The sequence below is a fragment of the Peribacillus sp. NPDC097264 genome (genome assembly GCF_050277925.1).
GTDB lineage: Bacteria > Bacillota > Bacilli > Bacillales > DSM-1321 > Peribacillus.
In genome coordinates, this window is the sequence record NZ_JBNNSR010000003.1 from 57,672 (window position 1) to 115,342 (window position 57,671).

Below are 57,671 nucleotides of genomic sequence, written 5' to 3' on the forward strand. Positions count from 1 at the left end.
AAAGAATTCTGTGTCAGGTTCACGCTCTTTCAGCAATTTCATTGTATCATGTGTATAGGATGTGCCTTTTCTTTCAATTTCAATACCTTCTATATAAAAAGAGGGATGCCCGGCTATAGCATCTTCAAGCATAGCCATCCTGTCCAAATCGGTAACTTCCTCCGTTTTTTCCTTATGGGGAGGAACATGATTGGGCATAAATCTGACTTCATCTAACTCTAGAGCATCTAGCACTTCATTAGCAATAATTAAATGTCCGATATGTGGAGGATTGAATGTACCGCCAAGAATTCCAATTTTTTTCATAAGATAGGTAGGTCCCTTACGGTAATTTAATTTGTTTGTTTTCTCTTGATTCTTTATATAATACGATTGTATTACCGATAATTTGAACCAATTCCGCTCTTGCACCTTTTGATAAAGCACGTCCTACTTCATTACGTTCCTCATCACAGTTTTGCAGGATGCTCACTTTAATCAATTCGCGTACTTCTAGCGCCTCACCAATTTGCTTGATGAGATTGTCATTGACCCCGCCTTTTCCAACTTGGAAAATTGGATTTAGATGATGGGCCTTTGAACGTAAAAATCTTTTCTGCTTTCCTGTTAACATGTGTTACCTCCTAGTTTGTTCAAGACAATATCTGTCATTCTTGTTGTGTCCGGCTTGATTCCGGTCCAAATCTCGAAAGCATACGCAGCTTGGTTGACGAACATGCCAAGTCCATTAAGCGTTACCGCACCTTTTTCCTTGGCTTCACGTAGAAACTGCGTTTGCAAAGGATTATAGATAATGTCACTGACAAATGCACCGGCCTTAAGCTGGTCTAACTTCATTGGGGATTGATCCAACTTCGGACTCATCCCGCAAGATGTTGTTTGGATGATCAAATCATATTGTGATAAGCTTTGTTCCGCCTCGTCAATCGTGAGCGCCTTTGATTCTTTATCATATGGGCAATCAGAAACAAGGTGGGCTGCCCGGTCCTTCGTCCGGTTCGCAATATCAACTTGCTTTACCCCTTCTTTAACAAGGGTAAAGTAAATGGCACGTGCAGCACCGCCCGCTCCGATCACTAACGTTTTTTTAGCCTTAATGTCACCTGATATTTCATCGCATAAAGATCTATAAAATCCTATTCCGTCTGTATTATACCCTATAAAGCGGCCTTTTTCGTTAAAAACTGTATTTACTGCCCCGATGGCAAGCGCCAATTCGTCTACCTCATCGAGTAGGGGAATGACTGGGGTCTTATGTGGAATCGTTATGTTAAACCCTGATACACCAAGGGCTTTCATGCCTTTTATCGCATCAGGCAAACTATCTGGTTTGACATGAAAATGATGATAAACGGCCTGTATATTTTCTTTTTCAAAAGCATCATTATGAATGTCCGGAGACATCGAATGAGCAATTGGATCCCCTATTACACCAAATATCTTCTTCATGGAATCCCTTCCCCTATGGATTAGATTAATGATTTACGGACGATTACGTTAACGCCTTTCGGTACATGCGCGACGACCTTTGCTCCTGGTTCATTGACTGTAACCCAGCCAAGACCTGAAAACACAATATCCATTTTACCTTCTTTTAAAGTAAACTCATGCGGAATCAATTTCGGGAATTCTTCCAATTGAGCCGGACGTGGAGGCGTCAGCATTTCTCCAGCATGATTCTTATATAATTCATCCGCTTTCTCCAATTTCGTACGGTGAATGTTCAATTCATTGGAAAGATAACATGTCAGAGAGCGTCTGCCTCCTGATACATAATCCAAACGAGCCAATCCGCCAAAAAACAACGTTTGAGCTTCATTCAACTGATAAACCCTCGGTTTGATTTCCTTCTTCGGCATGATAACCTTGAAATCACGTGTATCAACATAGTGGGCCATTTGATGGTGGTTGATGATTCCTGGTGTATCAATCAAAGCTTGTCCGTCATCCAACGGGATCTCAATCATATCCAAAGTCGTTCCAGGGAAATGCGAAGTCGTGATGATATCCCCTTCACCGCTCACTTCTTTAATAAGGCGATTGATGAAAGTTGATTTCCCGACGTTCGTACAACCGACGACATATACGTCCTTACCATTCCGATATTTTTCTATCGCATCAGCCGCTTCAAGGATATGTTTTCCCTTTTCTGCACTGACAAGCAGGACATCGACTGGATTCAATCCCAATTCCTTCGAAGATTTCTTCATCCAATTAATCAGTTTATTCGGCTTTACCGATTTTGGAAGCAAGTCTACCTTGTTTCCAATCAATAGTACGTCATTATGTCCGACAAATCGGTGCAATCCAGGCAACCAACTTCCATTGAAATCGAAGATATCGACGATTTTAACAATCAAAGAATCGGTTTCTCCCACTTTATTCAAGATTTTCAAAAAGTCATCGTCCGTTAAAGAAACATCTTGAACCTCATTATAATGTTTTAATTTAAAGCAACGCTGACAAATGATGCTTTCTTTTTCCAGTGCGGATTGAGGGGCGTAGCCCAATTCCTTGGGATGTTCTGACTGGACTGTCACACCGCACCCGATGCATACTAATTCTTGTTGGCTGTTCAATTGTGTTCCTCCCATTCTATCATTCCTTTTCGTTTAAAAAACGCCATGATCTTTCTTTCGAAATAGCGGTTAATTTTCGTTCTGAATTCATCCGTTTGTGCGACCGGTACGACGAGGATCGTATGGAATCCTCCCCTATTTCCTCCCAATACATCCGTCATCAGCTGATCTCCGATTACTACCGTCTCTTCCAACTTCAAGCCCATTGCCTTCCGTGCTTTATGGAAGGCTCTTGCCATCGGTTTTCTCGCCTGATGAATAAAGGGAATCTGAAGGGGGTCGGAAAAAGAACGAACGCGTTTCTCATTATTATTCGATACAATCGTCACTAAAATCCCGTGGGCCCGTAATTTATCGATCCAGATAATCAATTCAGGGGTAGCGGTGGGCCTATCCCACTCCACCAATGTATTATCTAAATCAGTGATCACTCCTTTTATTCCCTTTTCTTTCAACTTTTCAGGATCTATATCAAAAATGCTTTGAACATGTTCACTCGGCAAAAATAATTTAAGCATACTGACACCTCTGTATTTTCTTTGAAATTTACCGTCTCTATCATATCGAATTTTCGGCTTACTTTCAAAAAATTCGTGAAAGAAGGGCTAATCGTAAAGAAACATCATAATGTATGTTTTCTAATATGAAAAGGCATTTTTCAAACAAGCTAAAGAAATCGATAACTTGAATCCATGAGTCACCCTAAAAATTACCAATAGTTTTCGACAAATATTGCCTACAACCAACCTGTGGATAACTTTACTAACATTTTCCATACTGATATGTAACATCTCACTTACTTTGTAAACAACTTAACCACAGGTTATCCACTTTTGGTTGTGGATAACAGAACGATTGTTCTCCAAGTTTATTTCTGATACAGTAGGGGTACACCAAAGATGACTTAATAATATATGTCTGAAAATGCAAAGTATTCCTCGCATTCCAACTGGAGGTGGCAGCCGTAAATGGCGTTCTAATGCAAAAACTATCCGATGATTTGTTGCTTGAATCCTATTTTAAAGCAAGGAATTTAAAGCTGAGCTCTGATTTCATCCGTCTAATTGAAACAGAAATCCATCGAAGGTCCTTAACACATAGAATTCGCTCATTATTTTAATATGGGATACATAGGCTGACAAATCCTGTTAGCCTTTTTATTTTCATACCCCTTCTTGCTTGGCCGCCAAATGTCCAATCGTTTCACCGACCCTGACATCAGCAGGAACGGATAAGCTTTCGGCGAGTCTAAAGCGATCCTTTTCAAAGAGCAGAACGACGGTTGAACCGAAACTGAAATAAGAAAATTCCTGTCCTTTTTTCAATTGCCTTGAATCATCCGTGATGACGATGGAATTGATAAACATGGCGCCGACCTTGACCATGGTTATGCACCCTTCCTCGCTTTGTAATTCTGTAATCGTACGATAATTTTTGGCCAAGGGCTCCTTACCATACTTCATCCCCCATTTATTGACAGGGTATGACTTTTTCCCAAGTGTCCACCTTTTGATTACAGAACCGGAAATGGGCGCATGAATCCTATGATAATGGCTCGGGCTTAAGTATAACACGAGATATTTACCGCCTAGGTATTTTTCTAGAAACAGAGCATCCCCCACCATTTCTTCCATAGAATATACCTTTCCCTTAACGACGATTTTTTTATCAGTACGAATTTCTCCCGCGTCCTCGAGAACGCCATCGACCGGACACGCCACCGCAGAGCTGTCGGTCGTAACCGGTCTCGTCCCCTGTTTTAGCTGCCTTGTAAATAAATCATGCAAATTCGTATAGGCATTCATGTCATTGTTGAACTCTTGTTGATCAAGGTTGAATTTTTTCACATATAGAGGAATCAAGGGCCTACTCCATCGTGATTGGCTGAACTGTTTTAATAGGCCTGAAGATACTCTTCCATTCGTGAGTTCTATAAGAATACGATAAAATGTTTGATACAACTATACCACTCCAACTTGTTAAAAAATTCAAAAAGCACTTGCATAAATTGCGTTCATTCCAATATTATTATATAATAAATACTTATGTTTACTATTCTTTACTTTATTTTGCTTTTTTTGAAGGGAGGGAAAAGATGTTTTTATTACATGCCCTAGATCAAACCATAAAAAAATTGAAAACCCAAACAGCCAATATTATAACTCTAATGAACTTATCCCTCGGTGGATTTGCCATAATAGCCGTGATACACGACCAATTAAATCTTAGCTTGCTTTTAATTTTCCTGGCTGCCCTAGCAGATCGATTTGATGGTATGGTTGCGAGGAAGTTTAACATTGAATCGGAATTAGGTAAAGAGCTTGATTCCATGTGTGATATTATTTCTTTTGGAGTCGCACCCGCTCTACTATTATACCAAGGAATATTAATAGAATTCGGTGCGCCAGGAACATTTTTAACTGTTTTTTATATTGGTTGCGGAGCATACCGCCTTGCACGCTTCAATATAAGTGAGAATAATGGATATTTTACCGGCGTACCGATTACCGTCGTTGGCTGTGTGGCCACACTTAGCTACCTGGCGATCCCTTATTTACACCCGGTCTTTTTCTTATTTCTTATGATTCTATTATCTTTACTTATGATCAGTCCATTTAAATTGAGAAAAGTTTAATTGCTGAAGGAAGCGGGCGCCCTATTCGGGCACCCTTTTTTTTGCAATTTTCCGCTTCATGCCTTTCGAAAAAGTGGATCCGTCAAACGCATAAATTCCTCAACATCCTGCATACAGGTAGAAACCGCTTCTTGCCAAAAACCTCGTGTGGTTATATCGACACCCAAATGCTTCTTAGCCAAGGATTCCACATTCATCGAACCTGTATCCTGAAGCAGGGCGATATACTTCTCTTCGAATCCAGCAGGTTCATTCAGAGCTTTCGCATAGATACCTAACGAAAATAGGTAACCGAATGTGTACGGGAAATTATAAAATGGAACATCGGTGATATAAAAGTGAAGCTTCGAGGCCCAGAATGTCGGGTGATACTCATCTAACGCATCCCCATATGCCTCTTTCTGAGCATCGACCATCAGCTCATTTAAACGCTCAGCACTTACATATCCTTGTTTTCTTTCCTCATAAAACCTAGATTCAAATAGAAAACGGGCATGGATATTCATTAATAACGCCACGGAGCGCTGAATTTTATCTTCTAGAAGAATCAGCTTCTCTTCCTCACTGGATGCTTCTTTCAAAGCTGCATCCGCTACGACCATCTCAGCGAATGTAGAAGCTGTTTCAGCCACGTTCATGGCATATGAGCGATTTAATGGATGGATATTCCCCATCACATGGGAATGGAAGGCATGTCCCAACTCATGGGCCAATGTCGATACATTCGAAGGCGTTCCCGAATAGGTCATAAATATTCGGGATTGATGATCCAGTGGGAAGCCTGTACAAAAACCGCCTGGTCTCTTGCCTGGTCTATCCTCCGCTTCAATCCAGCTGTCTTTGAATGCCTTTTGGGTGAAATCCGCCAATTGACTTCCGAATTTCGAGAATTGTCCGATAATGAAGTCTGCCCCTTCTTGATACTCCATTACTTTCGATGTGGCCGTAACAGCAATAGGTGCATCCAAGTCAGCCCAACTCAGTTTTCCCACTTCAAGCATTTCAGCCTTTCTATGTAAAAACCGCACAAGTGGTTCTTTATTGTCAGCTATGACCTGCCACATGCTTTCAAGCGTCTCTTTCTTCATCCTGCAGATTTCCAGGGGTTCCTTCAAAATATCGTTCCAGCCCCTTTTTTCATTCACGCTAATCCGAAAGCCCGCCAAATGATTCAAGGTCCTTGCAAACAGTTCACCCTTTTCTTCCCATGCACGTTCCCAAGCTGTAAATAATTCGTTTCGGACACTTTGGTCCGGACTGGAAAATTTATTTGCCGCCTGACCGATAGAAAGCTCTTCCCCTTTAAACGGAACCGTCATCGAACCTACGAGCGTATCATACATTTGGCTCCATCCTTCAAATCCGTCCATGGACAACTGGGTGATCAGCGACTCTTCCTGGACCGAAAGTTTCTCTTTAGCACGGTCTCGACGCTCATTCAATACATAGGCCAGTTCATTCAACGGTTCTTTCTTGAGGACATTCTCGAACCAATCATCATTAAACTGGACCAGTTTTTCATCCAGTCTACTTAAAGCGACTTTCAAGGATGCTTCCACCTTCATCAGTTTGACCCTTAACTGACCTGCTTTTTTATCCTGAACATTTTGGGCCTCAAGGCAACCTATAAAAGCCCCTACCTGTTCCATTTTCATTTTGGTGACTTTGTAAAGATCGAGAGCCTTGATCAAAGTCTTTTCACTACCCTCTGAATTCAACAAACACACAGCTTGATCCAATTCCGTCACTTCTTGTTTGATTTCATCCATTAGGAGCAGAAATTCCGTTGAAGAGCTTCCCCCTTTAAAAAAGACATCCAAATCCCACGTTAAAGAATATCCCATACATAATTCCCTCCTTATCAACAACACCATTATAGAGGGTCCATCCATTTTTTCCTATTCATAAGGGAGATTTAGTAGATTTTTGTCTAATTGTTTTCCCGCTTTCCATATTATAAGCATGATATGATTGATGTACGTATTAATCGAAAAGTTGGTGGTCCTTTTTGAAGTTCATTATCCACTTTTCAGTCATTGCCCTTCTCCTCTGGACACTGCCCCATTCCTACCAGCAGCATACTCCATTGACCCTTGAAGAGGGCCATGACATACACCTTTTGAAGATAATCGAGAAGAAGTTTGCACTGATACCTTTCTTGAAAGTCAGCCTAATCCTCATCGTTTTGCTAGTGAAAGAATCATGGATATTCCTGTTCCTTTATTTCCTCTCTGCCTTCCGCCGACGTTTTTTCAATCCTGTCTTTTATCAGGCGAATTACATAGCTTCTCTCACTCACTGATTTCACAAAAAAAATCGAGGAGTGATGGATATGTGGTTCCGCCTAATCATGATTGGAATCTTTTCGTTAACTGCATCACGTTTATTTCTGTTCCAGGGCATTGAAATCTACCATGCCTTTGCAGACCTGATTCGCAATAAATAAAAAGACGAAGAGAGTGCGGAAGCAAGAATCCGCACTCTCTTCGTTTTACATCCCATTATCTTTGGCCTTCTTTTCCTTCTCTTTCTCCGCACGATAAAATTCATGGAACATCTTCATCAAGGCACGCTTTTCAATCCTTGATACATAGCTACGAGATATGCCCAGTTCTTTAGCAATCTCTCTTTGCGTCTTCTCTTTCTTTAAATCTAGTCCAAACCTTCCAACGATGACTTCCTTTTCACGCTCATCCAAAACACCAATATACTTCTTCACTTTTTCTATTTCCATATTAAGCTGAATCGTGTCAATGACATCCTCTGATTCTGATTTCAATACATCAATTAAACTGATTTCATTTCCTTCTTTATCTTGACCGATTGGATCATGCAGGGAAATATCCTTTTTCGTTTTTTTTGTTGCCCGTAAATGCATCAGGATTTCATTTTCAATACAACGTGCTGCGTAAGTGGCAAGCTTCGTGCCTTTACCGTCGGAATAGCTTTCAATAGCCTTTATCAATCCAATGGTCCCGATTGATATCAAATCTTCAGTATCTTCACCGGTATTTTCGAATTTCTTGACGATATGGGCCACTAGCCTAAGATTATGCTCGATGAGAATATTACGGGCTTCCCCATCCCCTTCACTCATAAGCTTCAGATACTTCTTCTCATCTTGTGAAGATAATGGCTGGGGAAAAGCATTATTTTTCACATAGGAAACTAATAAGTAAAATTCCTTGATGAGATAACCGACTGCAGTAAGTATTCCAGGCATTGGTTTCATCCTCCCGCCTCATTGGGTGTTTCCTTATCCATACCTATGCGGTTGTGGGCTTGTTCTTGTCTGTACCACAAAAAGAAATCCTCCGCTTGGTTCATTACGTTGCTAGAGAGTGTCTACCTGCATGGATTTTCTCTGGAATATCCATGATTTTAGGATTCAAGGATTGATGAACCCGTCTAAAGGATGCCGAGAAAAGCACCTAAGCGATTAATAGAAAATGTGGGAGGGAAATCATTCAAGAAAACTCCTTTTAAAATCCCAATCAAACATAGACAAACTTACATATAATGATAGGGAATTTAAGCGGGAGGGAGGGATTTGTATGGGATACGGCTATGGACCATACGGATATAATTACGGTGCTCCATGCCCAGCACCTTGTTATGGCGGAGGTGGATTCGGTCTTGGAATCGCCTTGATCGTCGTCCTCGTCATCTTACTGCTGTTATTCGGATTCTGGTTCATTCCTGGTGGATTCGGATTCGGGGGCTGCGGAGGACCGGGGCCATGCTGTTAAAATAGAAAAAACTCGGCCAAGTGCCGAGTTTTTTCTATTTTACATAGTCCATGATGCTGTGCAGCGGTTTATCGGCATCGACAGAAACATTTACAGCGATTACTGTTCCAATGACAGTCGTAACAACCAGTACCATTACGATTGAGAACATTCTGAATCACTCCTTATAATTGAACCTGTCTTCAATTTACCACGTTAATGTGATTGCCGACCGCTGCTATTATGAACACTTTTCATACAATCCATGGCGATACTGTGAAGATTGCCTTACCTTCGTTAGCCGGTATCCTTCTCCTGCCAGTAGCAACACTTTTCCCCTTTTATAATAGCCCATTTAATCATAATGATCTCCACCTTTCATTTTAATATTTCCTACGTGCCCCTTAGATTAGAAAAAAGGACGATGCCTCATTGCTTTATCTAGGTGCTGCTCACGTAATTTCCTGATTCGATCTTCTTGCAAATATTCCTCAGCAGTCATTTTCCTCATTTTGATTGTGATTGTAAAAAACAGCATATTCAGTGTCATAATATCACCTCCTTTAAGGGGGCGGCTTACCAAAAAGGCATAAAAAGGCCGCAGAAAGTTCCTTCCTCCTGCGGGATTTTAAAAAATATAAAATGGCCGCAGGGTAAAAGGATTCTCCCTGCGGCCATTATGTCTGAATGATTAATAAAGCCCATTTGCTTTAAGAATATTCCGCATGGCACAGGTCGAATAGTATATGATTGTTTGTTGGCAAGATCCAGCTAATCAGCTTAATGTTGATTTCAAGTAAATAAGTTCTCATCTTCTTCGACCTCCTTCGGAATATTATTTGGTAAGTATATCCAATAAATAACGTTTTGTAAATAGACTTTTTGTAATTTTTAGAAATTTTTTCTGTTCCAGAACATAAGGTAATAAAAAAAGCCTGATTCCCCAGTTACACTAGGAGAATCAGGCTTAATTGCTATTGTTGTAAAAAATCTTGGTCATCGCTTTCGTCCAAGATTTTTTTATATTTTTTGGATATAAGGAAAAAGAGGATGGACAAACCGAGGAAGAGTACAGTCGCTCCCATATAGACATTGGTGGAAAGGTCCGTTTTTCCGGTTGTAGGCAGTATCGTTCCTAAATAAAAGAACGCTCCTACACATAATAAGGTGATCGCAAATTGTTTAAAATCCGCCATTTTGGAACGTAGAGCAGCTGCCGTTTGATTTTTACGGTTTTTCATCCCATTCACCCCTTCTTTCTTCTAGTAAACAATCTATATCTCATTCTACCATATTAATTCCAAATGGTTGGGTGTAAATAATGGGAGGAAACTGTGTAAGTGGTTCTATCCTTCTAACGCCTGTTCTAGATCTTCCAAGAGGTCTTCCACATCTTCCAGCCCTACGGATATTCGGATTAATCCATCCGTGATGCCTAAGTTTGCGCGTCGTTCGGCTGGAATCGAGGCATGAGTCATCAAGGCCGGAACCGATATAAGGCTCTCCACAGCCCCAAGGCTTTCAGCAAGGGTGAAGTATTTCACTTTTTGAAGCACCCGTTCTGCCTTCTCACCACTGCCGACATCGAATGAGACCATGCCACCAAAACCCCGGGATTGCTTTTTGGCAATTTCATGGTTGGGATGATTGACGAGGCCTGGATAATACACTTTTGAAATTGATTCATGCCCGGTTAGGAAACGGACAATTGCCGAGGTGTTCCTTTCGTGTTCTTCCATTCGAATGCCGAGTGTTTTCATTCCGCGCATCAACAACCAGGAATCTTGAGGCCCCAGCACGCCTCCTGTGGAGTTCTGGACAAAGTGAAGGTCTTCCCCTAATCTTTCGTCATTCACGACGGCAAGACCAGCCACAACGTCACTGTGGCCCCCAAGATACTTCGTTGCACTATGGAGAACGATATCTGCCCCGAGCGTAAGCGGATTTTGCCAATATGGAGTACTGAACGTATTATCCACAATGGTTAGCAGGCTGTGTGCCTTCGCTATTTTAGCTATTTCTTCAAGATCGGTGATTTTCAATAAAGGATTGGTCGGGGATTCAATGAACAGCGCTTTTGTATTCTGCTTAATCCCTTTTTCTATAGAGTCTATATCACTCGTATCGATAAAGGTGGCCTCTAGCCCAAAACGGTTCAGGATTTTTGTCATCACCCGAAAAGAGCCTCCATAAACGTCATCAGTCAGCAAGATATGATCCCCTTGATTAAAGAGCATCATCACAGCCGTCATTGCCGCCATTCCGGAACCAAAGGCAAATCCCCGTTTCCCCCCTTCAAGCTCCTTGATCAATTCCTCGAGAGCATGGCGGGTCGGATTGCCGGTACGGGAGTACTCAAAGCCCCTGTGCTTTCCAGGCCCATCCTGTTTGTATGTGCTTACCTGATAGATTGGCACCGATACGGCCCCTGTTTTTTGATCGCCAAAAATGCCTCCATGAATCAATTGTGTCTTCTTCCTCACTTCATAGGCCTCCCCGATAAATATTTTTGCTTAAATAACGCTCGCTGGAATCCGGAAAAACGACCACGATATTTGTACCTGCCCGGGCCTTTTCCGCTTCCATCAAGGCCGCGGCAAACGCAGCACCAGAGGAACTCCCGACGAGCAGTCCTTCTTTCAAGGCTAATTCTTTCACCTTGGCAAAGGCCTCTTGATCGGTTATCGTATGAATCTGATTAAAATACGCCTCATCCATGTAAGCAGGTAAAAACTCCATGCCGATTCCTTCCGTTTTATGGGGTCCCGTTTTCCCGCCGTTTAAGATGGATCCCTCCGGTTCGACGATGACGGTTTTGACTGCAGGGTTTTGTTCTTTTAAATATCGGGATGTCCCCATGAAGGTTCCTCCAGTTCCCGCACCGGCAACAAATACATCGACCTTGCCATTGAGCTGCTCCCAAATTTCCGGACCAAGGGTTTTATAATACGTCTCCGGATTCGAGGGATTGGCAAACTGTTGAGGACAGTATGCACCAGGAATTTCGGCAAGAAGTTCCTTCGATTTGGCAATGGCTCCTTTCATGCCATCTTCAGTAGGGGTTTGCACAACTTTTGCACCAAGAGCACGCATCAGCTCCTGCTTCTCGCTACTGAATTGCTCCGGTACACAAAAAATCACATCGACACCCTGGTTAATCGCTGCCAAGGCTAAACCTATCCCTGTATTTCCAGCGGTCGGTTCGATAATGGTCCCACCCCTTTTTAATGCTCCCGTGGCAAACGCTTGCTTCAAAAGTTCTTGGCCAAGACGATCCTTCACGCTTCCCCCAGGATTGAGGAATTCCAATTTAGCATAAATCCGGACATCATCCGGAATCGTGAAAGAAGTGATTTCCATCATGGGCGTCTTGCCAATCAAATCATGTATGTTGTGAATGACCTTCATAGTGGACATCCTCTCTAAGTTTTCTTAGAAGCTTAGTTGGTTTAAAGGTGGAGATAAAGAATAATCAGCGGAATGGCTTCCGCTGATCACTAGCTGTTTTGTGGCTTATTTCATTTTTTCAACCATTTTCAGAATCAGTTCCGCTGAATGAAGCGCCGCCGTTTCCAGGAATTGATCAAAGGAAACATTGGACTCCTTGCCAGCGATATCCGAAAGCGAGCGAATAATAACAAACGGTGTCTGGAATTGATGTGCAACCTGAGCGATTGCTGCCGCTTCCATTTCTACCGCATATAAATTAGAGAATTTACCTCTGACGAATTCGACACGAACCGGATCATTCATGAACGAATCACCCGTCACGATCAATCCTTTTGCCACTTGGATATCTTTAATTTCTTTAGCCCCTTCTTCTGCTATTGTGAATAGCTTTTCATCCGGGATGAAAGCAGCAGGCAGTTGTGGCACTTGACCATATTCATAGCCAAAAATCGTTACATCCACATCATGATGGCGCACTTCAGTTGAAATGACGACATCGCCGACATTCAAATCAGGGTGATATCCACCTGCAGATCCCGTATTAATGACTGCATCCGGTTTGAACTTTTCCAAAAGGATTGCGGTCGACATGGCCGCATTCACTTTTCCGATTCCTGATTTAAGCAAAATGACATCGATTCCATTCAATGACCCTGTATTGAATTCCGAACCGGCAATCGTCACCTGTTCCAGCCCTTCCAATTTATCGCGTAAAATCGTCACTTCTTCTTCCATTGCTCCGATTATGGCTACCTTCATTAGTTAAAAACCTCTTCCTATATTTTTTCCGCCTCCATAATCCAAACAAATGAATTGCAACGCTCAAAATTCACAGTGAACCCATGTTTTACAAGCACTTTTTCCAAAAAAGGAATCGTCGTGTAATATTCCGTTTGCAAATCCTTCGCCAAATTATGAAAGCCTGCATCCTCTGCATCCCGAATCGCCTGATCATGCGCTTCTTTTGATTGATACATGGTATCCGCAAACACTATTCTACCACCAGCATTCAGTAACTTTCCATAGTTGGCAATGGCTTTTTCTTTTTCTTCATCCGTTAAATGGTGAAAAGCATACGTACTAACGATTGAATCAACCTGTTTCGGCATCGGAAAATCGATGAAATCACCATCCACGATTTCCGTTTTATCCTGTAATTTTCTGATTGCTATTTCTCTCATGGCCGGGGATGGCTCAATCCCAGATACTGCGCGACCGGCTTTTATCATCCGTTCCGTCAAGTTCCCCGTTCCTACCCCAAACTCCAATACATGACCATGGGACCGGCTTACGACACTATCCAATATTTTGTCATAATGCTTAAAAACCTCTTGATATTCAATATCCTGTCCCTCGACGGATTCATCATACGATTTAGACCATTCATCGAATAGTTCCAAAAACTCTCTGCCCATATTAATCACCTTTTTATGAGGAATAATTTATACCTATGAACAGAATATGAGAGTTAATAAAAACGGTTCGCATTTTTTAGGCAGTTTCACCAGATTTGATGGTACACTAACACTATCAAAACCTTGGAGGAATATAGTATGGATTTTCAACTTGATTTAAATTTATTCGAAGATAAAATTGAATTTTTCGAAGCGGAAAGCATCAAGAGCCTAGAAGAAAAGGTCCAATCCCAAATCGAGATCAACAAAGCGATCTTGCTACAGGTGCACTCCGTATCACACCAAATGTATGTCAGTGAAGAAGGACGCCGCTTCTATAGCGCCGTCGTCCATTTTAAAGCGAAAAAATGAAGAAAATCCCGGAAAGCCATCGCTTTTCGGGATTTTCATGCTTACTTTTTATCATTCACTTTCAATTCTTCGACTTTGACTGGTCTCCATCCAGAACCGTCCACCCACTCGATATGTACACGATACGTTTGTGATTCGTTTCCATCTGAAACAGTGCCGATGGCCGTACTCGGAGATCCACCGTTTTGTAACCACCATAACTTCATGCTGCCTTCGTCCACACCAGCTCCAAGGGCAATCGCCTTACGCATTTCATTCCAGTCAACCGAACCCTTTTCGAAGCTTGTCGTATGTTCACCCGCTTGCTCTGTACCAACCGGTTTCCAACCCTCACTCGTATAAGCCTTCTCGACATTGCCATCTCCGCTTGCCTCCACTTCTACAAGCTCAGCAACCTTGTCCTTATCTTCCTCAGTCGTATCTGTCGCTTCTGAATCTTCTTCATCTGCTTCTTCTTCCTCGACTCCTGGTGCATCTTCTTTTTTCTCTGTTTTCTCAGCTTTCTTCTGTTGTTTTTCAGTGGTTTGTTTCGGCTCGGTTGTCGCTTTTTCTGTGGAATCGTCATCACTAAGGAAAATCGTGGCTGCCACAATGACAATGAGAATGGATACGATGGTAATCGCGATATTATAAATTTTATTTAATTTTCGTTTTTGATCTCTCTGATTGAATCTAGAACTCAAGGTCCATTCCTCCCTACCTTTACTTTCAGCCTCATTCTATCATGATTCAGCTGGAGATAGAAGGGGAAGGTTTCCTACACTTTTCGTCAATTCTCGCGTATATTCTGGTCCTTGCTATATAGAATATTTACAATATCTGAAAATAGAGGCGTCATGCTGGAACTACTTTCATTTGTTTCAAAATTCACCGTAACCAGTGCATATTTGGGATTTTCATACGGAAAATACCCAGCAAACCATTTATTGAGCTCCCCTTTTTCAATGTTAGTCTGTGCAGTCCCCGATTTCCCTGCGACCTCAACAGGAAGGTTCTTTAGAGAAGCACCGGTCCCTTTCACTTCCGTGACCACCTTTCGTAAAAGATGTTGCAATTTCATCGCCGTATAAGGCTTCACTGTATCTCCCGCCATTGTTTGTGTAGGAAAGTCGACTACTGTCGTGCCGTTGTCGAATTCTACCTTCGAAACTGCTTTGACCTGTTCTTTCTTCCCTCCTCTTGCAATGGTCGCCATCATATTGGCAATGGCAAGTGGTGTGGTTTGGACATCCTGTTGACCAATGGATGTCTTGGCAATCATTTTCGGATCCTTTTTCAATTGTTCATCATGCCATACCTTTCCTTTTTGTTCATGGTACAACTGGGTGACGGCCGTATGGTAAACATCCCCCTGCCATCCGGATTGGCCAACCAACCCCAACATTTCAGCATATTTATCCAAAAAGTCCGGATCCTTTACGGCGATTTCCTTCGATAATTCGGCAAATGTCCTGTTACAGCTCTGGGCAAAGCTATTCTCAAAATTCAGCCTGCCAAGCTCTCTCTGTTTATCGGCTTCCCCTTCAATCGTTTTATCACAATCAAACGTTCTAGTCGGGCTCGCAGCCTCGTAATCAATGACAGCTGCTGCCGTTACCGTTTTAAAAACGGATCCGGGCGTTTTTTGAGTGAGCATCGTATTGATGGCACCTTCGCCATTGGGGTCCTTTTTATTAAGGGCGGGGCGGGACACCATGGCCACGATTTCGCTTTTTTCAATATCAATCAGCACAAGTCCACCTTTTTCAATCCCGCGCTCATCCACGAGCTTCTCTGCTTCTTCTTGAATGCTCTTATCGATGGTCGTGATCACTTTGACAGGGTAAAGAGGGTTGGCAGGTTCCACGTATTTTACGTCCACGCCAAACATCGGACCCCCACTGGCATCGACATGAAATACGAGCTTTGATTCTCCATCGGAAAGTAAGAACTCATCAAATGTCCTTTGTAAACCCGTATTGCCAATTTTCGTATCTGCAGAAAGCTGCATATCCGGGTAGCGCTTTTTCTTTTCGGCATCCGATATATTCGTTGTACCAATCAATTGTGCGGCGGGTATTTGATCATGATATAGCTTTTCGTTCACCGCAAATACGCCAGGGATTTTCAATTCATTGATTGCCTTGGACTGATCCAAGGTTAGCTCGATCGGGTCATCCCCACCAAAAACAAAGGGATCTTTCGCTTCTGCGATCGACTGTCTCAGTTCCCATTCCGTCCTGCCGATTATGGAGGCGACTTGATCTATAGGCCAGTTCATCTTATTTAAAAACGGAAACAAAACAAGTGTCGGGATTTCTTCATGGGCAAGTGGAATGCCATTTCGGTCGTAAAACTTCCCCCGTCCGTCGTCAATCTTTAAAATTTGCGAGCGTTGGTTTACACTTGCTTCTATTAAATTCACATCATGCTTGGAAAAGGATTCTGTAGACACTAGTTGGATATAAGCTATTCGGCCAATAAGCATCAGCATGAACATAGCCAAGACAACTGCAAGTATCCTCATTCGTTTCTTTTTCATATAGAAACACCTCGTTACCATTGTTGACGAGGTTGGGATTTTTAAACACTAAAAAGAGGATGCCCTCATGGACATCCTCCTGGAAAACGCTATTAGCTAATAGAAACGATTTTGACGCTCATTTCGCCGCCTGGCGTTAGGATTGATACTTTGTCGCCAACTTTTTTCCCAATCAAGCTTTTGGCAATGGGAGAATCATTCGAGATTTTGCCTTCGAATGGATCTGCTTCAACGCTACCCACGATGGAATACGTTTCTTCATCACCATTTGGAAGTTCTATGAATGTTACAGACTTACCAAGAGTTACTGTATCTGTATTCAAATCATTGTCTTCAATGATTTTAGCATTACGAATCATGTTTTCGATGGTAGTGATACGACCTTCAACAAATGCTTGCTCTTCTTTTGCAGAATCATACTCAGAGTTCTCTGAAAGATCGCCAAAACTACGGGCGATTTTGATTCTTTCCACCACTTCTTTACGTTTAACCGACTTTAAATGTTCTAGTTCCTGTTCTAACTTCGCTTTACCTTCGTTAGTCATTGGATATACTTTTTCAATTGCCAAAACCCTTCACTCCTTCAAATTCTTCACAGCTGACATCCCGCCGTGACCAGTTTATGTACTCTATAAGTGCTTACCCGAAAAAAAATATATATAATCACATGCCACTACGGAACAACCGTCCCTTAGTATATAAACCGACTGCATTAAGCAGCCGGTTCGTTCTGTATCAAGAATAGATTATTGTGTTTTCCAACATTTGTCCAGTCTTTCCCTATAAATAATTGGGATTTTTATATATATGAGGTAAAATGGCACCTATCATTATTTATGCTATGTTATTACAAAAAAGACTTTTGTTCAAGGATTGTTTGTATTTTTGTTACCATGAGGTCAATTGCCACATGGTTTTGCCCACCTTCAGGAATGATGATATCGGCATATCGTTTCGTCGGTTCGATGAACTGATTATGCATCGGGCGAACGACGCTGATATATTGATCGATGACAGAATCCAAGGAACGGCCACGCTCTTTAATATCACGAGTCATACGTCGAAGGATTCGCAAATCTGCATCTGTATCCACATAGAGCTTCATATCCATCAAGTCTCTTAGGCGTTGGTCTTCCAATACCAAGATTCCTTCAAGAATGATGACGTCTTGTGGTTCAACCGTTATGATTTCATCTGACCGCGTATGGTTCGCGTAATCATAAACCGGTTTCTGAATCGTTTCATATTTCAATAATGCATTGATGTGTTCAATCAATAAGTCATTATCGAATGCAAACGGATGATCATAATTCGTTTTCAAGCGTTCCTCAAACGGCAAGTGGCTTTGATCTTTATAATAATAATCTTGTTCGAGCATCAAGATGGAATGTCCATTGAAGAATTCAAAAATTGAGCGTGTTACACTTGTTTTACCTGATCCCGACCCACCGGTAACTCCGATGACTACTGGTTTTTTCCTTGTCATGTTAATTCTCCTTACGCATCATATTGTTCACATATACCGGCTTATCTACTTGAATGCGGACAATTTGAAGCGGATGACGTGCTGCGTCCAACTCTTTACCCATTTCATCCCAGATAATGCCGATTTTTTGAGTAAAGTTCTCAATCTCGGGTCCGAAGAATTCCACTTCATCACCAGGCTTGAAGAAGTTACGCTGCTGTAAGGTAGCAATTTGAGTTTCCTCATTATAATCAAGTACCAATCCAGCGAAGTCAAAGCGAGTCTTTACGGTATGATTCCCGAACATTTGTTGTTTATACCCAGGGATTTCCCCCTCCATGAACGATGAAGCCGTCTCACGGTTTGCACATTTATCAAGCTCTTCCAACCATTCAGGTTGAATCTCGTAATGATCCGGATCTGCGCAATACGCATCAATCACTTTACGGTAGACACTAATTACCGTTGCGATGTAGTGAATGGATTTCATCCGGCCTTCGACTTTTAAACTATCAATCCCAATTTCGATCATGCCTGGCAAGGATTCGATCAACTTCAAATCTTTCGGACTCATCGCGAATGGTGCATCTTCTTTATCGAATAACGCTTTCTCCCCATCCTGATTCAATTCGTACAAGTCATAATCCCAACGGCAAGACTGACAGCATCCTCCCCGGTTGGAGTCACGTGCCGTCATATGGTTGGAAAGTGTGCAACGGCCTGAATAGGCAATACACATTGCCCCATGTATGAAGGTTTCAATTTCGATGTCGACTTTTTCCTTCATTTCACGGATTTCATCAGCACTCGTCTCACGAGCTAGCACGACACGCTCCAGACCTTCTTCTTTCCAATACTGGACAGCCTTCCAGTTCGTAAGCGATTGTTGCGTGCTCAGATGAATTTCTACTTCCGGAGCCACACGCTTACACGTTTCGATGATCAATGGATCTGCCACGATAATTCCATGAATCCCCGTATCACGAAGGCCTTCCATATATTCTTCAAGACCATCGATATTTTCATTATGGGCATAGATATTCGTAGTCACATATATTTTCGCACCATACTTTTTAGCGAACTCGACGCCTTCCTTCATTTCTTCAAACGTGAAGTTTCCGGCATTCGAACGGAGACCATATTCCTGTCCACCAATGAATACGGCATCTGCGCCATAATGGACAGCGATTTTTAGTTTTTCCAGATTACCAGCAGGAGCCAGCAATTCAGGTTTTTTTACAATGACTCTCTTTCCATCAACTATCTTGGAAATTTTATCAGCAATAGCATTCAAGGCTATTCCTCCTCTTTCCCTTACTTAATAAACCGATTCTTTAAAGAAGAATCCGGTATCTAACTCACGGTTATCAGGTTGAATCGCTTGGATTTTTTCGAACAATTCCATTTTGACATCCTCATAGCGATCTGGATCATCCGCACATAAATCTATCGCCTCACGGTATAATCTTGTGACGGCCACAATGTATTCGGGCGTTTTCAGGACCCCATCGATTTTCAGGGAATCCATTTCCGCTTCCATCAATTCCTGAAGTTCATCAATCATGCACATATCATTCGGACTCATGATATGTGTACCGTTTTCATCTTCATATATCGGGTATTTATTTTCACGTTCCGTATCATGCAGGAACATATTCTTTTGTTCTGTTCGGTTTCCGACTTCCAACGCCTTGCCTTGGTATTCGAAATAGTTGCCAAGTAGCGTACGCTTCGACTGGAACATACATGTCATGCCGTGAACTTGAACTTCAATTTCAACTTCGGCATGCTCCTTCATTTCGATGATTTCGTCCAAGCTGATTTCACGGGCTGCAACGGCCCGCACCGCTCCGCGTTTCCCCCAGTAATTACAGGTGTACCAGTTGGTAACCGTCATCTCTGTGTTCCAATGTAATGGCATATCAGGGGCAACAGCCCTTACAGCCATCAGGACTGCGGGGTCACCGTAGATAATCCGGTCAGCTCCTGCTTCTTGTAGGAAAGCTATATAGTCTTCAAGCTCGTCCACTTTATCATTATGAAAGATTGCATTCATGGACACGTATACTTTTTTACCTGCAGTATGCGCCATTTCAATTGCCTTCTTAACGTCCACACGAGTGAACTCCCCCGCTAAACGAAGCGCATAACGCTGCTCACCGATTACGAATGCATCAGCACCCGCCTCGATCAGTTCAGCTAGATGTGCGATATTTATCGGAGTCACCAGTAATTCAGGCTTTTTCATGTTTGTCACCTCTATGTTTACTAATAGCTACACCATCACCAATCGGTAAAATTACGGTATCGTAATGAGGATGGTCATGCAGCCAGATATTAAAGTCTTTTATTTTTCTAATAAGCGCTCGCTTACGTCTCGTCATTTCCATCTCTTCGATGTTTTCAGCAACCAAGCCTTTAAATAATACATTATCAGTAATGATTATGCCAGCTTCATTCAGGAAAGGTTCGAACAGCTCAAAGAAACGCTTGTACTGTCCTTTCGCTGCATCCACAAAGATGATGTCGAACGGGCCATGATCCTTCACGTGAGGCCCTGCTTCTAGTGCATCGCCTTCTATGAGTGTGATTCGCTCCGAAAGACCAGACTTGGCTATGTTCGCCTTCGCCTGTTCAATACGCGCTTCATTCCGTTCCAGCGTGACAATACGCACATCCGGTAAGGTTTCTGCCATTCTAATCGCCGAATATCCGATTGCTGCGCCCACTTCCAATATGGCCTTCGGTTGGTGAAGCCTCAAAATCTGTAGCAGCACCTCTATTCCTTCAGGCTCCATGATCGGTACATTATGTTCCCTTGCAAAATCCTCTAGCTCCTTAATCAATCCGGTACGTTCCGGAAGTAAGTCGTGAAGATATTGGTCTATTTTTCCGTTCAAGACATTTCCTCCAATGATAAAAAAAACGAAAGCGTCTTGGCCGGCTCTCAATGAAATTCCGCATCATATACAAAACGAACTAGAACCAGCATCACTTGACTATCTACGTTTCCTTATCTTTTCAAAATAAAACCCGGCAAAAGCCGAGTTACAGTCATCAATAAAATCGGATCTGAAATTTTTACGTTTACTATTCTATCATAAAAACAAGGGGAAAGTAATATCCCTCTCCCCTTAGTCCCTATTGCCCTTGCCATTTATTTATTGGTAATATGCTGTGCCTTTTTATTATTGTGCTCTTCCAGTGTTTTGGAATATAGAACTTCTCCTTCAGGTGTAGCCAAGAAATAAAGGTAATCGGTCTTCTTAGGCTTTAAGACCGCTTCAATCGAGGACTTTCCGGCGTTAGCGATCGGACCTGGAGTCAGGCCTTTGTTTTTGTACGTATTATATGGTGATTTCACCTCAAGGTCTTTGTATAGGACCCTGTCTTTGTGTGAGCCTTTTGCATACAAAACGGTAGGATCCGTTTGTAATGGCATATCTTCCTTGAGTCGATTATAAAAGACGGAAGCTATGGTTTTGCGATCGACCTGAGCTGTTGCTTCTTCTTCAACGAGTGAGGCAAATGTCAATAGCTGGTGGGCCGTATACTCTTTTTTCTCCATCAGTGATTCGAATGGCTGAAGGGTTTCCTCCGTTTTCTGAAGCATCTCCACTACCATGGATTCAATGGATGGTTTTTCTTCATAAAAGTCATAGGTTGCCGGATACAGGTACCCTTCAAGTGGATATACGACATTTTCATTATCGATTTCCGATGTCAGAAGCTCAGGGAATCTCGTTTGCATGGATTTTACGAATTCCTCATTATTCAATTTCTTAAATATCTCTTTAGAGTCTTGATCTGTCTTCACAGCGATAATATCGGCTATTTGGACTAGCTGCTTGCCTTCCGGAATCGTTATCCTAAGGACGGCCTCTTTCATCAGTTTCCCGGTTTTGATGCTCGTCACAATATCCTTGATTGGCATCGATGGAGAGAGCTTATACTCTCCTGCCTGAAAGCCGGATTCATTTCGGAACTTAATATAATATTTGAAAACACGCGCGTCTTTGATGATTTCCTGCTCTTCAAGCAAAATCGAAATATCACTAATGGATGAACCAATCGGTATTTTCACCGTCTTGATCGTATCATCCTCTGGATCAAAGGGCTTCATCGCCGAGTTAATATAGAAGAATCCCACAAGCACGACTATCCCTACAATTAAAATAAGTGCAGCAATCGTAATCATGATAATTTTACGGACAAGCTTGGCCTCCCCTTGTTGTTCTAGCATCTTCATTCGAATATGTTGTTTTTTAGATAGCTTTTGATCCTTTTCATCCATTTCCATTCCCCCTGCAAACTGCACACCCACTACAGATTGTTTCTAGAAGATGCTTTCTCTAAGAATAACTTTGCTTCGAATATTATACTAAAACCTACAAATAAATACATGTTTTTTGTATAACTACCTTCGTTCCTACTCTATTTATGGCAAAAGAAGGCCAGTTTTGTCAATAGAAGGTGGTTATTTTATAGGAATAAAGTGATAGGTTCCCGTCTATGTAAATACAATGAATTTTCCGAACTTCGTTGTATCAGTTCCTTTAATTCATACAACTATTTGGATATTCATGATAAAATCCTTTTAGTGTGGAAGGGTGTGGAAAAAATGGATAATTCCTATGTCATGAGGTGGGGCACATTAGCATTAATCAATGCCGGAATTGCCCAGGGTAAAAACAGAACGGGTTTAAATTGGTTTCTATTATCATTAGTTTTAGGTCCAGTCGCTACTTTTATTCTCTTGTTTGTGGAGAAAAGATAAGGGAATGGGGACATACTAAAAAAAACTGGCCTTGGGATACAAGGCCAGTTTTTGAGAAATTATCTTCCTTCTTCTTCTGCTTCTTCATTATCAAGGAATGTATTCAACATTTCCTCGACTAGATCCCACTCTTCTTCAGTTTCGATTGGAGCAAGCTCACCATCTTTGCTGTCTTCACTTGGTGTGAATGATGAAGCGTGGATTTCAATTTCTTCCTCGTCATCTTCAGCAGACATTGGGTAATAAAGTACGTAAGATTTGTTGAATTTCTCAGAGTCAAATGTGAATAAGATCTCACAAAGCTGTTCGTTACCATTCTCATCTACTACTGTAATATTGTTTTCACCGTGTTCCATTTATCTTCACCTCATATTGAATTTGTTTGTCTGTCCAAGAACCCTTGTAGAATCATGACAGCTGCCATTTTATCAATGACTTTCTTGCGTTTACTTCGGCTAACGTCCGCCTCGAGAAGGACACGTTCAGCTGCCATCGTTGTCAACCGTTCGTCCCAGAGAAACACTGGCAGCTTGAATTTCCATTCTAAGCGCTTGGCGAATTCTTGACTGATTTCGCCGCGCGGGCCAATGGTTCCGTTCATGTTTTTCGGGAGACCAATGACAATCTTAGAAACTTCGTATTCTTGTATGATTTCCTTGAGACGTTTTAAGCCGAATTCGTTTCCAGCTTCGTTAATTTTGATTGTTTCCAATCCTTGTGCAGTCCAACCCATCGCGTCACTCACGGCGACACCGATGGTTTTTGAACCTAAATCAAGACCCATTGTGCGCATTAGTATTCCTCTCGATGGTTCTTAAGATACGATTTGACCAATTCTTCAATGATTTCATCGCGTTCCAGCTTGCGGATTAAGTTGCGAGCATCCATATGGCGCGGGATATAGGCCGGGTCACCTGATAATAAATAACCGACAATCTGGTTAATCGGATTATACCCTTTTTCCTGGAGAGCCACATACACTTTTGACAAGACTTGCTGAACATCTCTTTCGAATGGTTCTTCAGGGAAATTGAACTTCATCGTTTTATCAAAGGAACTCATTATCATACACCTCTCCTCAGCGTCTTAGAATTCCATCATTACCTCATTGTACAACACTTTTCACTGATTATGAAATCGTTAGGACCCATTCTTCAACAAAATTAAGTGCCGCATCCAATTTTTCTGGGTCTTTCCCACCTGCTTGTGCCATATCTGGGCGTCCACCGCCTCCGCCACCGCAGCGTGTAGCGACTTCTTTAATCAATTTACCTGCATGGAAACCGCGATCGATGTAATCTTTCGTAACGCCGGCTATTAAGTTGACTTTATCTCCTTGAGCCGATCCCAACACGATAATGACTGAATCAAGTTTTTGTTTTAACTCATCTGCCATCGCACGTAAATTATTCATGTCAGTAGCTTGGACTTTGGCCACAAGGACTTTCACGCCATTGATTTCTTTTACGTTCGAAACAAGGCTTCCCGCTTCGATATTGCTTAATTTAGCAGCAAGGCTGTCGTTCTCACGTTGAAGTTCTTTAGCATCCGCCAAAATGGTTTCGATTCTTGCAGGAACATCCTTCATATTCGTTTTCAATTTAGACGCTGCATCCTTCAATACATGAATCTGTTCAGCCATCAAGTTGTAGGCTCCCGCTCCTGTAACGGCTTCAATCCGGCGTGTACCCGCCCCGATGCCACTTTCAGAAACAATTTTGAATAAGCCGATCACTGCTGTATTCGGTACATGGACACCACCACATAGCTCAAGGCTATAGTCGCCTATTTGAACGACACGGACAATCTTGCCATATTTCTCACCGAATAGGGCCATCGCACCCATCGCTTTTGCTTCTTCGATATTTTTATATTCCGTATTCACTTGTAAGCTTTGCCAAATTTTTTCGTTTACAATCGTTTCGATTTGTTCAATTTCTTCTGCCGTAATCTGACCGAAGTGTGAGAAGTCAAAACGAAGGCGCTCCGCTTGTACAAGCGATCCGGCTTGATTGACATGCGTTCCTAAGACATCCTTCAAAGCTTGGTGTAGAAGATGTGTAGCCGTGTGGTTTTTCGTAATCTGGATACGGTTTTCTTGATTGACCGCTGCCATGACTGTTGCATCAGTTGTTAATGTACCCGCCGTAACCGTGACACGGTGTAGGTTTTGGCCATTCGGTGCTTTTTGCACATCAAGGACATCCACTTTCACCAATTCACTCACAAGCGTTCCTTTATCGGCAATCTGCCCGCCGCTTTCCGCATAGAATGGCGTTTTATCCAGGATTACCTGTACATCTTCGCCTTCATGTGCTTCCGTCGTAAGCTCACCATTTTTCACGATGGCTACGATTTTCGCTTCAATTGAAGCTTGTTCATATCCGACAAATTCACTTTCGACTTTAATCTCACCTAATATTCCACCTTGGATTTGCATGGAGTCTACATCTTGGCGAGCAGAACGTGCACGTTCGCGTTGCGCTTCCATCTCTTTTGCGAAGCCATCTTGGTCAACTGTCATGCCTTCTTCTTCCGCATATTCCTCCGTCAACTCAATCGGGAAGCCGTATGTATCATACAAACGGAATGCATCGCTACCAGGAATGACTGTGTTGCCTTTTTCTTTTTCCTTCTTGATGACTTCAGAAAGGATTGCAAGACCATCATGAAGCGTTTCATGGAAACGTTCTTCTTCATTTTTGACCACTTTCGCAATGAAGTCCTTCTTGTCGAGAACTTCTGGGTAGAAATCCTTCATGATTTCTCCCACCACTGTCACAAGTTCAAACATGAATGGACGGTTGATGTTGATTTGCTTAGCATAACGAACCGCTCTGCGCAGTAAACGGCGTAATACATAACCTCTTCCTTCATTGGATGGAAGTGCCCCATCCCCAACAGCGAATGCCACTGTCCGGATATGGTCGGCGATGACTTTGAATGCCACATCTTTCTCGGAATCGACACCATATTTCACATCGGCGATTTCTTCTACCGCATGAATGATCGGCGTGAAGAGGTCCGTGTCGTAGTTGGTTGCTACATTCTGCACGACAGAAGCCATACGCTCAAGCCCCATGCCTGTATCTATATTTTTCTTTGGAAGCGGTGTGTAAGAACCGTCCGGATTATGGTTGAATTGAGAGAAAACAAGGTTCCAGACTTCTAAATGACGTTCATTTTCGCCACCTGGGAATAATTCTGGGTCATTCGGGTCATCTCCATATTCAGGTCCACGATCATAGAAAATCTCCGTATTCGGGCCACTCGGACCTTCACCGATATCCCAGAAGTTTTCTTCCAGACGAATGATTCGTTCAGCAGGAATGCCGATTTTCTTGTTCCAAATCTCGAATGCTTCTTCATCTTCCGGATGGATCGTTACGGCTAACTTTTCTTTATCGAAACCAATCCACTTTTCGTCGGTCAGGAATTCCCAAGCCCATGTGATCGCTTCTTCTTTAAAGTACTCACCAATGGAGAAGTTACCAAGCATTTCAAAGAATGTATGATGGCGTGCTGTTTTCCCCACGTTCTCGATATCATTTGTACGGATTGCTTTTTGAGCATTCGTAATTCTTGGATTTTCAGGAATCACCCGTCCATCAAAATATTTTTTCAATGTGGCTACCCCGGAATTGATCCAAAGCAATGATGGATCTTCATGCGGAACCAATGACGCGCTTGGTTCGATATTATGACCTTTTTCACTAAAGAAATCTAAATACATTTGGCGGATTTGAGCACCAGTTAAATACTTCATCTATATATCCTCCTCTAAAAAATATGTAATTTTGCGCACGACAAAAACTCCCATCCCAAAAACAGGGACGAGAGTCAACTCGCGGTACCACCCTGATTATGGACACAAAAACACCTTGTCCATCACCTTCATAAATGCCTTAACGCGGCAAGACGGCAGGTATTAACTGCTCTCCGGACTAGCTTTCTGCTGCTCTTCACCTCGCCATCCCTTTCAGCCTAAGGGGATGCCTCTCTTTTAGATGGTCTTCAGCATACTTCGTCCTTCAACGAATTATCTTATGTATTGGATTATATTCACAAGAGTTTTATTTGTCAATAAGCGGCGGCTCCTTTCTGAAATGAACCCTGGCATGCTGCACGAAAACTTTCAAAATGGCCAAAATCGGGATCGCAAGCACCATTCCAATAATTCCGCCTACCTCACCACCAGCCAGGAGGGCAAACATGATGAAAAGTGGGTGCATATGAAGGCTTTTCCCGACAATGAGTGGCGACAAAATATTCCCTTCAAGAAATTGCAGGATGGCCACGATGACAACGACGATGATCACCATTTTGACAGAAATGGTAGCGGCTATGATGACCGCTGGAATGGCCCCGATGATGGGACCAAAATAAGGGATTACGTTCGTTATCCCGATGATTGCACCCAATAATAAAGGATATTCCATCCCGGTGATCCAAAACAGCAAGGATGAAATCACGCCGATCGCAGCACATACGATAATCTGTCCCCGGATATATCCCCCAAGAGAAGCATCGACATCTTGGACAAAGGCACGGCCCTGCTTGCGCCACCTTTTCGGCGTCATGTACCAGGCCATCCTTTTTAAAGAAGCAAAATCTTTCAGGATATAAAAAGCGATGAATGGGATGATGCCAATTAAAAGTACGAAATCGAATAGTTTCAAGGCGAAGTCCATCAGCTTTTCCGGCATTTCACTTAACCAATTTTCAAAAAGGACAACGCCTTCCTCGAATCGTTCGTGGATCCCGAACGGCCAGTCTGCGGTTTGATGATTAAGCTTTTCCACCCTGCTCCGATATTGTTCAACCAGTTCCGGTACACTCTCCGAAAGTTCCCGTACTTGACTGGTCATTATGGGAATTCCCTTATATACCGCAAATCCGATCCCTCCGAAAAAAACCAAATAAATAATCACAATCGATAGCCAACGGCGCATCCCTTTTTTATTCAGGAATTCCACGACCGGATGCAGCAAGTAACTAATGAACGCTCCGATGAAAAATGGCAGTAGGACTGTTAAAACCACCGTAACAACGGGCCCCCACATAGGCTTCAGTTTCATAAAAATATAGATGATGAAAAATAAGAGCAACAAAAAACCGAGTCGATAAAACCATTTCATGCGAATACTCACCTTACCCACCTCCCTAGCCCACTTATTATTCGAAGGGGAAGGTTTTTTCATACCCGTTTACTAGAAAAGCGATGCAATCAATATGATTACATCGCTTTTTAAATGGGTTAGAGCATCGATTTTATTTTCTTTCGAATTCTCTTCATTTTTTTGTTTATCGTTTTAGAATTCATCATGTTCATGAATCGTCTAGCCATAACATGCACCTCTTCCGTTAATTACATTTGAAGCGGCGGTCATTTTCCTCGAACAAATCATCCAAAGAACTTAAGCTTCCATCTTCTTCGACCTGATGCGTGTTGATCAAACCTTCAGAAATGGTCATTTCTATAAAACAATTCCAACAATAAAATTGGTTTACGCCAATTTTCCCGACATCCTTACTGCGACAATTCGGACATTGTATTTCCAAAATGGACACCTCACTGTTCATAAACTGAAACAATGATGGCATCCTTCCCTAAAGTAGGTGGTTGTTTTGACTCAATCACTGTCGATTCCGAGAAAAAACCATCCGTTGTTTCATACGCTATAATCGTGCCCATTTTTTCCAGAAAATATACGTCCTGCAGTAAGCCTAGCTCGTCGCCCATTTCTGAAAGAAGCATACGACCCACTACCTCATCCTTTGAAAACCAGATGGAATCGTCCATCATTTTCTTTGGTGTCATATCCTGCTGCAGGACGACCCCATCGGGACCAAAGGAAAAGATATCTTCCAGTGCCAGAAGAAGCTCCTTCTTGAATAATGCTTGCCGATGGATGACCAGACCGTTCACCAGCCCAGCATCTGATAGTGATAAATCGTGAACCATCCCGATTTTCTCACCCTGGGCAGTAAAGACCGGCAACCCCTTCAATACAGAAAACGTCCGCAAAGTCATCCCGCCCCTCCGAACATTTTTAGTATTTCTTCCTCCCCTCCATTAGATGTACTGAAAGGTTTTCCATTCCTTTTTTCAGCAAAAAAAAACGGTTTCCCGATCCTCAGAATGTAGATAAACTCTATAAAAATCGAGTTTGTCTATACTTTTTTATGGCTTGTACAATGTGGACGTTGATTTCCACTCCAGGTACTCGCTTTCCGCGGGCGGTCCGCGAGCCTCCTCGGCTTTCGCCTGCGGGGTCTCCCGTAGACACGCTTTTCCCGCAGGAGTCTCGTACCTTCCGTTCCAATCAACTTTGTTTTAACTTTTTCTAAATACGAATCTATTCAGCGAGATCGACTTGATATGATAACGGGAAAATCAACTGGTGGCATCGAACATTTGGTTCTTAAAATGGAGGCTGCCCTGAATGTATGGAAGATGCCCAATTGGACATGGCAAGTTTAGGCGAAGATTCGAAAGGAATTTCAAAAGGGGAGCGGAACTTAATAATTCCGACCCCCTTTTGTCTACACTCTGAAGACCGGTTTCCCGGTCCTGCCTTTCTACCAACCCCTGCTGGAACCTCCGCCTCCCGAGCTTCCTCCGCCTCCGCCTCGAGGACCGCCACCGCCACGGCCGCCCCCTCCGCCTCCGCGACTGATGAACATCAAGAGGATATTGAGTAAGGTTTGAAGGAAAAATCCTTTGAAAAGTTTAGCATCCAAAAAGACCACAATGATCGCTACGATGATGAGGAGGAAAATCTGAATGCCCGATAGCTGAGTGTTTTCTTCCGGTTGAACGGCATAATCTTGATAAAAGTCTTCCCCTAGATTGTACTCTTGTAAAACCTCATTATAGACGGCCTTATATGTTTCAGTCAGAGCAAGATTGTATTGATTCGCCTTCAAATGCGGAATGGCCACATTGTCCAATATCTGTCCAGATTGGATATCCGTAATGGCCCCTTCCAATCCGTACCCCACTTCAATCCGAATTTTCTTTTCCTCGAGGGCGAGGACAATAAGGACTCCATTGTTCAAATCCGCATCGCCGAGTTTGAATGACCTTAAAGCCTCAACAGAATATTCTTCGATTTCAGAGCCTTCCATGGAATCGACGGTCAACACAGCCACCTGTGCTTTGCTGGCATCCTCCAACCTTTTTCCCAACTCAATTAACTCGGCCTTTTCCTGATCATTCAATACGCCGGCAAAGTCCTGGACATAGATGTCACCTACTGGTTTTGGGATATTCGGTTCTGCTGCGACTACGTTTGCAAAGTTGAAAGTGAAAAGGAAAAGGAGCGCAAACACAGCAAGTTTTTTCATTACTTATCGCTCCCGAAATCAACCTTTGGTGTTTCTTTGTCTTGTTCACTCACTTCATAATACGGTCTCGTATCAAAGCCAAATGCACCTGCCATCATGTTCTTTGGAAAACGTTTAATTTCCTTGTTATACGAGGTGACCTGGTCGTTATAATCTTTTCTCGCCACAGTCAAGCGGTTCTCCGTTCCTTCCAAGCTATCCATAAGACTTTTGAAGTTCTCATTAGCCTTAAGATTTGGATACTTCTCCACTACCACCAAGAGACGGCTCAAGGCCCCGCTCAGTTCTTGATCAGCACCGATTGCATCCTCGGTAGTATTGGCACCGGCTAACTTCGCACGGGCATCACTGACCGCTTTAATGGCCTCCGTTTCATGTGAAGCATAACCTTTTACCGTTTCCACAAGGTTCGGGATTAAATCCGCCCTTCGTTTTAATTGGTTATCCACCTGTGACCACTTATTGTCCACATCTTCACTGCTGCTGACGAGGCTGTTATAGGAAGTCGCGCCAAAAATGATAAGCAGGACCACGACTACTAGTCCGATTAACCAACCCTTTTTCATACTGTTTCCCCCTTATTTTGATTCTAAGTATAATTACATTCTATATTTATTCCACTAAAACTATGAGTTATAAACTAAATCTAGACAAAAAGCCGAAGATTTAATCTTCGGCTACATAAAATCATAGGGTGTAACATTACCCATACCAATCATCGGATCAGCATGCAGGAGTACATCAAGATAGCTTTCCTCATGTTCCGGCACTCCTGCCTTATCATCCGGACCGGCAACTTCCTTCGTAAGGAAATCCCCATCCAAGGTTTCCCGGAGCTTTTCAAGTAAGGTCGTTTTCCTGCGCATTTCATCGTTGCGCTCGATACCCAGGCGGAAAGCATCTTCTTCACCGCACAGAATCAGGAAACTTTTGCTTCGCGTTATCGCTGTATACAATAAGTTCCGGCGTAGCATCCGGTAGTAACTTTTCACGACAGGTAAAATCACGATCGGAAATTCGCTTCCCTGTGATTTATGGATTGAGCAGCAATACGCGTGCGTAATCTGGTTCAGGTCCTGCTTCGTGTAGGTCACTTCAATGCCTTCAAACGAGATGATCACCTTATCTACATGATCCGTATTTTCCTTCGCGAACAGAATCGAGACGATTTCACCCATATCTCCATTGAAGACGCCCTCCTCCGGCTGATTCACCAGCTGGAGAACCTTGTCACCCGTCCGGTAGACGACATCACCGAATTTGATTTCGCGACGCTTTTCATCCTTATTGCTATTGAATACTTCTTGCAGCATCTTATTCAAAGCGTCAATTCCTGCAGGCCCCCGGTACATCGGTGCCAGCACCTGAATATCCTTGGCCGTGAAACCCTTCGTCCTGGCATTCGCGACGACTTTCTCGATCACCTGAGCGATTTGTCCGGTCTGACAACGAATGAACGAGCGATCCGCCTGCTGCTTCGTCACATCGTCAGGAAGCCGGCCTTTTTTAATATCATGAGCGAGTTCAATGATAGATGAACCATCTGCCTGACGGTAAATATGTTCAAGACTGACAGTGGGCACACACTTTGACCCGAGCAGATCCTTGAGCACTTGACCTGGTCCCACCGATGGAAGCTGATCTTCATCGCCCACCAAAATCAGCTGGACATTTTCCGGCAACGCTTTAAATAACTTCTGAGCAAGCCACGTATCCACCATGGACACTTCATCAATGATGACAATTCGTCCTTCGAGTGGATTATCTTCATCATGAGCAAAACCCTCGCTTCCGTTCCATCCAAGCAATCGATGAATGGTCACCGCCGGAAGTCCAGTGGACTCTGCCATCCGTTTTGCCGCTCGACCTGTAGGGGCTGCAAGGACGAATGGAAAAGGATCTGCCCCTTCTTTTTTATAATCGTGGATGTCCATCGAAACCCCATGAAGTTCCGCATACAACTCGACGATTCCTTTAATGACAGTCGTCTTCCCCGTACCTGGACCACCCGTCAAAATCAACATTGGCGATTGGAGGGCCGTTTGGATCGCTTCTTTTTGAGCAGGAGCATAGGACACATTGAGCCGTTCTTCCAGCTTACCAAGCGCAAGTAGGAATTCCGATTCCGGAAACTGGTCTTCATACTCCGTTTGGGCTAGCAGGCGCTTTATGTTCGCTACGATTCCCTTCTCCGAAAAGTAGAGGGACGGCAAGTAAATTCGTTGGTCTTCAACAATAATTTTGCCCTGCTCGGTCAATTCGATTATTTCCGAGGAAATATTCGTAAACTCTATTCGGTCCCGCTTATTTTCCTCTAGCAACCGTTTGACGGCTTCTAATAACTGCTCGGCCTCTATGTAGATGTTTCCATCCTGTAAGCATTGAGATTCAAGCGTATATAAGCAGGCAGCCTTGATGCGATCGGGATGGCTGCCTGAAATGCCTAGCTGGTGGCCAAGCTCATCGGCACGTCCAAAACCGATCCCTTCTATATCCTCCACAAGTTTGTAGGGATTCCCCTGAAGCATCGTGACGGTATCCTGTTTATACGTTTGATAAATCTTCATCGATAACTGTGGACCAAAGCCATATTGATTCAGGGCAATCATCACCTGCTCGAGGCCCTGGTGCTCGACCAATGTATCGTAAAGGCTCTTCGCTTTTTCACCTGTCAGCTTCGGAATATCATCAAGAATGGATGGCTGGGCCAGAATTTTGGAAATGGCATTCTCCCCCAGCTTTTCAACAATGCTCTCGGCCGTCTTTTTCCCGATGCCCTTGAATAGTTCACCGGATAAATAACTGACGACGCCTTCCTTGGATCGGGGAAGGTCTTTCCGGAATTGTTCCACATGGAATTGAAGGCCAAACCTGGGATGCTCCTTCAGGGCCCCATAGAATATATACACCTCGTCCTCATGCATCCTCGGAAAATACCCGGTAACGACCGCTTCCTTCTCATCATAATTCAAATTTGTTTCATCCAAACGGATTCTGACAACCGAATACATATTATCTTCGTTATGAAAAATCGTCACCAAATGGCGGCCTTTCATAAACATCTTCTCTTCAGAAAACAAATCCATCGAATCCTGCTGAGCCAACGCTTCTCCCCACCCTTCCCATGCTTTTTTCCATTCTATTTATTCAGCAGCCATTTCTTCCATCAGCTTCTTACCATGGGCCGCTAGCATATGATCTGGCTGTGCTTCCAGTGCCTTTTCAAAATAACCGATGGCAGCCTTGGAATCTTCCTTATGCCCTGCATATGCCACACCTAGATTATAATAGGCATCCGCATGACCAGGGTCTTGTTCCACCACAATATTCAACTGTTTGATTAACTCATCATATAATTCCGCATTGGCCAGGCAAAGCGCAAATTGGAACCTCGCATCCACATCTTCGGGACTCAATTCCACCGTTCTTTGCAGATAAGGCATCGCCAATTTCGGCTGGTCCAACGCCATCAATGTCAGTCCAAGCATAAAGTAAGCATCACTGTTATCAAGTCCCAAACGGATTGCCTTTTCAAACATATCCTTCGCTTCAACCAACTTTGAATCCACTTCGTAATATAAGTTCCCTAATGAATAATAAGCAGCCGCTGCATTTTCATCGAGTTCGATTGCCTTTTTATAGAACTTAACGGCTTTATCCGTCTCGCCAACCGCAGTCAGCACATTTCCAAAGTTTATGTAAGCAACTGGCTCAGTCGGGTTTTCCTCAATTGCCTCATTAAAAACCTTCGCCGCTTCCTCATATTTTCCTTGCTGCATAAACTCAATACCTTGTTGATTCTTATCCATCCTAATTCACGCTCCATTTTTTATTGAAAAGTATATAGCATATGCTATCACATTTTTTTATGTATATCATTGAGACCATTTTAGGTCTTTCTACAATGCAAACAAAATCCCCAACCGCAAATACAGCTGGGGACATGCTTATTTTACCCTACGTAGGTCAGTTTTTCACCTTTTTTAAACACTTCATCAATCGTACCGCCGCCTAGGCATACTTCACCGTCATAGAATACGACGGATTGCCCTGGCGTAATTGCCCGGACCGGCTCGTCAAATACGACTTCGACATCCCCGTTTTCCAGGACTTTCACCGAAACGCCGCTATCCACTTGGCGGTACCGGAATTTAGCCGTACACGTAAATTCAGTGGCTGGCATGTGTTCGGCAACCCAGCTCATCTTCACGGCTTTCAGTGAATCAGAGTAAAGCACATCATTGTTAAAGCCTTGGCACACATATAAAACATTGCGTTTCAAGTCTTTACCCGCTACGAACCAAGGTTCGCCGCTTCCACCGATACCAAGGCCGTGGCGCTGACCGATTGTATAATACATCAAGCCATCATGTGTACCCATGACCTTTCCGTCCATCGTGGTCATTTGACCAGGCTGTGCCGGTAGATATGTGCTCAAGAAGCCTTTGAAATCCCGTTCCCCGATAAAGCAAATACCGGTTGAGTCTTTCTTCGTTGCCGTCGCAAGACCCGCTTCCTTCGCAATTTCACGGACTTCCTTCTTATCGATATGTCCAAGAGGGAACATGACTTTTTCCAGCTGCGTTTGCGTTAACTGGTTCAAGAAATACGTTTGGTCCTTATTATTATCCACGCCGCGAAGCATCTTGTACTCGCCATCTTGGTACTTGACCTGTGCATAGTGACCTGTCGCCACATAATCGGCACCCAGGCTCACCGCATGCTCAAGAAAAGCCTTGAACTTGATTTCCTTATTGCACATCACGTCCGGATTCGGTGTCCGGCCCGCCTTGTACTCCTCCAAGAAGTATGTGAAAACCTTATCCCAATACTGCTTTTCAAAGTTGACCGCATAATAAGGAATTCCGATTTGGTTACAAACCGCAATCACATCATTGTAATCTTCCGTTGCTGTACAGACCCCGTTTTCATCCGTATCATCCCAGTTTTTCATGAAAATCCCGACCACGTCATAGCCTTGATTTTTCAAAAGCAGGGCAGACACAGAAGAATCGACGCCCCCTGACATCCCAACGACGACGCGGGTGTCTTGTGGTGCTTTCTTCATTCTGTCACCTCATCTATTTACAAAAATTTATTGTTGTACTAATCTTTTAACGATCTTCACGGTTATTTCTGCCGCTTCCCTGACTTCCTGCTCGGTATTGTTCAGACCAAAGCTGAAACGAATCGCATTCTTCGTCCGCTCCGAGCCTTTTCCAAACATCGCGACCAAAACATGCGAAGGTTCAATGGACCCCGCCGTACAAGCAGATCCGCTTGATACCGCGACGCCGGCCAAGTCCAAATTCACGAGCATCGATTCAACATTCGTACCAGGAAAACTGACATTCAACACATGTGGAAGCGCGTGCTCCCTCGATCCGTTAATTTCATATTGTACCTCTGCCTTATCAAAAACGGCAAGCAATACGTCTTTGAAAGAGTTGTATTGCTCCGTTTTACTCTTCATCGTACTTTGGGCAATGGACACGGCCTCGGAAAAACCAGCGATCGCCGGGACACTTTCCGTACCCGCGCGCCGTTTCCGTTCCTGTTCCCCACCGTATAAATGAGGGGCGAACTTCAATCCATCACGCATATATAAGAAACCGGTTCCTTTTGGTCCATTGATTTTATGAGCGGAAACACTCAATAAATCCACGCCCAGCTCCCGGACATCGATAGGAATCAAACCATATGCCTGCACCGCATCCGTATGGAAAAGGGCTTGGTGCTCCCTCAAGAGTTGTCCGATTTCAGCAATCGGTTGGATCGAACCCACTTCATTGTTGCCAAACATGACGGAAACCAAAATCGTATCGTCCCGCAATGCCGCTTTTAAATCAGCAATCGAAATGAGGCCCTCTTCATTCACAGGTAAATACGTGACCTCAAAGCCAGACTTCTCAAGGAATTGACAGGTATGCAGAATCGCATGATGCTCAATCTCTGTTGTAATGATGTGCTTGCCTTTTTTCTCATTCGCATGCGCAGCCCCGATAATCGCCGTATTATCCGCTTCCGTTCCACCACTTGTAAAAATGATCTCATTCCGTACCGCATTGATACTTGCGGCAATATTCGAACGCGCTTCATCTAAAACATGACGTGCTTCCCGCCCGAACGCATGAATGCTCGACGGATTCCCAAAGTCATGGCTCATGACCGTCATCATCTTATCAATCACATTCGGATGCATCGGTGAAGTCGCAGCATGATCTAAATATATTCTGTTCACTTTTTTGTCGCCTCCATAGAATAGTTAGGCAATGCTCTATGATTAACCTGACTCTCGTGTTTACTAATAAAATGAAACTTGCAAAAAAATGCCTATTCACATAGGATTTTACCTTTAAATCAACCGGTAGTCCAATAATGGTTGTAAGATAGAACCCTTTTGAATAGGTATTTTTGCTTCATATTAATCTGTAGCCCCAATTAAATATAGTACATATAATCGTTTGTTTCACCATTGTCCTTGTAATTCGCCAAATCCACAAGCGTCGTATTATCGAGGACTTCTTTAACCGCATCGCGAATCCGAATCCAAAGCTGGCGTTTCACCGGCTCTTCATCCTCAATTCCTTCAACAGGGGTAATCGGTCCTTCCAATACCCGAATCACATCACCAGAAGTAATCTCATGAGGATCTTTCGACAAGACATATCCGCCATATGCACCACGAACACTCTTCACCAATCCTGCATTGCGAAGGGGCGCAATCAACTGCTCCAAATAATGCTCAGACAAATTATGCGTTTGAGCGATCGACTTCAAACTCTTCGGACCTTCACCATAATGCTTAGCAAGCTCAATCATGATCGTTAAGCCATACCGGCCTTTAGTAGATATCTTCATTTATATACACCTCAAATTATTAATCCGTTACTAAATTCTCTTGAAATTATAGCATATACCCAGTAGAAATGCATTCACCCACCCTCCATTTGTCAAATTATTCTAATTGGAGAGGTGGGGAAAATGACGTGAGCGTTGAATTATCGTTGTGAATGTTGAATTTACATCTTGAATGTTGAATTAATTCGCTGAATGTTGAAATATTGAACATGACCGTCGAAATCCGGGGAAATCAAAAGGTTTTTCGTCAAAAATATAGAATATTTATTCTAAATCAAAAGGAGCGTGATTCCTATCATTATTAAAGATTGCGAGATTCCTATAAAAACTCGCATGCTTGAAGCACTTATAAGACGCTTGCCAAGCAATCATCCATTACAACCTATCTTAACCTCCGACTTAAACAGAAACATGGCAGGTTACAAAGGAGAACTTCGAGTCATTTCTGCTTTAAAAGCACTTCCTGAAAAAGAGTATCTAATCTTTCACGACCTTCGCCTCCTTGGTCCTCCCTACCCCTTCCAAATGGACATCCTCATTCTCACTTCTTATTTCATCCTCATTCTTGAAGTAAAAAACATTGCAGGTGAAATCTATTTTGACCAGACTTTCAATCAACTGATTCGTACAAAATCTGATGGAAAGACAGAAGCATTTGACGATCCCATTTTGCAAGTGAATCGGCAGCGCCAACAACTGTTAGCATGGATGAAATCCAAGTCATACACTAAGCTTCCGGTGGAAACGCTAGTCGTGAGCGCCAATTCCTCAACTATAGTAAGGGCATCAAATACAGCTTTGAACAGAAAAGTGATACGTAAAGATTATCTACTTTTGAATATTGCCGAATTCAAGGAAAAATATAAAGAGAAAATCCTCACACCTAAAGCGCTGAAAAAACTATCCGCTTTATTCATTAAAGAACATACACCTCATCTACCAAACCTTTTAGATATCTATAAAATCCCGACCGCTTCCCTGCAAACCGGTGTCTACTGCCCTCATTGTTGCAGTTTGTCCATGGAGAGACGATTAAGAAAGTGGATATGCCGTATATGTATGACCTCTTCTCATGATGCTCATATCTCTGCACTTCAGGATTATGCATTTCTCATCAAACCCACGATTACCAACGGTGAATGCCGTCGCTTCCTCCAACTTCACTCATCATCCAGTGCAAAGAATTTATTACTTTCCCTTAACTTAGACAAGATTGGACATACCAAGGGCAGAATGTATCTCTTAGATTCCTTATGTTGAATTAATAGTACGAATGTTGAATTATTTCCATGAATGTTGAATTAATTCCGTGAATGTTGAATTATTACGCCCAACCGTCGAATTCCCCTCCCCAAACGCATATTCTGAGCATTTTCCCCTTTGTTTGTGATACCTTATATAAAAAGGAGAGGTGCGTCATGAATATTAAACCGCTTGCTTTCCGGATGCGGCCCCGTTCGATTGATGAAGTCATAGGGCAGGAGCATCTCGTCGGTGAAGGAAAAATCATCGCGAGGATGGTCAAGGCCAAACAGCTATCTTCGATGATTCTGTACGGTCCTCCCGGCATCGGCAAGACGTCCATTGCGAGCGCCATTGCCGGCAGCACGAAGTTTGCCTTCCGGACACTGAATGCTGTAACGAATAATAAAAAAGACATGGAAATCGTCGCTGCCGAAGCCAAGATGTCCGGCAAAGTGATCCTGCTGCTCGATGAGGTCCACCGCCTGGATAAAGCGAAACAGGATTTCCTCCTTCCCTACCTTGAAAATGGGATGATCACCTTGATTGGTGCGACGACAAGCAACCCTTATCACGCAATCAACCCGGCCATCCGCAGCAGGTGCCAGATTTTCGAACTAAAGTCTCTGGAAGTCACTGATATCATCAAAGCCCTCGAACGTGGATTACAAGATGAGGAACGTGGTCTCGGTCACTATCAAACAGATGTCAGCACCGATGCTCTGGCACATTTTGCGACCGCTTCGAACGGGGACGTCCGCAGCGCCCTTAACGCTCTAGAGCTCGCGGTCATTTCTACTGAGCCTGACGAATCCGAAACGATTGTCATCGATGTAAAAATTGCCGAAGAGTGCATGCAGAAAAAGAGCTTTTCGCATGACAAGGATGGAGATGCCCATTATGACGTCCTATCCGCCTTCCAAAAATCAATCCGTGGCAGCGACGTGAATGCGGCCCTCCATTATTTGGGCCGATTGATAGAAGCCGGCGACCTTGTCAGCATCGCTCGTCGCTTGGTCGTCATCGCGTATGAGGACATTGGCCTGGCGAACCCTCAAGCTGGTCCTCGCGCCCTTTCTGCAGTCGAGGCAGCCGAGCGTCTCGGTTTTCCGGAAGCCCGGATTCCGCTTAGCAATTCGGTGATTGAGCTTTGTCTATCGCCTAAATCGAATACCGCCTATAAAGCAATTGACGCGGCACTCGCCGATATTCGCGCCGGCCATAGCGGCGATGTACCGGATCACCTTAAAGATGCCCATTATAAAGGGGCTACCGACCTGGGCCGCGGCGTCGACTATCTCTATCCGCACGATTATGAAAGCGGATGGGTGAAACAACAGTACCTACCGAACAAACTACGCAACAAAAAATACTATCAACCGAAAAAGAGTGGGAAATTCGAACAAGCCCTCGCATCGGTCTATGAGAATATAGAGAAAAAGAAATAACTCCGGATCGTAGTAGATCCGGAGTTATTCATTGTGGAAACTGAAAGCTCTTCACATGCCGCATATTTACATAAAACTCTTCGCCTTGAGCATCCATCATATGGATGAGACCATCCTTCAATTGTATGATTCTCCCTATGTCCATCGGGTGCTGCCCTAAATCGAGTACCACCAATTTATTGGTCAACTTTTTCAGTTGTTCCTCCAAAGTACGTGCCCAGCTAAGGCTGGAAACCTGAAGAAGCTGCTCGCTTTTGCTCAATCCGTATGGCCCCTTTTCATCATCACAGACCGTTAGCCACTTTACATGCTCCATGGAGATGAACATCGTTTTATAGGCAGGAGAATGAAAAATGAAATAATTATTCATGATACCCACGATATATCCATAGATGGGTTTGTTTTTCGTGAGCAAAATCTCAACAAAGAGCCCTTTCGCATTCATCAGCATCTTACGAAATGACGTCTCACTGATTTCCGGGTCCTCTCCTCCTTCAATCTCCTCATCTATTATGGGAAAAGAATAATTCTTAATGTGTCGCTGCGGTACATAACGGTACACCTCTCCCGTGTATAGGACTAATATATCCGTACTTTCTTCTATTAAATTCCCAAACACAAGAATATTTCCTGAGAGTTCTAGCTCCATATACTGTCCAATATATTTAGAAAACAAATATAATCCACCTTTCCTTCCTTATGGCGAGGAATCGTTCTTGAATCCTGTCCTAATTTGGGACACTCCGACTTGTTTCAGAGATTCGCTATAGGAATCACCCCTAGGTCTAGTCCAATAATCGCCCATGCCCTTGATCACCTTTTGGACAACACATATGCCTGTCCCTTTTTAATAAGAAGGCACAACAACTTCATTGGTTGCTGTACCTGTGTGGTCGATTCTTTATAGAGTTGTCTTTGAAACTTTAATTAGGTTCTCAAGCCAGATTTTCTTAAACGTATTGACACGCGTACGGTTTTTATCCTTTCTATGACGGCGACGACGTTTCTTACATTCATCTGAACTTTCAGGTGAGCTGCTGCTTTCACATGAGGATGAACTTTCAGGTGAACTGCTGCTCTCGAATGAGGATGAACTTTCAAACGAGCTGCTGCTCTCACATGATGATGAACTTTCATACGAACTACTGCTCTCATATGATGATGAACTCTCATATGAGCTGCTTTCACTTGAAGAACTTTCATGAGAGCTACTTTCACATGAGGATGAACTTTCATAGGAACTGCTTTCGCATGATGAACTTTCATGAGAGCTACTTTCTCTCGAGGAACTCTCATGGGAAGAACTTTCTTTGTCTTTATCTTTGTCCTTATCTTTCCCCCCACCATCATTTCCCCTTGGGAAAAATAGTCCAATGGATTGAATTTGATCAATCGTGATATAAAATATTTCGTCTTTATTGACGAGAACAATATAGTCTTCTTCGACTTGTATCAAGACACCTTCAACCTTTTCAGGGCCACCTGCATGAACAGAAATCCAGGAGTAAATCAATTGAGTAAGAGCTCCATTCAGGGTATCGTTAGGAACATCCGGAAACTCCGGCCATGTGGAACGGAAGGAAACCTCCACAATCGCTACGCTCTTAATAAGAGCAATCGGGAATAGAACGAGCCCGTCCTTCTTAGTCGATAACACGATATATTCTGTAGTTACCTCGACGATCTGGCCGACTTTTGACGCTGGGCCACCGCCGTTCACCTGAACGAATCGGTTATCTAATGTTTCCAATAAGCCGACGAACGTTGGCGGAAATGCATAGCCATCATCAAAAGGAGGAAGTAAATCCTCTTGAGATTTTTTTGCATTAACAACCACGATTTTCAGTTGGGCAATCGTATAATACACGAGTTGCTTCTCTTCAGTCAGAAGGACGATATACTCATCATTCACTTCTATCAGCCTGCCTTCTCTTGAATCAGGCCCGCCTTTAAATACTCTTACAAATTTCCCCTGCAAAGCTTGAAGGTACGGTAAACTAATTATTTCTGCCATTTTTCCTTTAGCCTCCAATAGTTATTTATACTTTAGTGATATCCGTACTGCATATATATGCGCCTTCTTTCTATTGCGGACTCTTCTAAGCACCCATTTTCTAGTAAATCGTCGTTTACCTAGAGAGAGTACACGTAAAATGACTAAGAACAAGCCTTCCTAAAAAAAATGACCCCGGATTTTCATCCGAGGTCACCTCTTATTTTTCTTTTTTATAGGAAACAGCCACTCTTCCGCTTTCCTGCTGTCCTGACTTGGTTACCGTCACGTATACTTTGCCCGACTTCTTACCGAGCTGCTTTATAGAAAGAGTGAGCTTTTTGCCTTTCGACGTCCCTTTCACCCACACATTTCCTTTGCTTTTTGCCTTATAAACCTTAACGACATCGCCTTTGGCAAGGGAACTGATGACTACGGTATCGGCTTTTCCCTTATGATTCGTCACCTTGACCTGGCTTGTCTTCACGGAAGGCGAGGTTTCGCCCTTAAACGTTTGGGCGACACGATCACTTTCCCTCAAGGGTGATTTCATCACGGTCACGTAGACCTTCCCTGTCTTTTTGCCAAGCTGGTTGATCTTAAAGCTCACTGAAGTGCCTTTCGCCGTTGTTTTCCCTATGACATTCCCTTTGCTTTTGGCATCATACACTGTGACGACATCACCTTTTTTCAGGCTGCTTACCTTTACACTATCCACTTTGCCTGTATTGTTCGTCACCTTGATTTGGGAGGTCTTTAATGGTATGGTCCTATCCGAAATCGAAAATTCATAAGGAACATCAACCGAATCATCATAATTTTCCATCACGAAGTAATAGGTCCCTTTTTTCATATAGGTTGTGAGGCTTCCATTTTCATTCGAATATAATTCTGCCAACTTTTTATTGGAACGATCTTGGATAGATCCACGCCATATCGTGTCCCGTTTTTGTTTCATGTTCAATGTCACATTCCCATTTTGCGGGACGATGAATGTAAAGAAATCGCGATCATCAGAGTGACTAATGACCCCTTTATATGTGGCATTCAGGTTGATGGCATTCGCTGTAGCTACCTTATCATTGGACTCTTTTTCGTAATACGGGCTTTTTGTATATTTCGTGGAAAATTGATAATCCGCTTTGGAGCCTTGCCCGCCACTATTGTTGATCCGCACATAATACGTCCCTTTAGGCAAACCTACTTGCACTTCATCAAACCCGGATGTATCATCCTGTCTTTTCGTATAAACGAACGTATAGATGTAGCCTTTACTATTCTGGATATGTCCCTCAAAAGAGGTCTTGGCATTCCGTTTGATCGATAACGTGACATTTCCCGGCTCAGTTAAAATTACTTTATACAAAATCTCCTTCTTATTAGCTAAAGAACCCTTATACATCTTGTTCACGTTAATCGTTTTAGCTTGATTCACGGTCGAAGCCGCATGTACATCCGCTTTTCCTGCCACTGAGAACATAAAGATGCAAGCACCAAACATCATCAAAAACCTTATATACCTCTGTTTCCGCACACGTTTCATTTCCCTTCATATGTAAATTAGTAGTTAAATGATATTAGTTATATTTTCCTATTAATCCATAAGTTTATCAACATTTTCTTATGTGGTAATTATACCCAAAAGCTTTTTTACAATAAAAAGACCCCAAATCCTCATTTGGAGTCCTACTAATCACCTATAATGTGCTTTCATCCATCCCACTACCGATTCCCCGTTTCTTTCACGGATGCCTTCCACTTCCTCTTTGGCAATGATTTGCCCATCCTGGATCAATAGCACTTCATCCAGGACCTTCTCGATATCATCGATTTCGTGCGTCGTGATGATGACCGTTTGTTTTTCAAAATCAATATACGTAAGCAGGCTGCGAACAATCTCTTCACGAACCATCACATCCAAGCCTGAAAATGGTTCATCCAATAATACGATTGGTGCCTCCCGTGACAACGCCAGCACCAATTTAAGACGGCCCCTGTTTCCCTTCGACATAGAACTGACTTTCTTTGAAACATCCAGCTTCATGAATGCCAGCATTTCCATGGCCTTTTTATGATTGAAATCAGTAAACTGCGAAGCATGAAAATCAATATAATGACCGACCGTAAACGCGGGGTAGAAAAAATCTAACTCCGTCAAATACGACACGCAAGAGGCAATCCTCCTGCTTACCTTATCTCCCTCGACCGTCACCTCACCATGATCCGGTTTCACCAAACCGGCAATCAGTTTGAGCAGGGTCGACTTACCGCTTCCATTGGCCCCTAACACACCATAAATCTTTCCTACATCAAACGAAAGTGAAACACGATCCAGTGCCACAATTTTTCCATACTTCTTCGTCACTTCCTGCATTTCAATCATCATTCCACATCACCCCGTTCTGTCAAAAATGCCTGTACCGCCGTGAGCATTTCCGGCTTTGACAAGCCAATCTCTTTCATATTTTCCACGAACGTTTCCATGATTTCCGTTTGGATCCGCACCCGTAACGAAGCGATCAAGGTTGGATCATTTTTAACGAATGTTCCCTGCCCCCTTTTTGTCTCCACAATTCCATCCCTTTCAATCTCAGCATACGTGCGCTGTATCGTATTTGGATTAACGCCTGTTTGAATAGCCATCTCCCGAACCGATGGTAGCTTTTCACCACTTTTTATCTCCCCGCGGACAATCGAATAACAAATTCGATCCGCTACCTGTAAATAAATCGGCTTTGTCGCATGAAACTCCTCTGTCATACACTTACACCTCGATCTTTCGGTCCAGCAGCCAACATGAAGCTAGGAATAATAACACTAACGTGATGATATCCAACCCGGTTGTCAGAAGGGATATGCCTCCCGTATTTAGATAAAATTTCAAATTATCAGCCGACATGGTAAATGAAGAGTCACTCAAAACGTCCACGACCCAGACCGTATCCATTTGTTGATAAACAGCCGTACTTTCATACCAGCTCCCCACCATGACCATCCCTATAAATAGAAGGGAAACGATCAGCCAACGAAACGGTTTAATGGCTGACACCCGAGCCAATGCATGGTAAACCACCCATAAAAATAACATGACCAGGGCAAGGAAAAGACTGACCGCCATCAAGAAAATACCCATTTGGAGTAAATTATAGAATGACATCATACTCTCCGTGTGAAAACTCACACCAAAATTGCTCGTCGGAATCCTCATGGTCACAAAAGTGAGCAGGCAGGCAAACAGCAATGACATCCCCTGGAACAGTACACTGATCAACAATTTACTACCTAGTAGCATCCCGGAAGACTGTGGATTATACAACCAGACTTGTGCCTTCCCTTCCACATTCAAACGACTACATATAAGGAAAATCATAATCAGCGGATGCATCAACATGACCATCGGTGAACTGATGTAAAACAAACCAGCCACTTCGAAATACTTCGCAAGTAAATAGGCAACAAATACTAGCCCCGCCTGTGCTAGCAGCAACCAAAGAAGCACCGACTTCCCGATCAGCCACTCCTTTTGCATCAATCCTCTAAATGCTTTCACTTCCCCATCCCCTTTACCACTGTGTTAGTTAAATAGTACACAAAGACACCATAAAATGTCAAAGGTATTATAAAATAGCAAAAAAAAACTATTCTTTCAATCTCGAATTTACTATAATAGACTAAGTGATTACATAGCGAGGAAGGAAGTTAAACATGAGACATGATAAAAAGAAGAAAAAGAAACGAACTTGGCTCAAAGTAGTCGGAGTCATCGTCCTTCTTTTTGTACTAGCCGGGGGAGCATTCGCATTCTCCGTTTGGAATTCCTTAACAAAAACCGTCGAAACCATGCATACGCCTATAGACCGGAATACAGATAAACGAACAGAAAAGCTCGAACTATCAGATCAGGAGCCTTTTTCCATGCTGATGCTCGGTGTCGATGAACGGGATGGCGACAAAGGCCGTTCGGATACGATGATTGTCTTAACCGTCAATCCAGAACTAAAATCCGTGAAAATGCTAAGTATCCCGCGTGATACCCGTACAGAAATTGTCGGACACGGCACTCAAGATAAGATCAACCACGCCTTTGCATTCGGCGGCGCCGAGATGGCGATGGATACAGTCGAGAATTTCCTTGATATTCCGATTGACTACTATATGAAGATCAATATGGAAGGCTTTAAAGATATCGTGGACGCAGTCGGCGGTGTCACCGTCCAAAACGATTTGAACTTCACTGAAGAGGGGACGACCTTCAACAAAGGCATGATCGAACTGAACGGTAAAGAGGCGTTGAGCTATGCCAGAATGAGATACGAAGATCCTAATGGTGATTTCGGGCGTCAATCCAGACAGCGTGCCATTATCGAAGCTGTCATTAAAGAAGGGGCAAGCGTATCAACCTTAACGAGTTACGGCGACGTATTCGACGCGCTAAGTAAAAATATCCAGACTAATTTGACGTTTGATGACATGATGGACATTCAAAAGAATTATCGGGACGCAAGCAATGACATTTCCCAATCATCCATAATCGGTACCGGAACGAAAATCGACGGAATCTACTACTATCTTGTGTCGGAAGAAGAACAAAAAAAGGTTCAAACAGAATTAAAGGAACATTTAACCGTCAAATAACGCAAAATGAAGAAGCTGCCTGGACCGCATCCAGACAGCTTTTTCATTTTACCTATCCAACATTCTGACAAAAAACGGACACCCATTGTAGAGATTTGTTGGAATTTTTGTTGTTTATTAGAGGGGAAAAGACGGTATAATCTAACTAAGAGCTAAGATATTCCTTCTTCCCCTTGAACCTTTCATTACGAGAATCAACTTTCATAGACACAAGGCCATGCGAATTATCATGCTTAAATCTAAACAGTTCAAAAAAACAAAAGGAGTGGATTGTATGAAAATCAAGGCAGGTAGTTGGGCAATGCTAAGCAAACAAGACAAAATGTTTATTCTAAAGGCCATCAGTGATCGCTCTAGAATGAAATATGCTTCATGATTAATACCTTAATCCGTCAATTCCCTTATAAATATCCTCTCCCTTTTCGATAAAAGGAGCGAAATGTTGAAAAAGGAGAGGCATCTATTCAAAGCGATAATCCCAAAACAGACGCCATTCGCCTTTTTCCTTCACTACATAACAATCCTGCTCGATAGTAAATATGCCATACTGAGACTCAAACACCTGTGTGACAGGAACCCTGTACGCTTTTTTATGGACCTTACCACCTTTCCCCATGCTCCAATCCTTCACTTTCTTTGAACGCCCCACTTCATACTGAAAGGTTTCCACATCCATATGCTGCAGAAAGACATGAGCCCGATTCTGTACATAATCCGCACGATCCGGAAACCGCAGCTTCATTTCAGCACTCAATAAATCCCACGACTTCCCGAATTCCGCCTCACTCTCGTACGCATAAAAATCATCCACTAATCGCTCAGGTCCACTGGGCCACAGGAACAAAATACAGACAATTGCAGCTAAAATTATTAAAAAAAGAACCATCATTCCCGCTATACGCCTATTCTGTCTTCTCATCTTCATCACCTTCAGAAAGGCTATCCTATCCTTACATTATATCCATGAGAAAAACGACAAAAAAAGAAGCATGCTTATTAAACATACTTCTTACGTGCTGGGCGCCTCCACCATCTATTGACTATAAAAAAACACAAAATACCTAACAGTCCCCCGAACGTATCGATTATAACATCCTGCATCAAAGGCGTTCGCCCACCGGTGAATTTTTGATGCAATTCATCAGCACTCGCATAAAATAGCACGCAAACAAGTGCACCCGAAAGGCTAATAAACTTATTCTTCACAAAATCCCGCCAAACACCAAATGTCAAAAATCCGAATACAAAAAAGATAAAAAGATGCGCACCCTTTCGAATGAAAAACTCGAAAAAACCATCCACCCCAGCGGTATGAGCACTCACCTCAACACCACCATACAAAAAGGAAATACCCTCAAGCAATTCATACCAATAGGGCGTATTGAACCGTCCTAAAAAAGAAGCAAGACTCTGTTCTTCATACGTCTGTGAGGAAAAGGAGAAAATCAGCATTGCCCATAAAATAAGCAAAGCCGGGAATACCCACTTACGATTTATCATTTGATAGTCCTTCCATGAACTCTTTTAGTTTTATCCTTCAATCTTAATTCAACTTTTGAGAGCATCTATTAAATAAAAGTTAACTTCTAAAAAAATTTGGGAGTGTCAAAGAGGTCTTATGTATGGTTAATTACGGAAACGATTATATAAATCTCTTTGAAAGCGGCGAACTTTACCCTAACTAAACTTTCGGTGATTATGATTTTCCTGCCATCTATCTCCTCTGAAAATGAGAATGTCAAGTATTTAAAAAATCCCTCTGCCATGGCAGTCTTTTTTATCGTTATTTTAGTTTAATTTACCATTTTTTGATTTTCATAACAATAATATTGATGTTATTTTTGAATATCATGGCATTAAAAAACCATCTATTACATTTCCCTGAATTTAATCTTTCACTATTAACTAATTTTTATTGTCCAATTTACCCGGACTGTTAGGAGTATAGTTGCCTATTTCACCTTGCATGGTTGAATTATTGCTGTTTGCGTGGTTGAGTTATCCTTTTATTTATGAAGTGACAATGTTTAATCATCTTATATTAAACAGCCCCCGATTAATTCCGGAGGCTGTTTCTGTTTATTTTTTCGCTTTGACCACAGTTACGGTTCTTGCTTTGCTGGAATATCCCGCTTTGCTTTTGGCCGTAAAGGAAAGCTTGGTTCCTGCTTTTTGTTTCGTCTTCATCGTAATTTTAAATGTTCCCGCGCTGTTTGTTTTTGCTTTTCCCAGCTGGCTGCTTCCTTTTTTAACTGTAACGGTCGAGCCTTTTTCAGCTTTTCCTGTAATTGTTTTAGCATTGTCCTTGACTGTATGAACGGTTGGCTTTGCGACGTAGTTCACGGCCCTTTTGGCATTTACGCGCCCATTTCCGTAAAGATCGTCTTTTCCCTTTTTACCTAGGTCATCGGCCGTGCTGAATAGGCGTTCTTCGACCTGCGTATTCTTCAAGGTGGGCTTGTTCCCCCAGACCAAGGCTGCGACCCCTGTGACGATAGGTGCAGCCATCGATGTTCCTGTCATATAACCATACGATTTATAAGGAAGCGTTGAATAAATCGAATCACCAGGGGCAGCCAAATCAATATTGGTTCCATAATTGGAATAGTCGGCAATTCGATCTTTCTTTGACGTCGCACTGACGGAAATGACGTTCTCATAGGAAGCGGGATAACTGTTCCAGTAAGTATCTTCATTTCCAGCTGCGGCAACGATGACCAATCCCATATCATGGGCATACTGGATGGCTTGATCTTCACTATAAGAATAATTGAAGCCTCCTAAACTCATATTGATAATATTGGCCCCATATTCCACGGCATAATAAATGGTATAGATGAGATCAGAGGAATAGCCATATTCTCCCCTAAATATATTAATCGGCATGATTCTAGTATTCGGGGCGACACCCGTTCCGCCAGCTCCATTATTCATCGTAGCCGCAATGATTCCGGCCACATGTGTTCCATGTTCTCCTGCCGGCAAATGGGGGCTAAAGTTCACCATGTTATAGGGAGCAAAGAATTTTCCTTTTAAATCGGGATGATTAAGGTCTGTCCCGTTGTCAATGACGGCCACTATAATACTTTTCGAGCCCTTCGTCTTGTCCCAGGCTTTCTCGGTTTGGATCAACTTGTGATGATATTGCTTCGTATAATGGGGATCACTCGGTCTTTTCATCAATTGAATGAGATGATCTGGTTCCACGTACTCAATATTTTTATCTTTTTCTAGCTTCCTTATAAAACCAACTAGGCTTGTGTCATCCGGGACTTCCATCGTTTTCAACAGACCCTGTTGATCTATCGTTTTCTCGCTCACCTTGTACTTTTTCAAACTACCTTCTTTGGCTGTAGGCTTCATCTTGACAATGACCCGATCTGTTTCAATCGCGGTTGGATTGGCTTGTTCAGCTGCTAGTGTAGGTGGACCGTTACCAACGCCAATTTGGATGCAAAAGGCGATGATAACCAATAAAGAAAACATCCGCTTCATACTCATCCCCTCTTCCCCGTACTCATGAACTATAAATTTACCAAGTTATCAACTAATGCATATACTTATTTCACGGTATTTAGTACAAAAAAACCTCCAAGATTCTCGGAGGCTTCCTTTCTATTATAATTTTACTTTTTCACGGTCACTTTTCTTGACTTACTTGCATTCTTTGCCTCGTCTTTTGCGTAGACATACACGATTTTCCCGGCACTTTGCTTAGGAATCTTGACCGTGAAGCTGTCTTTGTTCGAAGCTTTAGCAGAGCCAATGACTTTTCCCGATGCTTTGACATATACGGTGGAGCTTGCTTCTGCCTTCCCTGTTACCTTTGTTGTTTTAGGCGTGACTTTATTGACTGTCGGAATGCTTGGGGCGGTTTTATCCTTAACCGTCACCTTTTTGGCAGGGCTTTTGTTTCCTGCTTTATCGGTTGCGATTAAAGTCAGCACTTTTCCAGCCTTTTGCTTTTTCGTCATCGTCACGGTGAATGTGCCTGAGCTGTTGGTGGTTGCCTTTCCAAGCGTAGTGGTTCCCGTTTGGACGGTCACTTTGGAACTCGCTTCCGCTTTCCCCGTCACCTTTGTCGTATTGTCACCCACAGCATTTACTGTCGGCTTAGGTGGTGCGGTTTTATCGGTAACGGTAAGGAAGACCGGCACGCTTTTATTACCTGTTTTATCGACTAATCGTACATACACTTTCTGGCCAGCCTTCTGTTTGGCAACCGTCGCTGAAAATGTCTTTTCCCCGTTGATTTTCACCGTGGCAAGTGTTATTTTCTTCGTATAAATGGAGACGGTTCCGGTTGTAAACTGGCTAGGTATCGTCCCTTTAATCTTTGTATCCCTATCTGAGATGCCTGTCACAGAAGGTCTACTGAGGGTCTTCATCTCAAGTGCCTTTTTTGCATTGACACGCCCGTTACCATAATAGACATCTTTTCCTTTTGTGCCTAGATCGACAGCCGAGTCATATAATCGATATTCCACCGCTAATTGGGAAAGTTTCGGTTCATTGGACCAAATCAATGCGGCTACACCGGTAACAACGGGTGTCGCCATGGACGTTCCGCTCATAAAGGCATATCGATTATAAGGAAACGTTGAAAGGATTTTATCCCCGGGGGCTGTAATATCCACCGAAGAATCGTAATTGGAATAAGTTGCGCGCTTATCTTTTGACGTGGTGGCACCCACTGAAATGACATGGCTGAAGGCGGCAGGGTATACACGCTTATTGCTCTTTTTCAAATCCCCTTCATTTCCAGCCGCCGCAATAATCAGAACCCCTTCTTTATACGCCTCCTGGACCGCTTTATCTAGCGCTTTTGAATAATAGGTCTCTCCTAGACTCATATTAATTATGTCGGCTCCGTTTTCTATTGCATAATGGATGGCTTCTATGATATCGACCGTATCTGCATATTTCCCATCAAAAACGTTAATCGGCATAATTTTTATAGTAGGGGCCACACCTGCACCTCCTAGTTTATTGTTAGCAGAGCCGGCAATGATGCCCGCAACATGCGTTCCATGTTCTCCTTTGGGCAGGATATTCATTCTCTCACGCACGGTATCATAACCTTTATAAATCTTTCCTTTTAAATCTTCATGATTACGGTCAATGCCATCATCAATGATGGCCACGATCATTTCTTTTGAGCCCATGGTCTTTTTCCATGCAGCTTTCGTCCCGATTTTTTGATGATGCCATTGATCCTTAAAAATAGGGTCAGACAGACTTTCCATCTTACTAAAAAGATAGTTTGGCTCTGCATACTCTACCTTTTTCTGATCTTCAAGCTTCTCTATTAGTTTTTCTGTGGTTTGCCCTTTAGGGATGTCTACCGCCTCAATTAATTCGCTGATAGGCTCATCATTTGTTTCTATATATTTTACAATGACACCATCGGCATTAGGAGCTTCCTCTGCAAAAACGGCTTCTGGCTGTTGAATTGGCAAAAATGTTAAAAGAAGTGCGATAGGTAGGATGGACTGAAATAATTTTTGCATGGAATCACTCCAATAGATTGTTATGGGGACTTTTTCATTAGTTCCCTCTATCTAAATTGTATACTGATAGATTTAGATTTACTAATCTTTTCATCTAGTCAATATGAATCATTTCCATTTTTATCAAAAGAAAAAACCGCAATTTGCGGTTTCAGTGTCCTCCTAAATAGGCATTCTTGATTTCTTCACTTGCCGTTAATTCCTCAGCTTGACCGGATAGGACGATGCGGCCCGTTTCCACTACATACGCTCGATCAGCAATGGATAAGGCAAGGTTCGCATTTTGTTCGACGAGTAGAATGGTCGTGCCCGTTTTATTGATTTCTTCAATGATGCTGAAAATCTGTTTCACCAGTAACGGTGCAAGTCCCATCGAAGGCTCATCCAATAAGAGCAGACGCGGCTTTGCCATGAGGGCCCGACCCATCGCGAGCATTTGCTGCTCTCCGCCAGAAAGGGTTCCCGATTGTTGCTTCAGTCTCTCAAGCAAGCGTGGAAATAGTTCGTATACCTTTTCCATATCTTTTTTGATCTCTGCCTTGTCTTTTCGTAAATAAGCACCTAGTTGAAGATTTTCTTCCACCGTCATGTTGGCGAAAACACGGCGTCCTTCCGGGACATGCGAGATTCCCATCTTCACGATCGATTGGGCAGGTTTGCCACCGATTGATTGATTCTCATAAAGAATCTTTCCTTGTTTCGGTTTCAATAAGCCGGAAATCGTCTTGAGCATCGTACTTTTACCTGCTCCGTTCGCCCCAATCAGGGTGACGATTTCACCTTGGTTGATTGTGAGGGAGACACCCCTTAATGCCTGTATGTTCCCGTAATATACGTTAATATCCTCGATTGTTAACATTATGAAACCTCCTCGCCCAGATAGGCCTCGATGACTTTTGGATTGTTACGTATTTCTTCCGGCTTTCCTTGAGCGATCAACTGGCCATGATCGAGCACATAGATACGCTCGCATACACCCATGACAAGTGGCATATCGTGTTCAATCAACAGCACGGTCAAGTCAAATTTCTCACGGATTAGCGCAATCAATTTCATCAGCTCGTGTGTTTCCTGAGGATTCATCCCAGCTGCTGGTTCATCGAGTAAGAGCAGTTTGGGATTAGCGGCAAGGGCACGGGCAATTTCCAAGCGCCTTTGCTGACCATACGGCAGGTTTTTCGCCTTTTCATCCTTGTATCGATCCAGATTGAAGATCTTCAGGAATTCAATGGCCTTTTCCTCCATTTCCTGTTCCCCTTTAAAATGGGTGGGGAAACGCAAGATGGAACTGACAATGCTATGTTTCGAAAGAGAATGATAGGCTACTTTTACGTTATCAATCACCGAAAGTTCACTGAACAAACGGATATTCTGGAACGTCCGGCTGATTCCTTTTTGTGTGATTTTATAGGGCGGACGTTTCCTTAAGTTTTCCCCGTCTAGGGAAATGGTGCCCTCAGTCGGGACATAAACCCCAGTCAATAAGTTGAAAAAGGTCGTTTTCCCAGCTCCATTCGGTCCGATTAAACCGACCAATTCCCCCGGGTACAACTCGACGTTAACATCGGATACCGCTTTAAGCCCTCCAAACTGGATGCCGACCGAGTCGACTTTAAGCAGCGGTGTTTTTGTTGTTGCCATGGCTGCTGCCTCCTTTACGATTGAACATGGACGTTATTTCTTTCGTTCCCATCAAGCCTTGTGGACGATAAATCATCATCACAATCAGAACAAGGCTGTAAATGATCATTCTTGTTTCTGGATAGTCTTGCAGGAATGTCGTGACGACCGTAAGAAGGATAGCTGCCAATACGGAACCGGATAAGCTTCCAAGTCCACCGAGTACGACTAGAATTAAGATATCGAATGATTTCAAGAACCCAAAGTTCGACGGTTGGATAATATAGAAGTTGTGGGCATATAACCCTCCAGCGATTCCAGCAAAGAAAGCACCGATTGCAAACGCGACAACTTTATAATAGGTTGTGTTAATCCCCATCGAGTCGGCTGCCGTTTCGTCCTCACGGATCGAGATGCAGGCCCTTCCATGTGTCGAACTTGTAAAGTTCCGGATGACAAGGACCGTGATTAGTACGGAACCGAACACCCATGGCCATGTAGTCAAATGCGATACTTGCATTCCGCTTGCCCCGCCTACATAGTCAATATTCAAGAGCACGATCCGGACGATTTCTCCAAATCCCAAGGTCGCGATTGCCAGGTAATCCCCTTTAAGACGCAAGCTTGGAATCCCAATGATCAAACCGGCAAGCGCTGCGACCAACCCACCTATAATCAATGCCAGGGGAAAGGGCATTTGCAACTTCATGGTAACGACAGCTGAAGCGTATGCACCGACGGCCAGAAATCCGGCATGTCCGATTGAAAATTGACCGGTAATCCCGATGATTAAATGTAGGCTCGTTGCCAAAATAATATTGATCCCGATGAACATGAGCGTATTTTGATAAAAAGGATTCAAAGAACCGCCGCCGATCAGTACCTGGACCACGGCGAAAAAGATCAGTGATAGGACGATCGAGAGCCAAAAACCTTTGGCTCGCTTAAAAGTAGTCATAGCTTTGTCTCCCTTATACTTTTTCTTTTTTGTTTTTACCGAACAAGCCTTGTGGCATGAAAATCAAGATAAGAATCAGTACGATAAAGGCTACGGCATCCCGCCATAATGAATAGCCGGCGGCACTGACCAAAGCCTCGATGACTCCAAGCAATAATCCTCCGACCATCGCACCCGGGATAATTCCGATTCCACCAAGCACCGCGGCTACGAATGCCTTCAACCCTGGGAGCACTCCCATCAAAGGCTCGATTTTTATATAATAGATACCGAAAATGACCCCTGCTGCTCCCGCTAATGCGGAACCGATTGCAAATGTTGCTGAAATCGTATTATTGACATTGATCCCCATCAGCTTAGCCGCATCTGCATCGAAAGAAACGGCACGCATCGCCTTCCCGATTTTCGTTCGATGAACAATGATTTGTAGAACGATCATCAATGCGACGGCTACGCCAAAGATCAATACCGACTGGCTGTTTATCGAAGCACCGAATATATTGATTTTATCCGAAGGCAATACATCACTCGGATAAGCTTCCGGCTGTGCACCACGGACATAGATGAATCCATATTCGATCAAAAGCGAAACACCGATGGCGGTTATAAGAGCGGCAATGCGCGTTGCATTGCGCAATGGCTTGTATGCGATCCGTTCAATTAATACGCCAAAGAGTGCACAGACCGTCATTGATATAAGAAGAGCTGGCACGAATGACAGTTCCAAAACCGTTATCGAGTAGAAACCAACGAATGATCCGACCATGAAGACGTCACCATGTGCGAAGTTTATCAGTTTAACAATTCCATACACCATCGTATATCCGAGAGCGATAAGGGCATAAATGCTACCGAGTGAAACTCCATTTATTAGCTGTTGTACCAATTCCATATTCGACTCTCCTTGAAAAATCTAATTTTATAATGCGGCACGTCTATTTTTTCAGTGGGTAAAAAATGAGAAGTCGCCAGCACCTTCTAATCGAAGAAGGGCCGGCGAAGGTTAAAACCTTTCCCAGATCATTCAGGATTGATTTTTGTATTGAATACCTGTTTTCCTTCTTTAAACTCAAGGATCGTAGCGGATTTGATTGGATTGTGTTTTTCATCTAATGTAAATGTTCCCGTCACAAGGCTAAGATCTTTTGTTTTTTCCAAAGCATCCTTGATCTTATCCGAATCCGAAGATTCGGCACGTTTAATGGCATCGGCAAGGAAGTAGCCAGTATCGTAGCCTAAAGCGTTAAAAGCATCAGGGGATTTGTCTTTGTATTCAGCCTTGAATGCCGACACAAAGTTCTGGATCTTTTCGTCAGGGTCACCTGAAGAATAATGGTTGGTGATGAATGTATTATTTAGAGCCTTCTCACCAGCAATTTCAACTAGTTTAGGAGAATCCCAACCATCGCCGCCCATGAATGGAACGTCAAGACCTGTTTCACGAGCCTGCTTAACGATCAATCCAGCTTCTTCATAGTAGCCTGGTAGGAAGATGAAATCCGGTTTTGCCGATTTCAGGCGAGTCAGTGTAGAACGGAAATCAGTATCCTTGGCAATATAAGCTTCTTCCGCTACAACTTTTCCACCATTTTTTTCGAATTGTTCCTTAAAAGCTGCCGCTAACCCTTTTGAATAATCGCTTGCACTATCAATATAGATGGCTGCGCTTTTTGCTTTGATTTCGCTAGTGGCGAAATTCGCTGCCACGGTTCCTTGGAAAGGATCGATAAAGCTTGTTCTGAAAACATAATCATTCAATTTATCATCTTTATATGTGATTTCTGGGCTTGTCCCAGAAGGAGAGATGACCGGAACCTTATTATCTTGGGCAATCTGCACCTGTGCGATTGTATTCGTACTCGTTGCGGCACCGACGATCGCTGTCACCTTATCTTGAGAAGTCAGCTTGATGGCACCACTAGTCGCTTCAGCCGCTTCCGATTTATTATCAACTGGTATAAGTTTAATTTTTTTTCCATCAATGCCTTCTTTGTTAATCTCGTCAGTCGCAAGCTTGAGGCCTTCTGAAATCGATTGTCCATAAGAGGCTACTCCCCCTGATAATTCAAGGTTCACACCGATTTTGATCGTGTCTCCCTCTTCACCCTTTTTTGATGTTGAAGCAGAGTCCGATCCGGAACAACCTGCCAATACCCCCGCTGCAAGTGATAGCGAAAGAAATGCACTTGCTAATTTCTTCTTTTTCATAATGAACCCCCTATTTTGTAATCTTTGTTTGTGGCGCATGAATAATTATTCAATACGCTGCCTAAATAGTAGATAAATATAAATATTTACAATTTAATAAATATTTTGAAAATAGTGTACCGCATAATTTTCATCACGTCTAGATGTAAAATCCATGAACATTTCCTCCAATAGTCTATTTCTCATAGACCATGGCAGGCTATTATTATATTGAAATATGCCATCCTCGTTTTTAATAGAGAAAAATCAAAGAGTTTCGTTATTTTAGTGTTATAAATCTACGTATAACATCGGTCATGTTTTAATCTGTCATTGGTAACACCCCACCTAATTATTTCCTTAATTTTCTATTCTCTAGTATCCTGATAGGTTTTTACACCTACATCCAGCTCGTATCTTTTATACAGATTTCTATTTCAAAATTGTATAATACTATATAAATATGCACGTATTTCTGCTGGTTATTACAACAAAAAGACCGCCATATGGCGGTCCCTTTGGATCAATCGAAATCACGGATCAATCTTCGTATTAAAGGTCTGCTTACCATCCACATATTCCAAGATGGTGGCCGATTTAATCGGATCATGATTTTCATCCAAGTTCAAGGTTCCTGATACTAATTCGAAATCCTTTACTTCTTCTAATGCTTTTCTGATATTTTCAGATGTTGGATCTCCGGCTCTTTTAATGGCATCAGCCAAATAGTAACCAGTGTCATAGCCTAATGCAGCAAAAGCATCAGGTGTTTTCTTGTATTCCGCTTTGAATGCTGAAACGAAATCTTGAATCTTAGCGTCTTCATCTTCCGGCGAATAGTGATTAGTGATATAGGTGTTCTTCAAAGCTTCTGCCCCGGCAATTTCCACGACTTTTGGTGAATCCCAGCCGTCTCCACCCATGAACGGAAGGTCCATTCCATTTT

61 protein-coding genes and 1 other annotated feature (2 of these 62 cut by a window edge) are annotated in these 57,671 nt (G+C 42.9%); of the genes, 9 read left to right on the forward strand and 52 right to left on the reverse strand.

The features are described 5' to 3' along the window. The 5 genes in view from ACQKL0_RS05575 to ACQKL0_RS05595 are tightly spaced (at most 20 nt apart) and all read right to left on the reverse strand, a layout consistent with a single transcriptional unit that may run on beyond the window. Nucleotides 1–306, reverse strand: the 5' portion of a protein-coding gene (locus ACQKL0_RS05575; protein ID WP_402869641.1) for a nicotinate-nucleotide adenylyltransferase. The gene continues 264 nt to the left of window position 1, outside the view; only the first 306 of its 570 coding nucleotides appear in the window; the start codon lies at nt 304–306; the stop codon falls past the left edge of the window. Between the two features lie 16 nt (nt 307–322). Beyond that, nucleotides 323–613 (reverse strand): ribosome assembly RNA-binding protein YhbY, encoded by a 291-nt coding sequence (gene yhbY / locus ACQKL0_RS05580; protein WP_402869643.1) that lies wholly within the window; start codon nt 611–613, stop codon nt 323–325. Beyond that, nucleotides 607–1,449, reverse strand: coding sequence for a shikimate dehydrogenase (gene aroE, locus ACQKL0_RS05585; RefSeq protein WP_402958370.1), 843 nt, complete (start codon nt 1,447–1,449; stop codon nt 607–609). Before aroE ends, yhbY begins: the two co-directional genes overlap by 7 nt. 20 nt (nt 1,450–1,469) lie before the next feature. Next, nucleotides 1,470–2,579 (reverse strand): ribosome biogenesis GTPase YqeH, encoded by a 1,110-nt coding sequence (yqeH, locus tag ACQKL0_RS05590; protein ID WP_402986327.1) that lies wholly within the window; start codon nt 2,577–2,579, stop codon nt 1,470–1,472. After that, complete coding sequence (locus tag ACQKL0_RS05595) at nt 2,576–3,097, reverse strand: YqeG family HAD IIIA-type phosphatase (RefSeq protein ID WP_402869649.1); 522 nt, start codon at nt 3,095–3,097, stop codon at nt 2,576–2,578. Before ACQKL0_RS05595 ends, yqeH begins: the two co-directional genes overlap by 4 nt. A gap of 461 nt (nt 3,098–3,558) precedes the next feature. Here ACQKL0_RS05595 and ACQKL0_RS05600 point away from each other — a divergent pair, with 461 nt between their 5' ends. Beyond that, nucleotides 3,559–3,699: a sporulation histidine kinase inhibitor Sda gene (locus tag ACQKL0_RS05600; protein ID WP_402869651.1), complete on the forward strand. Its 141-nt coding sequence runs from the start codon at nt 3,559–3,561 to the stop codon at nt 3,697–3,699. 43 nt (nt 3,700–3,742) lie between these two features. Here ACQKL0_RS05600 and ACQKL0_RS05605 read toward each other — a convergent pair whose 3' ends face one another. Then, nucleotides 3,743–4,540, reverse strand: coding sequence for a phosphatidylserine decarboxylase (locus tag ACQKL0_RS05605; RefSeq protein ID WP_402958365.1), 798 nt, complete (start codon nt 4,538–4,540; stop codon nt 3,743–3,745). A 134-nt stretch (nt 4,541–4,674) separates the two neighbouring features. Between ACQKL0_RS05605 and pssA the strand changes: the two genes are divergently transcribed. Next, entirely contained in the window at nt 4,675–5,214 is a 540-nt protein-coding gene (gene pssA / locus ACQKL0_RS05610; protein ID WP_402958363.1) for a CDP-diacylglycerol--serine O-phosphatidyltransferase, read from the forward strand. Nucleotides 5,215–5,270: 56 nt separating this feature from the next. On the opposite strand, the gene ACQKL0_RS05615 is transcribed toward pssA, so the two are convergent. Next, nucleotides 5,271–7,058 carry a M3 family oligoendopeptidase gene (locus tag ACQKL0_RS05615; protein ID WP_427686568.1) on the reverse strand — a complete coding sequence of 596 codons (1,788 nt, stop codon included), beginning with the start codon at nt 7,056–7,058 and terminating at the stop codon, nt 5,271–5,273. Nucleotides 7,059–7,222: 164 nt separating this feature from the next. Here ACQKL0_RS05615 and ACQKL0_RS05620 point away from each other — a divergent pair, with 164 nt between their 5' ends. Then, entirely contained in the window at nt 7,223–7,516 is a 294-nt protein-coding gene (locus ACQKL0_RS05620) for a hypothetical protein (RefSeq protein WP_427686570.1), read from the forward strand. Between the two features lie 189 nt (nt 7,517–7,705). Here the strand turns inward: ACQKL0_RS05620 and sigK are convergent, their stop codons facing one another. Next, nucleotides 7,706–8,437, reverse strand: a complete 732-nt coding sequence (gene sigK, locus ACQKL0_RS05625) for an RNA polymerase sporulation sigma factor SigK (RefSeq protein ID WP_402869661.1) — start codon at nt 8,435–8,437, stop codon at nt 7,706–7,708. Nucleotides 8,438–8,768: 331 nt separating this feature from the next. Here sigK and ACQKL0_RS05630 point away from each other — a divergent pair, with 331 nt between their 5' ends. Beyond that, nucleotides 8,769–8,963 carry a sporulation protein YjcZ gene (locus ACQKL0_RS05630; RefSeq protein WP_402869663.1) on the forward strand — a complete coding sequence of 65 codons (195 nt, stop codon included), beginning with the start codon at nt 8,769–8,771 and terminating at the stop codon, nt 8,961–8,963. 388 nt (nt 8,964–9,351) lie between these two features. Here the strand turns inward: ACQKL0_RS05630 and ACQKL0_RS05635 are convergent, their stop codons facing one another. The 6 genes from ACQKL0_RS05635 to ACQKL0_RS05660 all read right to left on the reverse strand — a co-directional run bounded on the left by ACQKL0_RS05635 (nt 9,352) and on the right by ACQKL0_RS05660 (nt 13,807). Then, nucleotides 9,352–9,492, reverse strand: a complete 141-nt coding sequence (locus ACQKL0_RS05635; RefSeq protein ID WP_427686572.1) for a YrzI family small protein — start codon at nt 9,490–9,492, stop codon at nt 9,352–9,354. A gap of 424 nt (nt 9,493–9,916) precedes the next feature. Then, entirely contained in the window at nt 9,917–10,183 is a 267-nt protein-coding gene (locus tag ACQKL0_RS05640; protein ID WP_402958354.1) for a YrhC family protein, read from the reverse strand. A gap of 105 nt (nt 10,184–10,288) precedes the next feature. Further along, nucleotides 10,289–11,425, reverse strand: a complete 1,137-nt coding sequence (locus ACQKL0_RS05645; protein ID WP_427686574.1) for a bifunctional cystathionine gamma-lyase/homocysteine desulfhydrase — start codon at nt 11,423–11,425, stop codon at nt 10,289–10,291. A 1-nt stretch (nt 11,426) separates the two neighbouring features. Further along, nucleotides 11,427–12,350 carry a PLP-dependent cysteine synthase family protein gene (locus tag ACQKL0_RS05650; RefSeq protein ID WP_427686576.1) on the reverse strand — a complete coding sequence of 308 codons (924 nt, stop codon included), beginning with the start codon at nt 12,348–12,350 and terminating at the stop codon, nt 11,427–11,429. 105 nt (nt 12,351–12,455) lie between these two features. Then, the gene (mtnN, locus tag ACQKL0_RS05655; RefSeq protein WP_427686578.1) at nt 12,456–13,151 is read right to left on the reverse strand and encodes a 5'-methylthioadenosine/S-adenosylhomocysteine nucleosidase; all 696 of its coding nucleotides are present in this window, start codon (nt 13,149–13,151) and stop codon (nt 12,456–12,458) included. Nucleotides 13,152–13,168: 17 nt separating this feature from the next. Beyond that, nucleotides 13,169–13,807, reverse strand: coding sequence for a class I SAM-dependent DNA methyltransferase (locus tag ACQKL0_RS05660; protein WP_427686580.1), 639 nt, complete (start codon nt 13,805–13,807; stop codon nt 13,169–13,171). A 138-nt stretch (nt 13,808–13,945) separates the two neighbouring features. Between ACQKL0_RS05660 and ACQKL0_RS05665 the strand changes: the two genes are divergently transcribed. Further along, nucleotides 13,946–14,158: a DUF2536 family protein gene (locus ACQKL0_RS05665; protein ID WP_402869677.1), complete on the forward strand. Its 213-nt coding sequence runs from the start codon at nt 13,946–13,948 to the stop codon at nt 14,156–14,158. A 41-nt stretch (nt 14,159–14,199) separates the two neighbouring features. Here the strand turns inward: ACQKL0_RS05665 and ACQKL0_RS05670 are convergent, their stop codons facing one another. The 8 genes from ACQKL0_RS05670 to mltG form a co-directional block, all read right to left on the reverse strand. Beyond that, the gene (locus tag ACQKL0_RS05670; protein ID WP_427686582.1) at nt 14,200–14,841 is read right to left on the reverse strand and encodes a YrrS family protein; all 642 of its coding nucleotides are present in this window, start codon (nt 14,839–14,841) and stop codon (nt 14,200–14,202) included. 86 nt (nt 14,842–14,927) lie between these two features. Further along, a complete protein-coding gene (locus ACQKL0_RS05675) occupies nt 14,928–16,679 on the reverse strand; it encodes a peptidoglycan D,D-transpeptidase FtsI family protein (RefSeq protein ID WP_427686584.1) in 1,752 nt (583 codons plus the stop codon). A 92-nt stretch (nt 16,680–16,771) separates the two neighbouring features. Further along, nucleotides 16,772–17,248 (reverse strand): transcription elongation factor GreA, encoded by a 477-nt coding sequence (gene greA / locus ACQKL0_RS05680; protein WP_402869683.1) that lies wholly within the window; start codon nt 17,246–17,248, stop codon nt 16,772–16,774. A gap of 278 nt (nt 17,249–17,526) precedes the next feature. Beyond that, the gene (gene udk / locus ACQKL0_RS05685) at nt 17,527–18,165 is read right to left on the reverse strand and encodes a uridine kinase (protein WP_402869685.1); all 639 of its coding nucleotides are present in this window, start codon (nt 18,163–18,165) and stop codon (nt 17,527–17,529) included. 1 nt (nt 18,166) lies between these two features. Continuing rightward, a complete protein-coding gene (locus ACQKL0_RS05690) occupies nt 18,167–19,438 on the reverse strand; it encodes a peptidase U32 family protein (RefSeq protein WP_402869687.1) in 1,272 nt (423 codons plus the stop codon). A 24-nt stretch (nt 19,439–19,462) separates the two neighbouring features. Then, nucleotides 19,463–20,392 carry a peptidase U32 family protein gene (locus ACQKL0_RS05695; protein WP_402869689.1) on the reverse strand — a complete coding sequence of 310 codons (930 nt, stop codon included), beginning with the start codon at nt 20,390–20,392 and terminating at the stop codon, nt 19,463–19,465. Continuing rightward, nucleotides 20,379–21,044: an O-methyltransferase gene (locus tag ACQKL0_RS05700; RefSeq protein WP_402869691.1), complete on the reverse strand. Its 666-nt coding sequence runs from the start codon at nt 21,042–21,044 to the stop codon at nt 20,379–20,381. The genes ACQKL0_RS05695 and ACQKL0_RS05700 overlap by 14 nt, the downstream gene beginning before the upstream one ends. 257 nt (nt 21,045–21,301) lie before the next feature. After that, a complete protein-coding gene (gene mltG / locus ACQKL0_RS05705) occupies nt 21,302–22,438 on the reverse strand; it encodes an endolytic transglycosylase MltG (RefSeq protein WP_402869693.1) in 1,137 nt (378 codons plus the stop codon). Nucleotides 22,439–22,765: 327 nt separating this feature from the next. Between mltG and ACQKL0_RS05710 the strand changes: the two genes are divergently transcribed. Further along, a complete protein-coding gene (locus ACQKL0_RS05710; RefSeq protein ID WP_427686586.1) occupies nt 22,766–22,921 on the forward strand; it encodes a hypothetical protein in 156 nt (51 codons plus the stop codon). A 59-nt stretch (nt 22,922–22,980) separates the two neighbouring features. Here the strand turns inward: ACQKL0_RS05710 and ACQKL0_RS05715 are convergent, their stop codons facing one another. The 14 genes from ACQKL0_RS05715 to cymR all read right to left on the reverse strand — a co-directional run bounded on the left by ACQKL0_RS05715 (nt 22,981) and on the right by cymR (nt 37,132). Beyond that, nucleotides 22,981–23,277, reverse strand: a complete 297-nt coding sequence (locus tag ACQKL0_RS05715; protein ID WP_402869697.1) for a DUF1292 domain-containing protein — start codon at nt 23,275–23,277, stop codon at nt 22,981–22,983. Nucleotides 23,278–23,288: 11 nt separating this feature from the next. Further along, nucleotides 23,289–23,714, reverse strand: coding sequence for a Holliday junction resolvase RuvX (gene ruvX, locus ACQKL0_RS05720; protein ID WP_402869699.1), 426 nt, complete (start codon nt 23,712–23,714; stop codon nt 23,289–23,291). Continuing rightward, on the reverse strand, nt 23,714–23,983 hold the full coding sequence (locus ACQKL0_RS05725) for an IreB family regulatory phosphoprotein (protein ID WP_402869701.1): 270 nt from the start codon (nt 23,981–23,983) through the stop codon (nt 23,714–23,716). Before ACQKL0_RS05725 ends, ruvX begins: the two co-directional genes overlap by 1 nt. A gap of 67 nt (nt 23,984–24,050) precedes the next feature. Continuing rightward, nucleotides 24,051–26,687, reverse strand: coding sequence for an alanine--tRNA ligase (gene alaS, locus ACQKL0_RS05730; protein WP_427686588.1), 2,637 nt, complete (start codon nt 26,685–26,687; stop codon nt 24,051–24,053). A 60-nt stretch (nt 26,688–26,747) separates the two neighbouring features. Next, nucleotides 26,748–26,965 (reverse strand) — a binding site (T-box leader). A 29-nt stretch (nt 26,966–26,994) separates the two neighbouring features. Continuing rightward, a complete protein-coding gene (locus ACQKL0_RS05735) occupies nt 26,995–28,071 on the reverse strand; it encodes an AI-2E family transporter (RefSeq protein WP_427686590.1) in 1,077 nt (358 codons plus the stop codon). A 214-nt stretch (nt 28,072–28,285) separates the two neighbouring features. Next, nucleotides 28,286–28,504 carry a hypothetical protein gene (locus tag ACQKL0_RS05740; RefSeq protein WP_402869707.1) on the reverse strand — a complete coding sequence of 73 codons (219 nt, stop codon included), beginning with the start codon at nt 28,502–28,504 and terminating at the stop codon, nt 28,286–28,288. Further along, a complete protein-coding gene (locus ACQKL0_RS05745; protein ID WP_427686592.1) occupies nt 28,494–28,955 on the reverse strand; it encodes a PRC-barrel domain-containing protein in 462 nt (153 codons plus the stop codon). The genes ACQKL0_RS05740 and ACQKL0_RS05745 overlap by 11 nt, the downstream gene beginning before the upstream one ends. 548 nt (nt 28,956–29,503) lie before the next feature. Further along, nucleotides 29,504–30,271 (reverse strand): TPM domain-containing protein, encoded by a 768-nt coding sequence (locus ACQKL0_RS05750; RefSeq protein ID WP_427686594.1) that lies wholly within the window; start codon nt 30,269–30,271, stop codon nt 29,504–29,506. Then, a complete protein-coding gene (locus ACQKL0_RS05755) occupies nt 30,271–30,837 on the reverse strand; it encodes a LemA family protein (protein ID WP_402869713.1) in 567 nt (188 codons plus the stop codon). Before ACQKL0_RS05755 ends, ACQKL0_RS05750 begins: the two co-directional genes overlap by 1 nt. A 111-nt stretch (nt 30,838–30,948) precedes the next feature. Beyond that, nucleotides 30,949–33,375 carry an SF1B family DNA helicase RecD2 gene (recD2, locus tag ACQKL0_RS05760; protein WP_427686596.1) on the reverse strand — a complete coding sequence of 809 codons (2,427 nt, stop codon included), beginning with the start codon at nt 33,373–33,375 and terminating at the stop codon, nt 30,949–30,951. Between the two features lie 39 nt (nt 33,376–33,414). Beyond that, nucleotides 33,415–34,080, reverse strand: coding sequence for a tetratricopeptide repeat protein (locus tag ACQKL0_RS05765; protein WP_402869717.1), 666 nt, complete (start codon nt 34,078–34,080; stop codon nt 33,415–33,417). Nucleotides 34,081–34,223: 143 nt separating this feature from the next. Beyond that, on the reverse strand, nt 34,224–35,339 hold the full coding sequence (mnmA, locus tag ACQKL0_RS05770) for a tRNA 2-thiouridine(34) synthase MnmA (RefSeq protein WP_402986370.1): 1,116 nt from the start codon (nt 35,337–35,339) through the stop codon (nt 34,224–34,226). A gap of 27 nt (nt 35,340–35,366) precedes the next feature. Further along, nucleotides 35,367–36,512 carry a cysteine desulfurase family protein gene (locus tag ACQKL0_RS05775; RefSeq protein ID WP_427686598.1) on the reverse strand — a complete coding sequence of 382 codons (1,146 nt, stop codon included), beginning with the start codon at nt 36,510–36,512 and terminating at the stop codon, nt 35,367–35,369. A gap of 200 nt (nt 36,513–36,712) precedes the next feature. Further along, nucleotides 36,713–37,132, reverse strand: coding sequence for a cysteine metabolism transcriptional regulator CymR (cymR, locus tag ACQKL0_RS05780; protein ID WP_402869723.1), 420 nt, complete (start codon nt 37,130–37,132; stop codon nt 36,713–36,715). A 285-nt stretch (nt 37,133–37,417) separates the two neighbouring features. Between cymR and ACQKL0_RS05785 the strand changes: the two genes are divergently transcribed. Together ACQKL0_RS05785 and ACQKL0_RS05790 are read left to right on the forward strand one after the other, a co-directional pair. Further along, nucleotides 37,418–38,392, forward strand: a complete 975-nt coding sequence (locus ACQKL0_RS05785; protein ID WP_427686600.1) for a nuclease-related domain-containing protein — start codon at nt 37,418–37,420, stop codon at nt 38,390–38,392. A gap of 158 nt (nt 38,393–38,550) precedes the next feature. Beyond that, nucleotides 38,551–39,822: a replication-associated recombination protein A gene (locus tag ACQKL0_RS05790; protein ID WP_402986376.1), complete on the forward strand. Its 1,272-nt coding sequence runs from the start codon at nt 38,551–38,553 to the stop codon at nt 39,820–39,822. 28 nt (nt 39,823–39,850) lie between these two features. Here the strand turns inward: ACQKL0_RS05790 and ACQKL0_RS05795 are convergent, their stop codons facing one another. The 6 genes from ACQKL0_RS05795 to ACQKL0_RS05820 form a co-directional block, all read right to left on the reverse strand. Next, nucleotides 39,851–40,498: a DUF2642 domain-containing protein gene (locus ACQKL0_RS05795; protein ID WP_427686602.1), complete on the reverse strand. Its 648-nt coding sequence runs from the start codon at nt 40,496–40,498 to the stop codon at nt 39,851–39,853. 225 nt (nt 40,499–40,723) lie between these two features. Continuing rightward, entirely contained in the window at nt 40,724–41,836 is a 1,113-nt protein-coding gene (locus ACQKL0_RS05800; protein ID WP_427686604.1) for a DUF6897 domain-containing protein, read from the reverse strand. A 199-nt stretch (nt 41,837–42,035) separates the two neighbouring features. Further along, nucleotides 42,036–43,322: a hypothetical protein gene (locus ACQKL0_RS05805; protein ID WP_427686606.1), complete on the reverse strand. Its 1,287-nt coding sequence runs from the start codon at nt 43,320–43,322 to the stop codon at nt 42,036–42,038. A gap of 186 nt (nt 43,323–43,508) precedes the next feature. Beyond that, nucleotides 43,509–44,198 carry an ABC transporter ATP-binding protein gene (locus tag ACQKL0_RS05810; protein WP_402987339.1) on the reverse strand — a complete coding sequence of 230 codons (690 nt, stop codon included), beginning with the start codon at nt 44,196–44,198 and terminating at the stop codon, nt 43,509–43,511. Further along, a complete protein-coding gene (locus ACQKL0_RS05815) occupies nt 44,198–44,575 on the reverse strand; it encodes a GntR family transcriptional regulator (RefSeq protein WP_402986387.1) in 378 nt (125 codons plus the stop codon). Before ACQKL0_RS05815 ends, ACQKL0_RS05810 begins: the two co-directional genes overlap by 1 nt. Before the next feature lie 4 nt (nt 44,576–44,579). Continuing rightward, complete coding sequence (locus tag ACQKL0_RS05820) at nt 44,580–45,365, reverse strand: hypothetical protein (RefSeq protein ID WP_402986389.1); 786 nt, start codon at nt 45,363–45,365, stop codon at nt 44,580–44,582. 155 nt (nt 45,366–45,520) lie between these two features. On the opposite strand from ACQKL0_RS05820, the gene ACQKL0_RS05825 reads away from it, so the two are divergent. Continuing rightward, the gene (locus ACQKL0_RS05825; protein ID WP_427686608.1) at nt 45,521–46,450 is read left to right on the forward strand and encodes a LytR family transcriptional regulator; all 930 of its coding nucleotides are present in this window, start codon (nt 45,521–45,523) and stop codon (nt 46,448–46,450) included. Between the two features lie 460 nt (nt 46,451–46,910). On the opposite strand, the gene ACQKL0_RS05830 is transcribed toward ACQKL0_RS05825, so the two are convergent. From ACQKL0_RS05830 to ACQKL0_RS05875, 10 genes are all read right to left on the reverse strand, one after another. Next, nucleotides 46,911–47,369: a hypothetical protein gene (locus ACQKL0_RS05830; RefSeq protein WP_427686610.1), complete on the reverse strand. Its 459-nt coding sequence runs from the start codon at nt 47,367–47,369 to the stop codon at nt 46,911–46,913. Nucleotides 47,370–47,446: 77 nt separating this feature from the next. Next, nucleotides 47,447–47,950 carry a VanZ family protein gene (locus ACQKL0_RS05835; protein ID WP_427686612.1) on the reverse strand — a complete coding sequence of 168 codons (504 nt, stop codon included), beginning with the start codon at nt 47,948–47,950 and terminating at the stop codon, nt 47,447–47,449. Between the two features lie 579 nt (nt 47,951–48,529). Then, nucleotides 48,530–49,945 (reverse strand): S8 family peptidase, encoded by a 1,416-nt coding sequence (locus ACQKL0_RS05840; RefSeq protein ID WP_427686613.1) that lies wholly within the window; start codon nt 49,943–49,945, stop codon nt 48,530–48,532. A gap of 131 nt (nt 49,946–50,076) precedes the next feature. Continuing rightward, nucleotides 50,077–51,960 carry a S8 family serine peptidase gene (locus tag ACQKL0_RS05845; protein WP_427686615.1) on the reverse strand — a complete coding sequence of 628 codons (1,884 nt, stop codon included), beginning with the start codon at nt 51,958–51,960 and terminating at the stop codon, nt 50,077–50,079. 151 nt (nt 51,961–52,111) lie between these two features. Further along, nucleotides 52,112–52,819, reverse strand: coding sequence for an ABC transporter ATP-binding protein (locus ACQKL0_RS05850; RefSeq protein ID WP_402869791.1), 708 nt, complete (start codon nt 52,817–52,819; stop codon nt 52,112–52,114). Continuing rightward, complete coding sequence (locus ACQKL0_RS05855; RefSeq protein WP_402869793.1) at nt 52,819–53,601, reverse strand: ABC transporter ATP-binding protein; 783 nt, start codon at nt 53,599–53,601, stop codon at nt 52,819–52,821. The genes ACQKL0_RS05850 and ACQKL0_RS05855 overlap by 1 nt, the downstream gene beginning before the upstream one ends. Next, complete coding sequence (locus ACQKL0_RS05860; RefSeq protein ID WP_402958251.1) at nt 53,573–54,538, reverse strand: branched-chain amino acid ABC transporter permease; 966 nt, start codon at nt 54,536–54,538, stop codon at nt 53,573–53,575. Before ACQKL0_RS05860 ends, ACQKL0_RS05855 begins: the two co-directional genes overlap by 29 nt. Nucleotides 54,539–54,551: 13 nt before the next feature. After that, entirely contained in the window at nt 54,552–55,430 is an 879-nt protein-coding gene (locus ACQKL0_RS05865; RefSeq protein WP_402869797.1) for a branched-chain amino acid ABC transporter permease, read from the reverse strand. A 128-nt stretch (nt 55,431–55,558) separates the two neighbouring features. Further along, nucleotides 55,559–56,746 (reverse strand): ABC transporter substrate-binding protein, encoded by a 1,188-nt coding sequence (locus ACQKL0_RS05870; protein ID WP_427686618.1) that lies wholly within the window; start codon nt 56,744–56,746, stop codon nt 55,559–55,561. Nucleotides 56,747–57,258: 512 nt separating this feature from the next. Then, nucleotides 57,259–57,671 carry the 3' end of an ABC transporter substrate-binding protein gene (locus tag ACQKL0_RS05875; RefSeq protein WP_402986408.1) on the reverse strand. It continues 775 nt past the right edge of the window, so the window shows 413 of its 1,188 coding nt (coding positions 776–1,188); the start codon falls outside the window, past its right edge; it ends in the stop codon at nt 57,259–57,261.

Coding starts and splice junctions, on each gene's coding strand:
- yhbY (WP_402869643.1), bottom strand. CDS start 613: ATGTTAACAGGAAAGCAGAAAAGATTTTTACGTTCAAAGGCCCATCAT.
- aroE (WP_402958370.1), bottom strand. CDS start 1,449: ATGAAGAAGATATTTGGTGTAATAGGGGATCCAATTGCTCATTCGATG.
- ACQKL0_RS05595 (WP_402869649.1), bottom strand. CDS start 3,097: ATGCTTAAATTATTTTTGCCGAGTGAACATGTTCAAAGCATTTTTGAT.
- ACQKL0_RS05600 (WP_402869651.1), top strand. CDS start 3,559: ATGCAAAAACTATCCGATGATTTGTTGCTTGAATCCTATTTTAAAGCA.
- pssA (WP_402958363.1), top strand. CDS start 4,675: ATGTTTTTATTACATGCCCTAGATCAAACCATAAAAAAATTGAAAACC.
- ACQKL0_RS05615 (WP_427686568.1), bottom strand. CDS start 7,058: ATGGGATATTCTTTAACGTGGGATTTGGATGTCTTTTTTAAAGGGGGA.
- sigK (WP_402869661.1), bottom strand. CDS start 8,437: ATGCCTGGAATACTTACTGCAGTCGGTTATCTCATCAAGGAATTTTAC.
- ACQKL0_RS05630 (WP_402869663.1), top strand. CDS start 8,769: ATGGGATACGGCTATGGACCATACGGATATAATTACGGTGCTCCATGC.
- ACQKL0_RS05635 (WP_427686572.1), bottom strand. CDS start 9,492: ATGACACTGAATATGCTGTTTTTTACAATCACAATCAAAATGAGGAAA.
- ACQKL0_RS05640 (WP_402958354.1), bottom strand. CDS start 10,183: ATGAAAAACCGTAAAAATCAAACGGCAGCTGCTCTACGTTCCAAAATG.
- ACQKL0_RS05650 (WP_427686576.1), bottom strand. CDS start 12,350: ATGAAGGTCATTCACAACATACATGATTTGATTGGCAAGACGCCCATG.
- mtnN (WP_427686578.1), bottom strand. CDS start 13,151: ATGAAGGTAGCCATAATCGGAGCAATGGAAGAAGAAGTGACGATTTTA.
- ACQKL0_RS05660 (WP_427686580.1), bottom strand. CDS start 13,807: ATGGGCAGAGAGTTTTTGGAACTATTCGATGAATGGTCTAAATCGTAT.
- ACQKL0_RS05665 (WP_402869677.1), top strand. CDS start 13,946: ATGGATTTTCAACTTGATTTAAATTTATTCGAAGATAAAATTGAATTT.
- ACQKL0_RS05675 (WP_427686584.1), bottom strand. CDS start 16,679: ATGAAAAAGAAACGAATGAGGATACTTGCAGTTGTCTTGGCTATGTTC.
- udk (WP_402869685.1), bottom strand. CDS start 18,165: ATGACAAGGAAAAAACCAGTAGTCATCGGAGTTACCGGTGGGTCGGGA.
- ACQKL0_RS05695 (WP_402869689.1), bottom strand. CDS start 20,392: ATGAAAAAGCCTGAATTACTGGTGACTCCGATAAATATCGCACATCTA.
- mltG (WP_402869693.1), bottom strand. CDS start 22,438: ATGGATGAAAAGGATCAAAAGCTATCTAAAAAACAACATATTCGAATG.
- ACQKL0_RS05710 (WP_427686586.1), top strand. CDS start 22,766: ATGGATAATTCCTATGTCATGAGGTGGGGCACATTAGCATTAATCAAT.
- ACQKL0_RS05715 (WP_402869697.1), bottom strand. CDS start 23,277: ATGGAACACGGTGAAAACAATATTACAGTAGTAGATGAGAATGGTAAC.
- ruvX (WP_402869699.1), bottom strand. CDS start 23,714: ATGCGCACAATGGGTCTTGATTTAGGTTCAAAAACCATCGGTGTCGCC.
- ACQKL0_RS05725 (WP_402869701.1), bottom strand. CDS start 23,983: ATGAGTTCCTTTGATAAAACGATGAAGTTCAATTTCCCTGAAGAACCA.
- alaS (WP_427686588.1), bottom strand. CDS start 26,687: ATGAAGTATTTAACTGGTGCTCAAATCCGCCAAATGTATTTAGATTTC.
- ACQKL0_RS05740 (WP_402869707.1), bottom strand. CDS start 28,504: ATGAACAGTGAGGTGTCCATTTTGGAAATACAATGTCCGAATTGTCGC.
- ACQKL0_RS05745 (WP_427686592.1), bottom strand. CDS start 28,955: ATGACTTTGCGGACGTTTTCTGTATTGAAGGGGTTGCCGGTCTTTACT.
- ACQKL0_RS05750 (WP_427686594.1), bottom strand. CDS start 30,271: ATGAAAAAACTTGCTGTGTTTGCGCTCCTTTTCCTTTTCACTTTCAAC.
- ACQKL0_RS05755 (WP_402869713.1), bottom strand. CDS start 30,837: ATGAAAAAGGGTTGGTTAATCGGACTAGTAGTCGTGGTCCTGCTTATC.
- ACQKL0_RS05765 (WP_402869717.1), bottom strand. CDS start 34,080: ATGGATAAGAATCAACAAGGTATTGAGTTTATGCAGCAAGGAAAATAT.
- mnmA (WP_402986370.1), bottom strand. CDS start 35,339: ATGAAGAAAGCACCACAAGACACCCGCGTCGTCGTTGGGATGTCAGGG.
- cymR (WP_402869723.1), bottom strand. CDS start 37,132: ATGAAGATATCTACTAAAGGCCGGTATGGCTTAACGATCATGATTGAG.
- ACQKL0_RS05790 (WP_402986376.1), top strand. CDS start 38,551: ATGAATATTAAACCGCTTGCTTTCCGGATGCGGCCCCGTTCGATTGAT.
- ACQKL0_RS05800 (WP_427686604.1), bottom strand. CDS start 41,836: ATGGCAGAAATAATTAGTTTACCGTACCTTCAAGCTTTGCAGGGGAAA.
- ACQKL0_RS05810 (WP_402987339.1), bottom strand. CDS start 44,198: ATGATTGAAATGCAGGAAGTGACGAAGAAGTATGGAAAAATTGTGGCA.
- ACQKL0_RS05815 (WP_402986387.1), bottom strand. CDS start 44,575: ATGACAGAGGAGTTTCATGCGACAAAGCCGATTTATTTACAGGTAGCG.
- ACQKL0_RS05825 (WP_427686608.1), top strand. CDS start 45,521: ATGAGACATGATAAAAAGAAGAAAAAGAAACGAACTTGGCTCAAAGTA.
- ACQKL0_RS05830 (WP_427686610.1), bottom strand. CDS start 47,369: ATGAGAAGACAGAATAGGCGTATAGCGGGAATGATGGTTCTTTTTTTA.
- ACQKL0_RS05835 (WP_427686612.1), bottom strand. CDS start 47,950: ATGATAAATCGTAAGTGGGTATTCCCGGCTTTGCTTATTTTATGGGCA.
- ACQKL0_RS05840 (WP_427686613.1), bottom strand. CDS start 49,945: ATGAAGCGGATGTTTTCTTTATTGGTTATCATCGCCTTTTGCATCCAA.
- ACQKL0_RS05845 (WP_427686615.1), bottom strand. CDS start 51,960: ATGCAAAAATTATTTCAGTCCATCCTACCTATCGCACTTCTTTTAACA.
- ACQKL0_RS05850 (WP_402869791.1), bottom strand. CDS start 52,819: ATGTTAACAATCGAGGATATTAACGTATATTACGGGAACATACAGGCA.
- ACQKL0_RS05855 (WP_402869793.1), bottom strand. CDS start 53,601: ATGGCAACAACAAAAACACCGCTGCTTAAAGTCGACTCGGTCGGCATC.
- ACQKL0_RS05860 (WP_402958251.1), bottom strand. CDS start 54,538: ATGACTACTTTTAAGCGAGCCAAAGGTTTTTGGCTCTCGATCGTCCTA.
- ACQKL0_RS05865 (WP_402869797.1), bottom strand. CDS start 55,430: ATGGAATTGGTACAACAGCTAATAAATGGAGTTTCACTCGGTAGCATT.
- ACQKL0_RS05870 (WP_427686618.1), bottom strand. CDS start 56,746: ATGAAAAAGAAGAAATTAGCAAGTGCATTTCTTTCGCTATCACTTGCA.